General features: G+C 41.7%; 64 protein-coding genes and 1 pseudogene (2 of these 65 only partly in view). 25 read left to right on the forward strand and 40 right to left on the reverse strand.

Annotated features, from left to right (window positions below; translation table 11 throughout):
* The 16 genes from urtC to AC5YCI_RS03405 form a co-directional block, all read left to right on the forward strand.
* On the forward strand, window positions 1-899 hold the 3' portion of the coding sequence (gene urtC / locus AC5YCI_RS03330) for an urea ABC transporter permease subunit UrtC (protein WP_496128996.1). The gene continues 202 nt to the left of window position 1, outside the view; the window shows 899 of its 1,101 coding nt (coding positions 203-1,101); the start codon falls outside the window, past its left edge; its stop codon occupies window positions 897-899.
* The gene (gene urtD, locus AC5YCI_RS03335) at window positions 899-1,714 is read left to right on the forward strand and encodes an urea ABC transporter ATP-binding protein UrtD (RefSeq protein ID WP_496175207.1); all 816 of its coding nucleotides are present in this window, start codon (window positions 899-901) and stop codon (window positions 1,712-1,714) included. Before urtC ends, urtD begins: the two co-directional genes overlap by 1 nt.
* Window positions 1,715-1,724: 10 nt before the next feature.
* Window positions 1,725-2,423, forward strand: a complete 699-nt coding sequence (gene urtE / locus AC5YCI_RS03340) for an urea ABC transporter ATP-binding subunit UrtE (RefSeq protein ID WP_496175208.1) — start codon at window positions 1,725-1,727, stop codon at window positions 2,421-2,423.
* 269 nt (window positions 2,424-2,692) lie between these two features.
* Window positions 2,693-3,187: a GspH/FimT family pseudopilin gene (locus AC5YCI_RS03345; protein WP_496175209.1), complete on the forward strand. Its 495-nt coding sequence runs from the start codon at window positions 2,693-2,695 to the stop codon at window positions 3,185-3,187.
* On the forward strand, window positions 3,184-3,711 hold the full coding sequence (pilV, locus tag AC5YCI_RS03350; protein WP_496175210.1) for a type IV pilus modification protein PilV: 528 nt from the start codon (window positions 3,184-3,186) through the stop codon (window positions 3,709-3,711). The genes AC5YCI_RS03345 and pilV overlap by 4 nt, the downstream gene beginning before the upstream one ends.
* The gene (locus AC5YCI_RS03355) at window positions 3,711-4,706 is read left to right on the forward strand and encodes a PilW family protein (RefSeq protein ID WP_496175211.1); all 996 of its coding nucleotides are present in this window, start codon (window positions 3,711-3,713) and stop codon (window positions 4,704-4,706) included. Before pilV ends, AC5YCI_RS03355 begins: the two co-directional genes overlap by 1 nt.
* Window positions 4,703-5,506, forward strand: coding sequence for a hypothetical protein (locus AC5YCI_RS03360; RefSeq protein ID WP_496128881.1), 804 nt, complete (start codon window positions 4,703-4,705; stop codon window positions 5,504-5,506). The genes AC5YCI_RS03355 and AC5YCI_RS03360 overlap by 4 nt, the downstream gene beginning before the upstream one ends.
* Before the next feature lie 21 nt (window positions 5,507-5,527).
* Window positions 5,528-9,676 carry a pilus assembly protein gene (locus tag AC5YCI_RS03365; RefSeq protein WP_496128882.1) on the forward strand — a complete coding sequence of 1,383 codons (4,149 nt, stop codon included), beginning with the start codon at window positions 5,528-5,530 and terminating at the stop codon, window positions 9,674-9,676.
* Window positions 9,676-10,167 (forward strand): type IV pilin protein, encoded by a 492-nt coding sequence (locus tag AC5YCI_RS03370; protein ID WP_496175212.1) that lies wholly within the window; start codon window positions 9,676-9,678, stop codon window positions 10,165-10,167. Before AC5YCI_RS03365 ends, AC5YCI_RS03370 begins: the two co-directional genes overlap by 1 nt.
* 2 nt (window positions 10,168-10,169) lie before the next feature.
* A complete protein-coding gene (locus AC5YCI_RS03375; RefSeq protein WP_496128884.1) occupies window positions 10,170-10,658 on the forward strand; it encodes a type IV pilin protein in 489 nt (162 codons plus the stop codon).
* A gap of 143 nt (window positions 10,659-10,801) precedes the next feature.
* A complete protein-coding gene (locus AC5YCI_RS03380; RefSeq protein ID WP_496128885.1) occupies window positions 10,802-12,394 on the forward strand; it encodes a peptide chain release factor 3 in 1,593 nt (530 codons plus the stop codon).
* Window positions 12,395-12,465: 71 nt separating this feature from the next.
* Window positions 12,466-13,359 carry a hypothetical protein gene (locus AC5YCI_RS03385; RefSeq protein WP_496175213.1) on the forward strand — a complete coding sequence of 298 codons (894 nt, stop codon included), beginning with the start codon at window positions 12,466-12,468 and terminating at the stop codon, window positions 13,357-13,359.
* Window positions 13,334-14,260, forward strand: coding sequence for an RsiV family protein (locus AC5YCI_RS03390; protein ID WP_496128887.1), 927 nt, complete (start codon window positions 13,334-13,336; stop codon window positions 14,258-14,260). The genes AC5YCI_RS03385 and AC5YCI_RS03390 overlap by 26 nt, the downstream gene beginning before the upstream one ends.
* Window positions 14,257-15,072, forward strand: a complete 816-nt coding sequence (locus AC5YCI_RS03395; RefSeq protein WP_496175214.1) for a TatD family hydrolase — start codon at window positions 14,257-14,259, stop codon at window positions 15,070-15,072. The genes AC5YCI_RS03390 and AC5YCI_RS03395 overlap by 4 nt, the downstream gene beginning before the upstream one ends.
* A 55-nt stretch (window positions 15,073-15,127) precedes the next feature.
* Window positions 15,128-15,898, forward strand: coding sequence for a tRNA threonylcarbamoyladenosine dehydratase (locus AC5YCI_RS03400; RefSeq protein WP_496128889.1), 771 nt, complete (start codon window positions 15,128-15,130; stop codon window positions 15,896-15,898).
* Between the two features lie 402 nt (window positions 15,899-16,300).
* Window positions 16,301-17,053: a GNAT family N-acetyltransferase gene (locus AC5YCI_RS03405; protein WP_496175215.1), complete on the forward strand. Its 753-nt coding sequence runs from the start codon at window positions 16,301-16,303 to the stop codon at window positions 17,051-17,053.
* A gap of 27 nt (window positions 17,054-17,080) precedes the next feature.
* Here the strand turns inward: AC5YCI_RS03405 and dusA are convergent, their stop codons facing one another.
* Entirely contained in the window at window positions 17,081-18,124 is a 1,044-nt protein-coding gene (dusA, locus tag AC5YCI_RS03410) for a tRNA dihydrouridine(20/20a) synthase DusA (RefSeq protein ID WP_496175216.1), read from the reverse strand.
* 101 nt (window positions 18,125-18,225) lie between these two features.
* Here dusA and AC5YCI_RS03415 point away from each other — a divergent pair, with 101 nt between their 5' ends.
* The gene (locus AC5YCI_RS03415) at window positions 18,226-19,371 is read left to right on the forward strand and encodes a tyrosine-type recombinase/integrase (protein WP_496175217.1); all 1,146 of its coding nucleotides are present in this window, start codon (window positions 18,226-18,228) and stop codon (window positions 19,369-19,371) included.
* Window positions 19,372-19,383: 12 nt separating this feature from the next.
* Here the strand turns inward: AC5YCI_RS03415 and AC5YCI_RS03420 are convergent, their stop codons facing one another.
* From AC5YCI_RS03420 to AC5YCI_RS03460, 9 genes and pseudogenes are all read right to left on the reverse strand, one after another.
* A complete protein-coding gene (locus AC5YCI_RS03420) occupies window positions 19,384-19,590 on the reverse strand; it encodes a DUF551 domain-containing protein (protein ID WP_457794396.1) in 207 nt (68 codons plus the stop codon).
* Between the two features lie 20 nt (window positions 19,591-19,610).
* Window positions 19,611-19,889, reverse strand: a complete 279-nt coding sequence (locus AC5YCI_RS03425; RefSeq protein ID WP_195198326.1) for a pyocin activator PrtN family protein — start codon at window positions 19,887-19,889, stop codon at window positions 19,611-19,613.
* Window positions 19,886-20,089 carry a hypothetical protein gene (locus tag AC5YCI_RS03430; protein WP_496175218.1) on the reverse strand — a complete coding sequence of 68 codons (204 nt, stop codon included), beginning with the start codon at window positions 20,087-20,089 and terminating at the stop codon, window positions 19,886-19,888. The genes AC5YCI_RS03425 and AC5YCI_RS03430 overlap by 4 nt, the downstream gene beginning before the upstream one ends.
* On the reverse strand, window positions 20,082-20,348 hold the full coding sequence (locus AC5YCI_RS03435; RefSeq protein ID WP_496175219.1) for a hypothetical protein: 267 nt from the start codon (window positions 20,346-20,348) through the stop codon (window positions 20,082-20,084). Before AC5YCI_RS03435 ends, AC5YCI_RS03430 begins: the two co-directional genes overlap by 8 nt.
* 25 nt (window positions 20,349-20,373) lie before the next feature.
* Window positions 20,374-20,712, reverse strand: a pseudogene (gene ssb, locus AC5YCI_RS03440) (single-stranded DNA-binding protein); the annotation flags it as partial.
* Window positions 20,700-21,188 carry a hypothetical protein gene (locus AC5YCI_RS03445; protein ID WP_287166068.1) on the reverse strand — a complete coding sequence of 163 codons (489 nt, stop codon included), beginning with the start codon at window positions 21,186-21,188 and terminating at the stop codon, window positions 20,700-20,702. The pseudogene ssb and the gene AC5YCI_RS03445, both read right to left, overlap by 13 nt.
* Window positions 21,188-23,947 (reverse strand): toprim domain-containing protein, encoded by a 2,760-nt coding sequence (locus AC5YCI_RS03450; RefSeq protein WP_496175220.1) that lies wholly within the window; start codon window positions 23,945-23,947, stop codon window positions 21,188-21,190. The genes AC5YCI_RS03445 and AC5YCI_RS03450 overlap by 1 nt, the downstream gene beginning before the upstream one ends.
* Window positions 23,947-24,186, reverse strand: coding sequence for a hypothetical protein (locus AC5YCI_RS03455; RefSeq protein WP_496175221.1), 240 nt, complete (start codon window positions 24,184-24,186; stop codon window positions 23,947-23,949). Before AC5YCI_RS03455 ends, AC5YCI_RS03450 begins: the two co-directional genes overlap by 1 nt.
* Before the next feature lie 50 nt (window positions 24,187-24,236).
* Window positions 24,237-24,425, reverse strand: a complete 189-nt coding sequence (locus AC5YCI_RS03460; protein WP_496175222.1) for a plasmid mobilization protein — start codon at window positions 24,423-24,425, stop codon at window positions 24,237-24,239.
* A gap of 101 nt (window positions 24,426-24,526) precedes the next feature.
* Here AC5YCI_RS03460 and AC5YCI_RS03465 point away from each other — a divergent pair, with 101 nt between their 5' ends.
* A complete protein-coding gene (locus AC5YCI_RS03465; RefSeq protein WP_496175223.1) occupies window positions 24,527-24,853 on the forward strand; it encodes a transcriptional regulator in 327 nt (108 codons plus the stop codon).
* A gap of 373 nt (window positions 24,854-25,226) precedes the next feature.
* Here AC5YCI_RS03465 and AC5YCI_RS03470 read toward each other — a convergent pair whose 3' ends face one another.
* From AC5YCI_RS03470 to AC5YCI_RS03605, 28 genes are all read right to left on the reverse strand, one after another.
* On the reverse strand, window positions 25,227-26,036 hold the full coding sequence (locus AC5YCI_RS03470) for a Rha family transcriptional regulator (protein WP_496175224.1): 810 nt from the start codon (window positions 26,034-26,036) through the stop codon (window positions 25,227-25,229).
* 322 nt (window positions 26,037-26,358) lie between these two features.
* Window positions 26,359-26,688 (reverse strand): DUF2511 domain-containing protein, encoded by a 330-nt coding sequence (locus AC5YCI_RS03475; RefSeq protein WP_496175225.1) that lies wholly within the window; start codon window positions 26,686-26,688, stop codon window positions 26,359-26,361.
* Between the two features lie 268 nt (window positions 26,689-26,956).
* Window positions 26,957-27,157 carry a TraR/DksA C4-type zinc finger protein gene (locus AC5YCI_RS03480; RefSeq protein WP_496175226.1) on the reverse strand — a complete coding sequence of 67 codons (201 nt, stop codon included), beginning with the start codon at window positions 27,155-27,157 and terminating at the stop codon, window positions 26,957-26,959.
* Window positions 27,150-27,395, reverse strand: coding sequence for an ogr/Delta-like zinc finger family protein (locus AC5YCI_RS03485; RefSeq protein ID WP_272348092.1), 246 nt, complete (start codon window positions 27,393-27,395; stop codon window positions 27,150-27,152). Before AC5YCI_RS03485 ends, AC5YCI_RS03480 begins: the two co-directional genes overlap by 8 nt.
* A gap of 145 nt (window positions 27,396-27,540) precedes the next feature.
* The gene (locus AC5YCI_RS03490) at window positions 27,541-28,857 is read right to left on the reverse strand and encodes a contractile injection system protein, VgrG/Pvc8 family (protein ID WP_496175227.1); all 1,317 of its coding nucleotides are present in this window, start codon (window positions 28,855-28,857) and stop codon (window positions 27,541-27,543) included.
* Window positions 28,857-29,297: a phage tail protein gene (locus AC5YCI_RS03495; protein ID WP_005146692.1), complete on the reverse strand. Its 441-nt coding sequence runs from the start codon at window positions 29,295-29,297 to the stop codon at window positions 28,857-28,859. Before AC5YCI_RS03495 ends, AC5YCI_RS03490 begins: the two co-directional genes overlap by 1 nt.
* Before the next feature lie 6 nt (window positions 29,298-29,303).
* Complete coding sequence (locus AC5YCI_RS03500; RefSeq protein WP_496175228.1) at window positions 29,304-31,760, reverse strand: phage tail tape measure protein; 2,457 nt, start codon at window positions 31,758-31,760, stop codon at window positions 29,304-29,306.
* A 12-nt stretch (window positions 31,761-31,772) separates the two neighbouring features.
* Window positions 31,773-31,919 carry a GpE family phage tail protein gene (locus AC5YCI_RS03505; protein WP_428855561.1) on the reverse strand — a complete coding sequence of 49 codons (147 nt, stop codon included), beginning with the start codon at window positions 31,917-31,919 and terminating at the stop codon, window positions 31,773-31,775.
* On the reverse strand, window positions 31,916-32,287 hold the full coding sequence (locus tag AC5YCI_RS03510) for a phage tail assembly protein (RefSeq protein WP_496175229.1): 372 nt from the start codon (window positions 32,285-32,287) through the stop codon (window positions 31,916-31,918). Before AC5YCI_RS03510 ends, AC5YCI_RS03505 begins: the two co-directional genes overlap by 4 nt.
* 70 nt (window positions 32,288-32,357) lie before the next feature.
* On the reverse strand, window positions 32,358-32,873 hold the full coding sequence (locus AC5YCI_RS03515; protein WP_496175230.1) for a phage major tail tube protein: 516 nt from the start codon (window positions 32,871-32,873) through the stop codon (window positions 32,358-32,360).
* Window positions 32,874-32,884: 11 nt separating this feature from the next.
* A complete protein-coding gene (locus tag AC5YCI_RS03520; protein ID WP_496175231.1) occupies window positions 32,885-34,054 on the reverse strand; it encodes a phage tail sheath protein in 1,170 nt (389 codons plus the stop codon).
* A 106-nt stretch (window positions 34,055-34,160) separates the two neighbouring features.
* On the reverse strand, window positions 34,161-34,445 hold the full coding sequence (locus tag AC5YCI_RS03525; protein ID WP_496175232.1) for a phage tail protein: 285 nt from the start codon (window positions 34,443-34,445) through the stop codon (window positions 34,161-34,163).
* A gap of 10 nt (window positions 34,446-34,455) precedes the next feature.
* Window positions 34,456-35,787 carry a phage tail-collar fiber domain-containing protein gene (locus tag AC5YCI_RS03530; protein WP_496175233.1) on the reverse strand — a complete coding sequence of 444 codons (1,332 nt, stop codon included), beginning with the start codon at window positions 35,785-35,787 and terminating at the stop codon, window positions 34,456-34,458.
* Window positions 35,788-35,953: 166 nt separating this feature from the next.
* Entirely contained in the window at window positions 35,954-38,848 is a 2,895-nt protein-coding gene (locus AC5YCI_RS03535) for a beta propeller repeat protein (protein ID WP_496175234.1), read from the reverse strand.
* Window positions 38,848-39,447 (reverse strand): phage tail protein I, encoded by a 600-nt coding sequence (locus tag AC5YCI_RS03540; protein ID WP_496175235.1) that lies wholly within the window; start codon window positions 39,445-39,447, stop codon window positions 38,848-38,850. The genes AC5YCI_RS03535 and AC5YCI_RS03540 overlap by 1 nt, the downstream gene beginning before the upstream one ends.
* The gene (locus AC5YCI_RS03545) at window positions 39,444-40,358 is read right to left on the reverse strand and encodes a baseplate assembly protein (protein WP_346811605.1); all 915 of its coding nucleotides are present in this window, start codon (window positions 40,356-40,358) and stop codon (window positions 39,444-39,446) included. Before AC5YCI_RS03545 ends, AC5YCI_RS03540 begins: the two co-directional genes overlap by 4 nt.
* 11 nt (window positions 40,359-40,369) lie before the next feature.
* The gene (locus AC5YCI_RS03550) at window positions 40,370-40,717 is read right to left on the reverse strand and encodes a GPW/gp25 family protein (protein ID WP_248603546.1); all 348 of its coding nucleotides are present in this window, start codon (window positions 40,715-40,717) and stop codon (window positions 40,370-40,372) included.
* Window positions 40,714-41,364: a phage baseplate assembly protein V gene (locus tag AC5YCI_RS03555; protein ID WP_496175236.1), complete on the reverse strand. Its 651-nt coding sequence runs from the start codon at window positions 41,362-41,364 to the stop codon at window positions 40,714-40,716. Before AC5YCI_RS03555 ends, AC5YCI_RS03550 begins: the two co-directional genes overlap by 4 nt.
* A 78-nt stretch (window positions 41,365-41,442) precedes the next feature.
* A complete protein-coding gene (locus AC5YCI_RS03560; protein WP_195728621.1) occupies window positions 41,443-41,892 on the reverse strand; it encodes a phage virion morphogenesis protein in 450 nt (149 codons plus the stop codon).
* A complete protein-coding gene (locus tag AC5YCI_RS03565) occupies window positions 41,889-42,416 on the reverse strand; it encodes a phage tail protein (RefSeq protein ID WP_496175237.1) in 528 nt (175 codons plus the stop codon). The genes AC5YCI_RS03560 and AC5YCI_RS03565 overlap by 4 nt, the downstream gene beginning before the upstream one ends.
* Window positions 42,413-43,270: an N-acetylmuramidase domain-containing protein gene (locus AC5YCI_RS03570; RefSeq protein WP_005267288.1), complete on the reverse strand. Its 858-nt coding sequence runs from the start codon at window positions 43,268-43,270 to the stop codon at window positions 42,413-42,415. Before AC5YCI_RS03570 ends, AC5YCI_RS03565 begins: the two co-directional genes overlap by 4 nt.
* A complete protein-coding gene (locus tag AC5YCI_RS03575; protein WP_005267286.1) occupies window positions 43,267-43,560 on the reverse strand; it encodes a phage holin family protein in 294 nt (97 codons plus the stop codon). Before AC5YCI_RS03575 ends, AC5YCI_RS03570 begins: the two co-directional genes overlap by 4 nt.
* Window positions 43,557-43,949 carry a putative holin gene (locus tag AC5YCI_RS03580; RefSeq protein WP_496175238.1) on the reverse strand — a complete coding sequence of 131 codons (393 nt, stop codon included), beginning with the start codon at window positions 43,947-43,949 and terminating at the stop codon, window positions 43,557-43,559. The genes AC5YCI_RS03575 and AC5YCI_RS03580 overlap by 4 nt, the downstream gene beginning before the upstream one ends.
* A 10-nt stretch (window positions 43,950-43,959) precedes the next feature.
* Window positions 43,960-44,169, reverse strand: a complete 210-nt coding sequence (locus AC5YCI_RS03585; RefSeq protein ID WP_005267282.1) for a tail protein X — start codon at window positions 44,167-44,169, stop codon at window positions 43,960-43,962.
* Complete coding sequence (locus tag AC5YCI_RS03590) at window positions 44,170-44,634, reverse strand: head completion/stabilization protein (protein ID WP_005267274.1); 465 nt, start codon at window positions 44,632-44,634, stop codon at window positions 44,170-44,172.
* 103 nt (window positions 44,635-44,737) lie between these two features.
* Window positions 44,738-45,484: a phage terminase small subunit gene (gpM, locus tag AC5YCI_RS03595; RefSeq protein WP_496175239.1), complete on the reverse strand. Its 747-nt coding sequence runs from the start codon at window positions 45,482-45,484 to the stop codon at window positions 44,738-44,740.
* A gap of 10 nt (window positions 45,485-45,494) precedes the next feature.
* A complete protein-coding gene (locus tag AC5YCI_RS03600; protein WP_005267272.1) occupies window positions 45,495-46,484 on the reverse strand; it encodes a phage major capsid protein, P2 family in 990 nt (329 codons plus the stop codon).
* Window positions 46,485-46,536: 52 nt separating this feature from the next.
* Window positions 46,537-47,355, reverse strand: a complete 819-nt coding sequence (locus AC5YCI_RS03605; RefSeq protein ID WP_496175240.1) for a GPO family capsid scaffolding protein — start codon at window positions 47,353-47,355, stop codon at window positions 46,537-46,539.
* Window positions 47,356-47,514: 159 nt separating this feature from the next.
* Here AC5YCI_RS03605 and AC5YCI_RS03610 point away from each other — a divergent pair, with 159 nt between their 5' ends.
* The 4 genes from AC5YCI_RS03610 (at window position 47,515) to AC5YCI_RS03625 (ending at window position 51,759) form a co-directional block, all read left to right on the forward strand.
* Window positions 47,515-49,302, forward strand: a complete 1,788-nt coding sequence (locus AC5YCI_RS03610) for a terminase large subunit domain-containing protein (protein ID WP_496175241.1) — start codon at window positions 47,515-47,517, stop codon at window positions 49,300-49,302.
* Window positions 49,302-50,297 carry a phage portal protein gene (locus AC5YCI_RS03615; RefSeq protein WP_405264838.1) on the forward strand — a complete coding sequence of 332 codons (996 nt, stop codon included), beginning with the start codon at window positions 49,302-49,304 and terminating at the stop codon, window positions 50,295-50,297. Before AC5YCI_RS03610 ends, AC5YCI_RS03615 begins: the two co-directional genes overlap by 1 nt.
* Entirely contained in the window at window positions 50,297-50,803 is a 507-nt protein-coding gene (locus AC5YCI_RS03620; protein WP_496175242.1) for a hypothetical protein, read from the forward strand. The genes AC5YCI_RS03615 and AC5YCI_RS03620 overlap by 1 nt, the downstream gene beginning before the upstream one ends.
* 728 nt (window positions 50,804-51,531) lie before the next feature.
* Complete coding sequence (locus AC5YCI_RS03625) at window positions 51,532-51,759, forward strand: hypothetical protein (RefSeq protein WP_496175243.1); 228 nt, start codon at window positions 51,532-51,534, stop codon at window positions 51,757-51,759.
* Between the two features lie 215 nt (window positions 51,760-51,974).
* Here the strand turns inward: AC5YCI_RS03625 and AC5YCI_RS03630 are convergent, their stop codons facing one another.
* Window positions 51,975-53,165 carry an MFS transporter gene (locus AC5YCI_RS03630; RefSeq protein WP_496128927.1) on the reverse strand — a complete coding sequence of 397 codons (1,191 nt, stop codon included), beginning with the start codon at window positions 53,163-53,165 and terminating at the stop codon, window positions 51,975-51,977.
* A complete protein-coding gene (locus AC5YCI_RS03635; protein WP_496128928.1) occupies window positions 53,166-54,086 on the reverse strand; it encodes a DMT family transporter in 921 nt (306 codons plus the stop codon). It abuts the gene before it with no gap.
* A gap of 789 nt (window positions 54,087-54,875) precedes the next feature.
* Here AC5YCI_RS03635 and AC5YCI_RS03640 point away from each other — a divergent pair.
* The 3 genes in view from AC5YCI_RS03640 to AC5YCI_RS03650 are tightly spaced (at most 12 nt apart) and all read left to right on the forward strand, a layout consistent with a single transcriptional unit that may run on beyond the window.
* A complete protein-coding gene (locus AC5YCI_RS03640; RefSeq protein ID WP_496175244.1) occupies window positions 54,876-56,003 on the forward strand; it encodes a Re/Si-specific NAD(P)(+) transhydrogenase subunit alpha in 1,128 nt (375 codons plus the stop codon).
* 12 nt (window positions 56,004-56,015) lie between these two features.
* Window positions 56,016-56,339: a proton-translocating transhydrogenase family protein gene (locus AC5YCI_RS03645; RefSeq protein ID WP_496128930.1), complete on the forward strand. Its 324-nt coding sequence runs from the start codon at window positions 56,016-56,018 to the stop codon at window positions 56,337-56,339.
* A gap of 3 nt (window positions 56,340-56,342) precedes the next feature.
* Window positions 56,343-56,717: the start of an NAD(P)(+) transhydrogenase (Re/Si-specific) subunit beta gene (locus AC5YCI_RS03650; RefSeq protein WP_496128931.1), read on the forward strand. It continues 1,071 nt past the right edge of the window; 375 of the gene's 1,446 nt are visible here — the first part of the coding sequence; it begins with the start codon at window positions 56,343-56,345; its stop codon lies off the right edge, out of view.

The raw sequence follows: 56,717 nt of genomic DNA on the forward strand, positions 1-56,717 counted from the left end.
TAGCGCTAGATTTAGTTTGGGGGTATGCCGGCATTTTAAGCTTAGGACATGGTTTATATTTTGCCTTGGGTGGCTATGCTTTTGGCATGTATTTAACCCGTGAATCAGCGGGCAATGATTTACCAGAGTTTATGCGCTTTTTAAGTTGGAATGAGTTACCGTGGTATTGGGTCGGCACAGAATACATTGCTTGGGCCTTGGCTTTGGTGGTGTTGGTACCTGGTTTAGTGGCCTTTATTTTTGGTTATTTTGCCTTTCGTTCCAAAATCAAAGGCGTGTATTTTTCCATTATTACTCAAGCCATGACCTTTGCCGCAGCCTTATTGTTTTTTAGAAATGAAACTGGCTTTGGCGGTAATAACGGTTTTACTGGCTTTAAAAGCATTTTAGGTTTGGATATTACTTCGGCGCCCATGCGTGCCAGCCTATGTTTTTTAACGGCATTGGTGTTATTGCTGTGCTTTATAGGTTTACGCCATTTAATGAATCAGCCTTATGGCCGTGTATTGGGTGCTATTCGTGACAGTGAAAACCGTTTGCAATATTTAGGTTACCGTACACTTTGGTACAAACTTTCTGCTTGGGTCTTATCTGCTGTGATTGCCGGAATTGCCGGAGCTTTATATGTGCCACAAGCAGGAATTATTAACCCGAGCGAAATGAACCCTGTTAACTCAATTGAAATGGCAGTCTGGGTAGCAGCGGGTGGACGCGGCACGTTAATTGGTCCAATTTTGGGGGCAGGTTTAATTAACGGGGTTAAAACCTACTTTACCGTGGCTGCACCAGAATTTTGGCTGCTAATTTTAGGCGCGTTATTTATTGTGGTAACGCTATTTTTACCTAAAGGCGTGATTGGGTTGCTCGATCGCTTTAAAAAGAATAAGGAAGATGTCTAATGCTGGTACAACAACCCCATGGTGGGCATGCTGTCGAGGGTTATGGCCGTCCTAAAACCGACGGTGCTGATTTTACTCATGGTGTCGCACTATATCTAGAAAAGGTCAGCGTTTGGTTTGACTCATTTCGCGCTTTAAATGATTTATCCCTGTATATCAATGAAGGTGAGTTACGCTGCATTATTGGGCCAAATGGTGCCGGTAAAACCACTTTAATGGATGTGATTACTGGAAAAACCCGTCCTACCGAAGGCAGTGTCTATTTTGGGCAAAACTACAATTTGGCCAAAATGAGCACTGAACAAATTGCTGAAGCTGGTATTGGACGCAAATTTCAAAAACCTACGGTATTTGAAAATTTTACCGTACTAGAAAATTTACTGTTGGCAGCACCTAAAGATAAACGCGTCAAAAAGAGCTTTTTTAGCCGTTTAAGCGGTGAGGCACAAGATGCTTTAGATGCCTCACTCAGGCAAATTCGTCTGCAAGAATTAGTCAATAAACCTGCAGGCTTATTGTCACATGGACAAAAGCAATGGTTAGAAATTGGGATGTTACTGATGCAGCAGCCCAAACTCATTTTACTCGATGAACCTGTGGCAGGGATGACCGACGCCGAAACCGAACGTACCGCAGAGTTATGTTTAGAGCTCAAGAAAAATCACACCTTAATTGTGGTGGAACACGATATGAGCTTTATTGACACCATTAGTGAAAAAGTCACGGTATTGGCTCAAGGCGCGATTTTAGCCGAAGGTACATTGGCCCAAGTCCAAGCCAATGAAGACGTCATTGAAAAATATTTAGGCCGCTAAGGAGAGATTTATGTTAGAGATTAACAGCATCAATCAATTTTATGGTGGCAGTCATATTTTACGTGATGTGTCCTTTACTGCACCATTGGGTCAATGCTCAGTGGTACTAGGGCGTAACGGGGTGGGTAAAACCACCTTGCTCAAATGCTTAATGGGAATTTTGCCAATTAAATCTGGGCAAATTTTATTAGAGGGTAAAGACATTAGTAAAATGAGTCCTGAACAGCGGGTTCGTGCTGGCTTAGCCTATGTGCCACAAGGACGTGATATTTTCTCAACCCTCACAGTAGAAGAAAATATTTTAATTGGTATGGCCAAGTTTAAAGGCAGTAAAGCCAAAACTGTACCAGCGCACTTATATGAGATCTTTCCTGTTTTAGAGGAGATGAAATATCGCCGTGGTGGTGACTTATCAGGAGGACAGCAACAACAACTGGCAATTGCCCGTGCTTTGGCTTCAGAGCCCAAAGTTTTGATCTTAGATGAACCCACCGAAGGCATTCAACCATCGATTATCAAAGATATTGGACGGGTGATTGAAAGCCTAAAAAAAAGTGGAAATATGTCGATTATTTTAGTGGAACAATTCTATGATTTTGCCGAAGAGTTAGCAGATCATTATACAGTGATGGCGCGTGGTCAAATTATTGCACAAGGTCAAGGGCAGGAAATGCCAAATAAATGCATTCGTGATTTAGTGGCAATTTAGCTTAATAAAAAGACATCTAAGCCTCTTGAGCTGAGAAAGCGTCCTAACTTGCTGGTAATCTGATCGATTTAGTTGGTTTTTTTATCTGTCGCCTTGTACCATTCATCCGGCAGAAGGCGATTTTTTCTTTTATCTAGATAGCAGTAATACATAAATATGTGATCAGTTATGCATTATTTTGAATAATAGTGTAAATTTCAACTATTTTCAATGTGCTAATCTTTCGCCTTAAACAATTTATTTGATCTATGAATTTAAGGTAAGCAGATTTGAAGCAAGCACTCTGGTCAGTACATAAAATCCGCGGATTTACCCTGATTGAATTGATGGTCACATTAACTGTATTGGCAATTATTACCATGATCGCCACGCCTTCTTTGGCCAATGCGCTAGAAAATCAGAAACTCAAGCAAGCCGCCATTGAGCTAAAAATCGGTTTGCAACAGGCACGTAGTCAAGCGGTGCTCACCAGCAGTGAGCAAGTGGTTTGCCCCATGATCGCTGGTATGACTGAGGCCAATTGTGCAACAGCTTTAGCGGATGCTCAAAACCTGAGCAGTGCGCAACAAAACAAGAAGACCACGTTAGTGGCGATAGATTCTAAAGTTGAACTACAAAGTGATAGTGCAACAGCCTTTGTATTTAGCCCACAAGGCTATACCACTGAGCAAACGATTACCTTGTGTAGCAGTGAACGTTCTTATGCCATCACCGTTTACATGCCAGGTCATGTGGAAATGGTGCAAGGGAATGCTTGTTCATGAGCTTAAAGCAACAACAGGGTGTGGGTCTTATGGAAGTCTTGGTGGCGATGCTGATTTTATCCGTGGCCATTTTAGGCTTTGTGGCTCTGCAAGTACGTGCCACAGTCGCCACAGAAGAAGCTTTAAAGCGCTCTGATGCTTTAATTCTACTGCATGGTTTGGCGGAAAAAATCCGTCTCAATGCTCAAGCCGACTACCGTGTGGTGATACCTAAACAGCTGCCTAGCTGTGCCCAGACGCAAGATTGTAGCCCCAATCAACAAGCGCAGGTGGACTTGTATCAACAACAACAGCTTGCTAAGAGCAAACTCATTCAAATTGGGGTAGCCGATTGCCCCAATACTTCTGTCCAGCAAAGCCGACTCTGCTTAATTGCATCTTGGAATGAAACGCAGCCCATTGTGGCTGCACGCCACATTGAGCAGCGTTGTTTAAATGATAATGGAACCGAATCAGACAGCATAGCCAATGATGCTGGTCGATATGCAGACAATCCAGATTGTCTGGTCTTGGAGGCATACTAATGCGTAACTTTCAGCAAGTTGGCTTTAGCCTCATTGAGCTGATGGTGGCGATTGCCATCGGTTTAATTTTAGTTGCGGTGGCCATACAGCTTTTTATCAGTGGACAAGTCAATTATCAAATTCAACAAGCAGCTTCCACCGTCCAAGACAGTGGAGTCTTTGGTTTAAGTGCGGTGACTAAAAATATTCGTTTGGCTAATCATGGCAATGCCGCTGTGATCAATGATCAAAGCCTACATGGCGGTATTGTGCTATCTAGCCAATATGTTGATGAACAACAACAGCTCAAGGGTAACTTGCATGGTTTGAAAGTGGCGGACACTTGGGTCTCAGGCAGCAATTATGTCTCAGCGACTGCGCTCAATCCGAGTGCTATTGCTGGTCTTAACAGTGATCAATTGGTCATTATGTATCAAGCACCGATGGAGATGCGCACTTGTACTGGGCGTTTGGTACGCGGGCCGAATCGCAGCCTTAGCAGACTGCAAAAAGGCTGGTATGTGATTGAAAAGTATTATGTGAAGAAAAGTGCTGATCAATCAGCCGATTTATATTGTTCCGATAGTTTTTTTGTGGCCAAAGGTGAATTGACCCCACAAAGTTTGCTAGACGGTGATAAAGAGACACTAACTATTGAACACAGCGAAACCTTAATGGGGGATTATGGGCAAAGTGAGGGACACTTAATTGCCAATAATGTTGAATATATGCGCGTGCAATTGTTGATTCGTCATCCAGATCAACGCCGCGGCACCCTAGATGTTGCTGCTTATAATGCCTTAGCGTTAAGTGATACACAGCAAGTCAGACCTGCCATTGTTGGGGTTAATTTAGCATGGTTGGTACGTTCCAATGAAAAAGTGCCGCATGCAAATCGCAGCACTTATCAGGTTTTAGACCGTAGTATTCGTGTGCCTGATGATCAATTTATGCGTCAAATCTATAGCACGACCATTGCTTTAAGAAATGGCGGTTTAGGGGATGTTGGCCCATGAAACAGCAGCAAGGAGCCACTTTAATTGTAGTGCTGATTTTATTGTTATTAATCAGTATGGTCGGGTTGTATGCCATCCGACACAGTATGTTTAATCTTAAACTTGCCACGCATGCTCAAGTCCAGACTTTACTGATGCAAACCTCAGATGTTGCATTAGATCATTTAGAAAAAAACTTTAATGCCAATGAAGCTGGTCATTTGGCCAGTACGCCGATTGGTCAAGTGCTCTTGGCGGGCCATCAGGGTAAAGAATTACAGTTTTGTTTTAAACCGACCCAAGTGGGCGAGCAAGCAAGCACAGGCTTATTCTTTGATTTAGCTGAATTTCGTATAGTAGAGCGCCTAAATATAACTGAAAAAACTGGGGTGAGCTCGGCACTTTCAGGTGATATTAATGCGGTTTGTGATCCCGAGCGTATGTTTTCAATCAGCCGCAAAGCCGTGGTCACACAAGTGGCTGTGGTCAGTCCTGACGATCCGACTGTTGAAATGAATCGCTTTGATTTGGCAGCAAAAAATAGCGATCTAAAAGAAGTGAATGTAGAAACCAAACGCGTACGGGTTATCGTGACCTCGTTCGCACCAGCCTTAGCCTCAGGCGTAGCGATTGATGAGATTAATACCTGCTTACAACACCGAATGATGGATGACAGCTTACTCAATAATCGTGCTGATCCTGCTTTAAATCCTTCACAGGTCAAAGTTGAGACCGTACACGAATGCTTAAATCAGTTGGGCGTGCCACTGAACACACAACAGGCAGAATATGTTGTGCGTTTGTCTGAAACCACACATTAACTCGCGCTTGGGAAAACCATCATGAAATTAAAACCACTTGTTCGATTCATGGCCGTATTGCCCCTTGCGATTATGCCAAGTTATGCCAGTGATTTAAGTATTTATAAAGGCAATCAACAAGGTAAAACCTCAATTTTCCTGATGCTTGATACCTCAGGCAGTATGGGAATTAGCTCTTTAGTCTTATCGCGCAATAATCAATATGGCAGTTCAGGCGATGTAGATCGCGCCCTGTGTGATCGTGTGTTGGTTGAAGAATATTATTCTAACCGCTCAACTGCAAAAATCTGGGAATGGGCGTATAACTTAAAAGACCCAAACACCAATAAAACCGCAATTGCTAAGAGTGTAAAAATCGGTGATAAAACCATCCCTTATTATATACGTGGGTGTAGTAAAGATGGCATGACCCAATATGACCGCTTATCACGTCTAAAAGAAGCAATTTTACCTTTACTGGCAAGTGATAAACTTGATGATGAAGTCATTATGGGACTTGGGCATTTTTCTGCTAAAACAGGGCTGAGTATTGGCAGCGCGAGCAATACCTTAGTTGACGGTCACTCGGGCCGAGTACTTGTGCCAGCTGCCCCTTTGAGCGTCGAACAAAGACAAAAACTGGCGCTCGAAATTGCCAATTTTAAATCTTTAGATACCACCACCAATGAAGATGGTAGTGCAAACCCTAACTTGAAACTTTCAAGTAATAGTTATCCTGCTGACATCAGTAAAAGTTCAAGTGGTACGCCTACTGCTCATGCTTATGCTGAAGCAGGTGCGTATATGATGGGTACTGGCACCGGCTATGACAATAACCATAATAATTTAAATAAAATCTCGTATATCTATGATGGCTACATGGTCAAACAAAGTAACAATGATGATGGTCAGGCTTACTTTATTTGTGTCGAACTGGGCAGTGGACGTACCTCAGCTTTAGGTGCGACAGTCAAACAATGCCCAAGTGGTTGGCCAAGCTATAGCTCATCGAATAAATCTTTTTCTACGGGCAATAAAGTTTACCGTCCTGATGGTCATGGCGGTTGGATGTCAGTCAGCCCAAAAGAGTTACGCACTCAAGTGGGCGATATGCATAAACTGTGGGATATTTATGCCAAATTACCTGTAGGTTGGCGTTTAGACGGCTGGATGAAAGTCGATGAAGAGCCGATGGATATTGAGCCAATTGTAGGGACGGTATGGGCTTATAATGATGGTATACGTGGTTTAGTTTCATATCGTACCAATCCATTTGCTTTGAGTGAAACCTTAATAGGCGTAACTGATAATATGGTCGGTGGTTTCCGCTATTCGGTCGCGAGTTCAAAAAAAACCGACAATAGCCATACTTATTTGGCCGGCGGTTCTAAAAATAGCTGTGATGGCAATGGGATTTACTTCTTAACCGACGGTGCACCCAATTCCACTAAAGATGAGATGGCAAAAGCCATTATGAATCATTCTTTAACTGGCCAATACGCCTTTCCAGTCAAACCCAATGGTACAGGTGTGTTGGTTTCACCTCAGTTAAAATCTAATTTATTTTCAGGTGAAACAGGAGGCTGGGAATATATTGGTGAATACGCCAAAAAATTAAATAGCAAAACGGCCAATCCAGCAGGTATGCGTATTAAAACAGCCGTGGTGGGGTTTGGCTCAACATTTGAAGGATTAAAACAAAAACCAGATGGCAGTTATGATTGTGATTCTACTGATAATTTGGATGTCAAAAATGCCTGTAAGTGGGGCAGTAAAGGTTATGGCTATGGTGAGGGCGGGTTCTATCAAGCCACCAATTCAGATGATATTGCCAACAGTATTATCGACTTTGTACAAACTTTAAAAGTTGATTTTACTCCATCAAGTTTAGGCTCTATTTCTGTGCCGCGTGACCCACTCGATCAAACCCAAATGATGAGCACAGGCTTTTTCCCGATGGTGATGCCACACGAAGATCATAGCTTACGCACTTGGGCTGGGAACCTAAAAAAATACCATATTATTGATGGTACCTTAAAAGATACTCGCCATAATGCTATTTATCATTTGGTGAATAATCAACAAGTGATCAATCCTCATGCGCAAGATTTATGGTCAAATGATGATGCCAGTATTAACCATGCTGTGGTTAATCAAGGGGGAGCTTGGGGCAAAATTCCTGTGCCTTCTCAGCAAGTCAATGCCCATGATCCAAGTTCGGCCACTGCTGAGCGCCGTGTATTTATTTTGGATGAAAATCGGTTAAAACGCGTCCATAAAGACAATTTGGCGACTGGTATGTTGGGGGAGTCAATTCAAGATTTAAATATCGCCCAGCGTTATGCGTTGCTGAATTATTTAGGTTATGCCACCGCCTTACCTGAGGACGCGGTCAGCAGTTTATCCGCCCATGATTTAGCCAAGATTAGCCAAGTTCCGAGCAGCCCTTATCGCTATTTGGGTGGGGTCGTACATTCCACACCACTGGTCGTCACTCAAGAAGCGAAACTCGATCCAAACGCTAATACGGTGATTAATGGACGCAATGAATATGTGGTTTACGGCTCTATGGAAGGGGGTTTACATATTGTCGATGCCAAAACTGGCCAAGAACAATCGGTTTTTGTGCCTCAAGAAATCATCAAGCAGCAATATGACACGTTGGCACAACCACACTCTAAAGGGATTATGGCTGAAGGTAAAATCGGTCTGGCCTATGGCGTGGATGCACCTTGGACAGCAGATAACACCTTTACAGTCAAAGTGAGCAAAGCTACTGATCGTCAAAAAACCGTCCACTATCAAGCGGAGCGTCTTAATATTTATGGCGGTTTGCGTATGGGTGGGGCGGCGTTATATGGTCTAAATATTGCCGACCCCAAGAATCCTGAACTGTTATTTCATTTACATCCGGGTTTAGCAGAATTTCAACGTATGGGGCAAATTTGGGCCAAGCCGACCATTAGCGAAATCCGTGTCCAAGGTAAGCGTCGTAAAGTGTTGATCTTTGGTGGTGGTTATGATGCTGATATCTATGAAAAAGAAGGTAATCAATTTAAAGAACCCACGTCCAATGCCACCTTAGGCAATGCTTTGTATGTGGTAGATGCACAAACGGGTGAATTGATTTGGATGACCAGTGCCGATACCACAGGTGTTGAGGCTGCACATCAAAAAACCTCCCAAGCCCAAGTGCTATATAGCGTGGTTGGCCAGCCTGTGGTTCGGGATTATGACGCCGATGGTCTGGCTGATATGATTTACTTTGCTGATTTGGGCGGACAAATCTTCCGAGTTGATTTAAATAATGTCAATCAGGTCAGTTTAACGGAGAAAAAGAATGTGGCGGTGCGTGTGCAACGTATTGCGAACTTACGTGAAGCCAGTACGCAGCATGAACATGATCGCCTGAATCATCCAAGCTTTGTACCGCGTTTTTATGAGCGTTTAACTACGGCAGTTTTTGATGCTGGTCAATCACGCTTTGTATTCTTAAGCGCGGGTTCAGGCAATCGCAGTTTTCCACTTGAGGGGAGTCCTAAGTCAAATAAGTTATACGGTATTTTTGACTATGATGCAGCCATAAATGGCTTAGAAAAAACCAGCTTTACCCAAGATGTGGGGCTCAGCGTTGAAGCCAGTAGCACCAATCTGGCGCAGCGCGGTGAATTGGGTCGTAGCATGACCACACTACAATGGGGGGGTGGCAGCCTACATCAAGACAACATCCGCAGCAATATGGGACGCGGTGCAGGTCAGTATCGCGGTTGGGTATTTAATTTAAAATCAATAGCCGACACTACCACACAATACTTCGCCAAGTCTTTTGAAGAGTCACAATTGGTTGCAGGCGATCTTTATCTCAATGTTTATGATCCTAAAGCGACCTTAAATAATATCTCTAATAACTGTGGGGGTGGGGTACAAGGTTTGTCGACGACTCATCGGGTGTGTGCGCCATTTGGTGATTGTGCAGCCTATGTAAAGCAAGATTATCAAGGCATTATTGGCCCAACGTTGGCTGCAACTGCAAGCAGTCATCGGACTTCAAGTTTAGTGGGTCCGGTAGCCGCGACTGAAGAAGCCTGCGTGGGGCGATGTGATCAAGATAATACAGCTTTAAATACGCAGCGTTTGAAGACGTATTCACAAGCGCGAGTGATTAAGCCTACACGTTGGTTTGAACGCTAATGGCCAAATTTAGTTCACAAGGGTTTACTTTATTAGAGTTAATGGTGGTGGTGGTGATTGTGGCAATTTTTGCTGTGATAGCCATACCAAGTTATGAACGCTATATGGCACGCAATCAGCAAGCTAAAGCGCAAGCTGAACTGTTAATGTTAGCTGAGCGTTTAGAAAGTTATCGTGGTCGGCAATTGAACTATGCAGGCTTTCGGGCGCGCAATGAAACTGAGGCAGGGGTAGTATATTTACCTAAAAATGCCACTGCTGATCAATATAGTTATAAAATTCAGATTCTTGATCTCAATACGCATCAAGATTTACAGCAATCCGTCATTGGGCAAGCATATAAACTGATTGCCACACCTGATCCGCGTGGTCAGCATTATTTACGTGAATCACCCTCTTATTTTTTGAGTTCACGTAGTCAAAAATGTGCCAGTTTAGACGGACTGACCGCAACAAATACAGATTGTGGCACAACATCACAGGAATGGTAAAAATGTCAGTACGCGGATTTACAATCATTGAGTTAATGTTGGCAGTTGCGGTGGTCGCCATTCTTGCTGCCATTGCAATTCCTAATTACCAGCAATATATAAAGAAGAGCAAACGTGTTGAGGTGCAAGCGCACTTAATGAGCTTATCGCAGCAATTGGCCAGCTATAAACTGGTCAATCACAGCTTTCAAGGCATGAATATAGATCAGCTCGGTGGCGCAGCTTTTCCACAAGCTTATCCGCATTATAGACTAACCTTAACCGATGCCTATGGTGCCCCATTGGATCAGGCCAGTAGTCAACTCACTACATGGCTTTTAGTGGCGACACCAGTAGAGCATTCTAGCCAAAAAGGGAGCGGTAAAATAAGCTTAACGCATACAGGTGCGCAATGTTGGTATGAAAATCAAGATGATGCCGTAGCACATATTATTAAAGAGGAGAGCGGTAAACTCACTTTACCTAATTGTCCGGCTGCATGGCAGCAATAAATGTTATTTAAAAATGGATTAGAGTTTTGCTTATAGAAAAGACAATAGAAGAACGAGCTTGATTCCGCTACAATATCGGCAATTTTTATCTATTTGATCAAATCTGATCGTTGCACTGCACGTCTTGCAGTAGGTGTATTTCCATGAGTTTTAAAGATGAATTAGCGGCACAGGTCGCTCAACGTCGTACTTTCGCGATTATTTCCCACCCCGATGCCGGTAAAACCACCATGACAGAAAAATTGCTGTTATGGGGTCAAGCTATTCAGGTAGCAGGTATGGTAAAAAGCCGTAAATCTGACCGTGCTGCAACATCGGACTGGATGGAAATGGAAAAAGAACGTGGCATCTCGATTACCACCTCTGTGATGCAGTTTCCATTTAAAGACAAAATGATTAACCTGCTCGACACCCCGGGGCATGAAGACTTCTCGGAAGATACTTATCGTACCTTAACCGCGGTCGATTCTGCCTTAATGGTAATTGATGGTGCAAAAGGTGTCGAAGACCGTACCATTAAACTCATGGATGTGTGTCGTATGCGTGACACACCTATCATTTCATTTGTGAACAAAATGGACCGCGAAATTCGTGAGCCATTAGAATTACTTGATGAAATTGAAAATGTATTAAAAATTAAATGTGTACCTATTACTTGGCCATTGGGTACAGGTCGTGACTTCGCAGGGGTGTATAACCTGATCGAAGAAAAATTCTATGTGTATAAAGCGGGCTTTGGTTCAGTGATTACTGATATTGAAGTGCGTGATGGCTATGATCATGCAGACTTACGTGAAAAAGTTGGTGAGCTTGCTTGGGCCGCATTTGAAGAGTCACTTGAACTGGTACAAATGGCCAATGAGCCATTAGATCGTGAAGAATTCTTAGCGGGTCGTCAAACCCCAGTATTATTTGGTACAGCACTAGGTAACTTTGGTGTAGACCATGTCCTAGACGCATTTAGCCAATATGCACCAGAACCGAAAGCGCATCCAACACAAGACCGTGTGGTAGATGCCAAAGAAGAAGGCTTCACCGGCTTTGTCTTTAAAATTCAAGCCAATATGGACCCTAAACACCGTGACCGGATTGCCTTTATGCGTATTTGCTCAGGTAAATATGAAAAAGGTTTAAAAATGAAGCATGTACGTTTAGGTAAAGATGTGCGTATTAGTGATGCTTTAACTTTCTTAGCTGGCGACCGTCAGCATTTAGAAGAAGCATGGCCGGGCGACATTATTGGTTTACATAACCACGGCACCATTCAAATTGGTGATACCTTTACTTCAGGTGAAAACTTACAGTTCACTGGTATTCCACACTTTGCACCAGAAATGTTCCGCCGTGTACGCTTAAAAGATCCATTGAAATCGAAGCAACTTCAAAAAGGTCTGAAAGAGTTGTCTGAAGAGGGTGCAACGCAGGTATTTATGCCTCAGCACAATAACGATTTAATCGTCGGTGCAGTGGGTGTCCTTCAGTTTGAAGTGGTGGCTTACCGCTTAAAAGAAGAATACAAAGTGGATTGTGTCTACGAGCCAGTGAGCATCAACACGGTACGTTGGGTGACGTGTGATGATGAGAAGAAATTCAATGAGTTTAAGAAAAAAGCTCACGACCAATTATCAGTAGATGGTGGTGGTCATTTAACTTATCTTGCGCCAAGTCGTGTCAACTTACAGCTGATGCAAGAGCGTTATCCTGACATCGTGTTCCGTAATACCCGTGAGCACTAAGTTACGGAAATATAAAACACTCTAAGCAAGAGTGTTTTATGATAGGCCTAATCTTGAATTAGGCCTTTTTTATGTCTGCTGTTGCTAAGCAAGTGCTGTATTTGGCATTGCTCGTTACTTTAACCGCATGCAATGATGCGAAAGCTCCGGTTGAATCAGTAACTCAGCCTGAAAAAAAAGCAATCCTTGTGCCTCAAACAGCAGGCGTGGCTGAGACTGCCAAAGTGCTCCCTTACTTAGATGCCAAAGCCAGTCCCCCCCAATTTGTCAGCCCTCAATGTGCAAGCAAAAATTGTCTAAATCTCAAGATCAATACTTTGATTACTCAAGATCCGTGGTTAAATAATTGGCTTAGTAGATGTCAAGCCGATGTTCTGATGCAACAGATTGAGCAAGAGCAAAAAAATCCGAGCTTACAACACGCCGTGAATCGTTATGCAGCTGCCTCTCAAGCATGGCAACAACAATCCAAACAACATCAAGCTTTTCAACTCGATCTAGAGACTGCATTGGTCTATCAAAAAAATGGCATTGTCTTGGTACAGATGCAGGTTAATAGCCATCAGGCTCAAACCAAAGTCAAAGACCGCTTATATTTCTTTGTGGCGGATCGTCATAATCAGCAGCATTTAGCCATAACAGATGTGATTGACAGCGATTATGCTAAAACCCTGCAAGATATTTTGAATCAACATTATAAAAAATGGTTAGCCACTCAAAGTGATGAAGTAAAGACCACAGCACCTCAGCAATTGGCTTGGCAACAAGGACAATGGTTTTATGACCAAGAAGGCATGGGCTTACATTTTCGTGCGGGTCAAATTAGCCCAATAGCTGAGCAACTTGATATTTACTTCACTGCTGCGCAAACTAAGCGTGTAATGAAAGCCACACTTTATCAAACTTTATTTAGCCCTCAATCGACGCGGGAGGAACCTCATGAAAGCAAAAATCGCGCTGCTTAGTGTTTCAATAGCAGCTCTGCTGACTGCTTGTAATCCTAAGCCCGAAGCACAACCCCAACCTCAAGCCAGCTCTGAAGCGCAAGCAAACGTCGAGCAGCAGTTCAGCTTAGAAGGGGAAAACCAAGCGCTGGATTTAAGCTTACCTGAGTGTGATGGCAATAATTGCCCTGAGATTGATGTTGAGCGTTTAAACAGTAATCAGCCCTATATAGATGCTTGGGTGGATGCGCAAATTTTAAAACTAATGCAGCAAATTTTATCGATTGCACCCAATCCTGAGCTTGAGCAAAACATTGCCTCAACTGCCCAAGCCAATCAAACGGCAGCCTCAGAAGCAACGCTCGCGATTACGCCAAAGCTTACCTTAGAACAGCAACTTAAACCTTATGTGGGGTCATTTTTATATTTAGATCAAGAGCTCAAAGATCTAAGTGCTAACCATCAAATTAGCGTGATGGTGAAACCACGTATTTTAAATCATCAAGGGCCGCTAGCAACCATTGTGTTAAACAGCAGCAGCTATTTGGGTGGTGCGCATGGTTCATCGTCACAGCAGTATGCCAACTTTGATTTAGCCACCCAGCAGCAAATCTCGCTCAAAGATATTGTCTTACCTAAACAGCAATCCGCTTTAGAAAAAGCCGCTTATGCCGTATTTCAACAATGGGTGACTGATTCTAAATTGGCGGAAAATATTCGCGATTATGAGCAAGCATGGAAATTTCACCTGTCTGATAATTTCTATTTAAGTCAGCAAGGTTTGATTTTGCAATATGCTGAATATGAAATTGGACCCTATGTGGTGGGTTTGCCTAAATTGGTGATTGGCTATGAAGCATTACAAGGTATTTTAAAACCTGAATATTTACCCGTACCTGAAGCGGTGACCAAACAGCCATGAGCATCGCTTTATTTGACACTCATACCCATTTTGATGTGCCCGACTTCGATCCAGATCGGCTTGAACTGGCACAGTTAGCCAAACAGATGGGGGTTGAACATTTAGTCTTAATTGGTTTTGTGGCAGAGCGTTTCTCTGCCTTAATCCATTGCCAAGCACAATTACAGCACGAGAAAAATGTACCCCAACTGCATTTAGCCCCGGGTTTGCATCCGTTTTATATTGAGCAACATCAACCCGAACATGTACAGCAACTGGAAGATATTTTACGTACTCAAACGTGTGTGGCCATTGGTGAAATTGGTTTAGATACTTTTTTAAAACAGCATAAACAACCCAATATTTTTGCCAAGCAGCAGCATTATTTTGCCGCACAGCTTGAACTGGCACAGCAACATCATAAGCCAGTGTTATTACACATTCGTAAGTCACATGCCGACAGCCTTAAAATACTCAAACAGCATCAGTTTCAACATGGTGGGATTGCACATGCCTTTAGTGGTGGGGTAGAAGAAGCCAAAGCTTTTATTCAATTGGGCTTTAAAATTGGCGTGACTGGACAAATTAGCAATCCCAATGCCAAAAAACTGCGTACCGTGGTGCAGGCCATTGGTGCAGAACATTTGGTTTTAGAAACTGATTGTCCAGATATGACTCCCTTGTGTTGCCAAGTCGAAGGTCAAACACGCACCCGCAATACCCCAGCTAACTTAATTTATGTAATCGAAGCTTTAGCACAGTGTTTAGATATACCACAGCCAGATTTGGCCAAGACATTATGGCGCAATAGCTTTGCCGCCTTAGCACTCTAGCTCCTCACTGCTAAACACAGTAAAATAGCGCCTCTTGTAACCATGTTGATCAATCATGACTGAAATATTAGATGACGAATATGAGCGCCGTTTTGCTGGCGTGGCTAAAATCTATGGTGATGCTGAATTTCAGCACTATGCCAATAGTCATGTCATGGTCATTGGCATTGGTGGTGTAGGCTCTTGGGCTGTGGAAGCTTTGGCGCGCACAGGTATTGGTGAATTGACTTTGGTCGATATGGATGTGGTTGCCGCATCTAATATTAATCGTCAATTACCAGCCATGAGTTCCACTTTAGGGCATGAAAAAATTGAAGTGATGGCTGAGCGCTGCCGTTCCATTAATCCACGCATTAAAATTAACTTGGTTGACGATTATCTAAGCCCTGAAAATATCAAAGAACTTTTACAAGAGCCCGCTGATTTAATTTTAGATTGCATTGATGATGTTAAAGCCAAATTGGCTCTAATGTTACATTGCCGCTTTAATAAAATTCCTTTGATTGTTTCAGGTGGGGCTGGCGGCAAGCTCGATCCTTTAAAGATTCGTGTGGCAGATTTATCTAAAACTGAACAAGATCCAATGCTGGCTAAGCTGCGTGCCCAGTTACGTAGTAAAGGCATCTGTAAGAAACCGAAAGAAAAATTTGGCATTACCTGCATTTATTCTATTGATAATCCATTTTCGAGTGCAGATGTGTGTCCTAGTGCCGGTTTACGCTGTGGCGGCTATGGCTCAGCTGTGGTCGTGACTTCCAGTTTTGCCATGGTGGCAGTCGCGGAAGTACTGAAAAAATTGGATCAGTTAAAACAGCGCCAAGGATAGTTTTTGCCAATGCGGTGTTGAATTTTCACCCAAAAAATCCCAAGTAAATGACTTGGGATTTTTTTATTCGAGTATGTATCTCTTTAGTTACTGTTAAGCACGTGAAATGTACTTTAATTTAAGTTGGCTAATTTAAGCATAAGTGTTAATTAGGTCAGATTATAAAAACAAGAATGTAATATAATTAATATTTGTTTTCATAAGTTTGTAATAACAAACAACGCTATTTAAAACCTTAATTTAATTAGGTGTTTTGCAATAATTTGTGTGAAATTTGTTATAAATGGTCAATCCTTATCCAGTCTGAATTGTCTAACATAAGCTTGGACAAATTGATATTGCCCTATCAATGTCCGACCTTGTTGTTAATTTCTCTCCAAATCACGCCCTAGTGGATTAAAAATGAAAGACAATTTAGTGGAAAGCCGGCTGTTCCGCATAAAAACTAATTTTGACCAGCTTGTCATTGGTCAAGTGACTCAAATCAATGATCTGTTGCAAAGCAGTCAATTGCTTTATACCAATTACCATAAGTGTGGCTACTTAAAACAAGGCACACCCTTTTTATATTTGCCGCAATATTGTCACAGTTCTAACTTCTTATTTACCGCTAAAGAAAACGATAGCATTGTCGGTACCATTGGTATTATCCAAGACCAATATTTACCTGCTTATGGGGCTTATCAAGCCGATATTGATGCCCTCAATATCAAAACGGGTAAACGGATTGAATTGGCCTCATTGGCGATTCGTGAAGATTATCAACATCAAAATCTTTTTTACGATTTATATTCAAGCGCCGTGCTATTTGCTATTTTTAAAGTGCGTGCTCAACATATTTTTATTCAGGTTGACAGTAAGAAAGCCTCATTTTACGAACGTCTATTCTTTAAAAAAGTCGGTGATAATCGGGTTTTAGATGAATATAACGGGGTTACCTCATCCTTGTTGTATATGGATGTAGAACGCGCTTGGAAATTGGTACGTCGTCGTTGCCAAGGGCAAAGTAATACTGCTGTGGTGATGAACATGCTGAAAATGTTTGGCGTATATGACCGTTATAAGGTATTAAGCCCTGTGCAGTTGCGTGATATGTCAAAGCGTTGGAGTGCTAATGACCTCGATTTTTATCAAAAAGCCTGTGGTCATGTATAAAAAAAGCCCCTCATGAGGGGCTTTTTTTTATTGCTGCGCTTGATGCTCACGCAGATAATCTTCGGTGCGTTTAATGGCATCTTGCATATTGATAATCGCATTTTCGACATCTTTTAAGGTTTTGGCATTGCCACCACTTAAAGCTTGACGCCATTTACGTGCGCCGGGTAAGTTTTGGAACAAACCTAAAATGTGACGAGTAATAATAGAAAGCGGTGCGCCTTCTGCTAAACGCTGCACAATATAGGGCATCATCTCATACATAATTTCAAAACGATCTGGCGCTTCTAAATTCCAAAGCTGCCCCAATTCTGCCAATAGATATGGGTTGTGATACGCTTCACGCCCAATCATGACGCCATCGACATGTTGTAAATGTTGTTGCGTTTCAGCAAAAGTTTTAATGCCGCCATTAATTTCAATGATTAAATCTGGACGATCTTGTTTTAAACGATAGACATCTTCGTAGCGTAGCGGCGGCACTTCACGGTTTTCTTTTGGTGATAAACCCTGTAGCAATGCAATACGCGCATGTACGATAAAGTTGTTACAACCGGTTTTGGCTACAGTATCGACAAAATGCAGCATCTCTTCATACGAGTGCATATCGTCAATGCCAATACGATGTTTAACGCTGACAGGAATATCGACGGCATGACGCATTTCAGCAATACATTCAGCAACTAGGTCAGGTTCAGCCATTAGGCAGGCGCCAATTTTATTGTTCTGTACGCGGTCACTTGGACAACCCACGTTAAGATTGACTTCGTTATAACCCCAATCTTGCGCCATTTTGCTACATAGCGCTAAATCTTTAGCATTAGAGCCACCCAGCTGTAACACAATGGGTTGTTCTTCTTGGTTAAAGTTTAAATGACGCTTGGCATCACCGTGAATAATGGCGCCAGTGGTGACCATTTCGGTATATAAAATCACGTTGGGATTAAATAAACGTGCGAAATAACGGTAATCTTTGGTGGTCCAATCCATCATCGGTGCCACGGAAATACGAGGTTTTATTGAGTTATCAATAAGTTGTGGATTTTTCAGGGCTTTATCTACATTTTGCATATTGCATTTACTCGCATTTTTACTCATATTCCCCCATATTTCAGTATTTCGGTGCACCGTATTTGCACCGTGAAATGGGTTTTGGGTCAGGGTGCAAATTTATGGGTACAGTTACAGAAAGAGTTCTGTCCACTGGTGTGAAAAAATACAGGGCGCAGGTGCGCATGAAGCGACAAGGGCTGCCGAATTTTACAGAGTCTAAGACATTTAGTAAAAGGTCATTGGCTGAAGCATGGATCAAAAAGCGTGAATATGAACTTGAATTGAATCCGGAACTGATGATTTCTGCAAATATTTCAAAGGGCATGACCTTAGCTGCTGCTTTGGAGAAATATTTAAAAGAAGTTGAAGGTTTTGGAAGATCCAAACGCATGGGCATCCGATTTTTAACCAATTGGCCAATCGGAAAAATCAAAATAAGTGATTTGACCAGGAAAGATTTTACTGATCATACCTATTTAAGGCGAACAGGTTACCCAGAGATTGGTGCAGATCCGATTGAATCAAGTACTGCCTTACAAGATTTGCAATATTTGAAGGTAGTTTTGACGCATGCGGATCTCGTTTGGGGTGAAAAAGTGAATCTTTTTGAGCTAGAACAGGCGATGAAAGGTCTTCGCAATGCACGTGTGATTACAAAATCCAAGAAACGTGACCGTTTGCCGACATCAAATGAGCTGCAATTACTGACTAATTATTTCTATAAACGTTGGAAAACCACTAAAACGTCCATGCCTTTGCATCTGATTATGTGGTTGGCCATCTACACCTGCAGGCGTGAAGATGAATTGACACGGCTTTTTTTGAATCAATATGATCAGCACCACAATGAATGGAAAGTTTTTGATTTAAAAAATCCGAATGGAAGTGCCGGCAATCATAAAAGTTTTAAGGTGACTGAACAGGCTGAACGTGTCATCAAAGAATTAATGAAGCCTGATGTGCGTGATCAAATGCTTCGTTTAGATTCTGCAGATCCGTCGGTGTTGTTGCCATTGAATGCAAAATCATTTGCATCACGTTGGCGTGAAGCAATCAAGATGACAGGGATTGAAGATTTACGTTTTCATGATTTGCGTCATGAAGGTATTACCCGATTGGCTGAAGATGGTTTGACTATTCCCCAGCTGCAGCAGATCAGTTTGCATGAGTCGTGGGAAAGTTTGAGACGCTATGTGAATTTGAAAAGCCGTCGTGATCGATTGGATTTTGTGGAAGCCATGAAAGTGGCCAAAAAATTGGTATAAAAAAAGCCCCATTTATTGGGGCTTTATTAGTGGCAACCAGTGCGTGATTTCATGTTCAAAGTGGCTACCGATCCAAAGACCTTCCCCACAATATGTTGCAATTTTAAAGTTTGGATCACAATGCGGTTTTTCATGAGAAAATGGGCGGTAAATTAGAACTTTCTGTCCAACCTTTGGCCTTTCTATTTTTATATCAATCATTTGATAAGCATGTTGCATATTCACCTCAATGCACGTTTTTAGGCGTGCATATTTGTCCAATCTTGTTTTGAAATCTGACTTTGCTTGTTAAGCCACAAAGCAACGTCAGCAATACTCACCATGTAAGGGGCTTTGTTTGAATCTTCTGCCTTGAACGTTGGGAAGGGCAGGTCTTGAACGGCTGCACGCTTCTTTGCTGTTTCAATTTTAAGATGCGGTAAAAAGTCCTTTACGATCACCTCCAGTGGAACCACTGGAGACTGATACTTCATGGCCAATAAGAAACTTGAATCAAACTGATTCAATGCAGCGTTCATGGTACAACCTCAAAATTAATTTCTTTACCATCAATCATGGTTTTAATTTGAATCATGCCACCTGTTCGGCAATTCATTAATTTTGCGAAAAGTGCAGGTGCAAGAATTAAATCTTTTTGAGTAACATTTCCCGGGCGAACCGCAATTCTTTCAATCGAATTTAGTAATTCACGGATTTCAGGGGATGTGATTTCAGTCATCTTCATCATCCCATTTATAATCTTCACCAAGCTGATCACTGTTATCTGAATCGTACAAAATGACAGAAATAATTTCGTATTCTTCCATTTCAGGCATATTGGCCATTTTTTCAAATGCTTCATGGATACTGTTAAAATTACCGTACAAAGTTTGAATTTGTGTAGCGGTACCACCACCGAGTAATTCAAGTGACTCTTGAATGCTTGGGTCTAATGTCACATCTTTACGAATGCGGACTTGGTATTTTTTATTCTGCATTTTATTCTCCTTAATACCCATTTGCCTGTGGTGCTGAATCCAGCATCTGTAAAATGTCTGCACGAATTTCTGTGCTGTAGCGTTCCTGACCGTTTTGGTCGTTCCATTTACGTGTACGAAGTGAGCCTTCGATATAAACTTTTGAGCCTTTCTTTAAGTACTTTTGGGCAATTTCACCTAAACGATTGTTGGCCACAATGCGGTGCCATTCGGTTTGTTCAATCCAATCACCAGTTTGTTTGTTCTGCCATTTTTCAGAAGTGGCGATTGAAAACTGACAAACTGAACCACCATTTGGAAAGGTTCTGCTTTCAGGATTGGCACCTAGCGTGCCGACCAAAATTACTTTATTTACGCCACGCATGATTCTTCTCCTGTAACTTTTGCAAAATGACTGAAATGTGCTGTGAAACATTTCTGATTGTTGGTGAATGGGATCTTTGGATCTTCGATATGGCAGACATACAGTTGGTCTGTACCGACGATCTGCTTCACTTCAAAACGCTGGTGACTGCTGACAATAAATTTGTAGCGTGCAAATTCATTAGGGATCCACACTGTTTCACCGATTTTAAAATCATGAACTGTATTGATTTCAGGATCTGTGAACGGCAGGGCATCATCAAAGTCGAGTTCAGCAGTTTCAAGGCCACCTGGCTGTGCTTTGCCAGTATCAACAATATTTTTCATTTCGTTGATCAAGATGCATGCTTCGGTAGGCATGTGCTGAATGCATGGGTGCTGATTCAAAACAGTATGCAAGCGAAGTACACGTGCTGAAATGTCCTGATGTTCAGCAATCATTTTGAAATAGCTTTGATCTTGAGTTTGAGCGTTCATTATTTCTTTGCCCCTAAATTTGGATTGGTGAAGATCCAACACTTCACATTTCTTGAAGGTTTACCTGGTGCTTCACGACTTTTATTCACTGCTGCCACGTCATCAGCAGGGAAACGGTCTGAGTACACCTGTTTATTACTTTCAATGAATTTGTACTTGCGTGAGGTGCGAAGTAATTTCTTCATTTCATTGATTTCAGGCAGCTGCTGATAATTGCGTGCAGCCACTTTGTAAATTTCGTTTAAGTTGATTGCGACGGTTTGAGCATCTGCAGGGTGATGGTTCAAGCCCCATTCTGGTGAACGGTTGCCTTGAAGATATTCGTAAACATCCCAGAATTTTTCCACGTCAGGATGATCACCATTCAACTGTTCAACACGTTCACGTGCCATTTGTTCAAGCATTTCTTGTGCTTCAAGCATGTCTTCCAAGTCGATTGGCAAAACGTGTTTGGTCATTGCTTCGATCAGTGCAGCCACTTGTGCATGACATAAAGCAATACGTGTATGGGTAATACCAATTTCATGATAGTGATCTTCAATTTCCTGTAGCTTTGATGCGTATGTCTGCAAGATCTTGTCTTCATGACGCAGGCAATGGGTCATGAATGTGCATGCATCTTCAAGTTCCATGCGATCCAGTTCATCGACAATGCGTTTTGTTTCCAGTGACTGTCCTTTTCGGTCAAAGTACAAGTGCAAAGTACGAGTCAAAATTGCTTCTGAAGCCTGAATTGCTGTGTTCTGTGAAATCAGGATGGCACCACGGAACGGTGGTTCATAGGTTTCATTCCCTGCAGTCTTTAAACCTTTAGAACGAATTGCACGACCGTTGAAGGCATCTTTGAGTTCATCCCAACTGAATTTGGACTTTTGAACAGCATTACCATTCACGTCATTACGGTCGCCTTCGATCAGGACCACTGGAAGGTTTGCGATCTGTGCAAAGTTACGGTACACCGCCACGTTGGTTGATTTGTTTGCATCAAAGCCTTCATAGTCTTTACGGCCTGAAAGTTTCCACATCATTTCAATTAAACGTGATTTACCTGCGCCTGCTTCACCGACAATTTCCATGAAAGGGTATGAGCTGTGCATGGCACGGATTTGTTCAGCAAAATATGAACCCATCCACCAAGCCAAAGCAACAATACCTTTAGCACCACGGACTTTATGGAAGTCCTCCCACCATGCCGGATCAAACTGTTTTTTAGGGTTCAATGTGATCGCTGGTGAACTTGCCAGTGTTTTAATTTCCTGACGTTTTACTTTGAAAAAGTCATGCTCATTGATCGGGATGATTTGACCTTGATGAACGGCATATTTTTCAAAAATATAGGTTTGGTATTCACGGCTATAACCAATGTAATCAATGGTTTTGACTTCACGTAAACGTTCAGTTTCACGTTTGATAAATGTTTCCAATTGCATATCTGTGCCTGTCCACATTGCACCGGACATCACCGACATAACACGTGGTTTGAACTTAGAACGTGACGACATATGATCAGCAGTAAATGTGGTTTTCGCTTCTGACCATGGGCTTTGCAACTTGAAGTAGTACCAAGATTCATCGGTGATTTCATTGCGTTGGAAGTACAACGGTTCGATCTGAGCATTACAGATTTCTTTAGCAGCTGAACAGTTCTTCAATGCACTAGCACGGATCTCTTTATCTGTGAGAATCTGACCACCATTTTCTGCTGCTTCGTTGTTACGGTCTTCCAGGTGCTGAACTGCTTTGTTGAATTTGTCATAGTCGAGTTCCCACCAGTACAAACGGAATTTGTGGTTGTAATAGAACGTGTGACGACGACCTTCATAAAAGTTGTAAATTAAAAGACCTGCTTCTTCTGCAGTTTCAGCAATCAGCAATTCACCATAGTGTTTGTACTTTGGGAATTGATCAGGGTTGAGTTTGTCCCACTGAAATAAATCATTCCAATCAAGTTTTTTACCACCATTTGCCGGTGGCTGTGCAGCAGTCGATGACCAACCTTCAGCACGTGAACGTTCATGCCATTTAACTGTGTAACCTTTACCTGCCGAATCATTATCGAATGCCCAGCGTAAACGTGGTTTGTCAATTTTAAGTTCATGACAACGATCAGCGATGGCTTTAAGCATTTGAGAAGGGTAGTTGACACATGACAGGCAAGACATGGCTTTCACACCTGACTGACTCAGTGCAATGGCATCAAAGATTCCTTCGGTGATCCAGATCGCTTGGCCTTTTTCCCCTAAACTGCAAAGTTCATCCAATTCATGCACTGACCATGCTTGGCCAGCATTTTTAAAACCATAGTTAAAACGTGCTTTTTTATTGCCGAAACGTTCTGGTCGGTCAATTAGACGTTCCCAATAATTTTTTTCATCCAGCATAAAGCGAACAGTTGCTGATGATTCTTTGCTGTCTTTATCTGTATAGAACTGCTGGGTATATTTACCAATTAAATTTTTAAGATCGAAACCACGACCTTCAGATAAAAATGCATCTGCTGCAGCATTTGGATTTGCATCAGTTTGCGGATGGTATTCAGACCAGTCTTTGAATAAGTCTTCACAGATATCTTTGACGTGTTCTTCATAACCACATTTGACCAAACGACCACATTTCACGATACGTGGATTGTGGGCATGGGTATAAAGTTCTTTTTTACCGCATTGTGGGCAGACACCTTCACGGAACCATTCGCCACGTGTCTTGAAACTGAACATATTTTCAAGACGGTCAATGATGCGGTTTTTAATATCAGACATTAGTGAAGTCCCTTTACGTTGCTTTCAACAATCCATTCCCAATCCTTTGCGTCTTGGAATGTAATGATTTGGTGTTCAAATAAGGCTTCGATATAGCCTTTTAATTTTTCAGCAAAGCGTTGACGTTCTTCACCAGACAAACTTTTTAAATGGTCTATACGATTTCGCAATGCTTCTGTACCATTGCGGTTCTCAATTTGATTCTTTCGCTTTATGCAAAGTTCTTGGAGTGTTGTCATTCTGTGTACTCTTGGCTTGAATTAAGTAAACTAATAAGCTTTTCAGGGGCTTATTGTTTATTTTTTATTTCAAAGAATGGGTTGTTTTGGCCTTCAACTTTCGATAAAACGTCAGTAAGTGTTTTTCGGATAAAGTCCGAAATGGTGTTTCCCTCTTGGGCAGCATGCACACGCAAGAACTGCTTTTCGCGTTCTGTCATATGGCAACCAACCATTTTGTTGCGTTTTTCAGTATGCATTTGGTGTGTCCTGTCAAAGTGTCGATAGAGCAACAGTGTTACACTGTGTAAGAGCATAATATTACGATAAATCGAAAGTTTCAATAGTTTGGTGGGTAAAAATGTCGATTAATGATAAGTTTTTGGAGCGTGGGGCAAGATTGAAATCTGAGCGCAAACGTTTGAAATTAACTCAGCCTGAAATGGCTGAACTTTTAGATGTTGCTGTAGGCTCAATTGTGCGCTACGAAAAGCAAGGCGATCCGTTGAATCAGAACCAATTAACTGTTTTGCAAGATGCTGGATTTGATACGTTCTATGTGACGTTTGGTGTGAGATACACTGAACTGAGCGATGATGAGCATCAAGTGATTACTGCTTATCGCTGTTTGAAAGATGACGCAACCAAAATGGGATTCGTCAAAATGGCCAAAGCATATGCCACATAAAAAAATGCCCTCACATGAGGGCATTTTTTTTATCTTGATATTTCCTGGTATGTGGAAATAATTTGGTCCATGTCATCTGAAAATGACTCGAACATTGCTGACAGTTCCTCACGTTTAATTTCTTCCCCATTCATCACTTGAATCTTAGTCATAAAGTTTAGGCGATGCTTTAAATTCAATAGGTTCAAAAGAACTTTTTCATGCGTGTCATTATGATCTAATTCGGTACACATATTCCCTCCAGATGTCCTGGTACATCCTGAACTGTTCATACGGTCTATATAAGCTTAAATAAAATACGCCTACAAGATTTTTGCTGACGACTGATTAATCAATATACAAAAGACAGAAAATAACTTTTGGTAAATACAAGTTAATGAAAAGTTACGCCTTTTAAGCCTGAATTTGGCTTAAATCGCCACACTTTTGTAGGTTTATTAAATATTGAAGAACGGTGAATAGTCTGTATCTTTATGAATAAAGGGTTCACCGATAGTTTAAGTATTTTAAACATGTATTGCTTGGGTGGTAACTTATGCTTTAGTTGAGAAGCTACGCGATATAGATGTTTTAAATTTAGCGCAATTTCATCTTCTGTTTGGCTATGGTTGACTTGAACTTTACCTGAAATGATTTTTACCGCAAGCCAAAACTGTTGCAGTGTTTGGCTGATATCTTCTGACACGGTATGGTTTATTTTTAATTCATAGTTTTGTGCCAAAAAGTTGGCAATGGTCATACGGTTTAGATTGGTAATACGTGCCATCTCTGGGATGGTCAACCGTTCAGCCATATCTAAAAGGTTGGGCTGAAATGTGACTTGTTGCTGTTGGATTAGTAGATCTGCCATTTGATTAAAGACATTAATATAGTTTTCTTTAATGCGTGCAGCTTCTTTGCCAGTGAAACCCATGACCAAAAACATAAAACCGTCTTTGGTCATTTCATAGTACTTTGATGCACGCTGAACAGCACCAGCCTGAATGATTTCTTCGTGAGCCCAAAAATGGGCTGACGTGAATTCAGGTGAACAATCAAGCTCATTTATTTTTCTGAGTACATGTGTATGACGTTTACCGAATACTTCGGCAACTTTATATGAAGTGGTCATCACTTGGTTGTTGATGACATTGACCCAGTCTAAATTTAGGGTAGGGGATGCTGTTAAAGCGAATGTATTCATGGCTTTTCCTTTTGTGTTCAAGTTTTAAACCTGACACCATCACTTCTCACGGTAATGGTGACAGACTGAACAGGGGTGAGAATACCGCCACAAAAGGAAACGGCCAATCCGAAGACTGCCCTATCCAGCCTGCCATAAAAGGCATAGCCGAATTTTACGCAAAAAAACAGCCGCTTGCGCGACTTATTTGCGCCTTTTGTGTTAGTTTCAGGTTCTCACGCCTGACTGCAGATTTTGCTACAGTGGTTAAACTGTAACAGTGTTACGCTTTTAAGGTCAAGAGAGAAATATAAAAAAAGCTCCAAAAATTGGAGCTTTTATTTTATTCAGGTTTTTGGCAGAGTTTCATGCCTTCATCGATGAGTACGTTCGGACTCATCTTAAATTTATATCCCATATTCTCTGTATCTTTTGTAATTTCAAGAATAGTTACATAGTCGAGTGAAGCCGTTCCATTGACACCATACTTCTGACCATCTGGGGTTGTAAATACAATCCGTGTTGGTGGTTCACAGTGTAAGGTTCCCTTATCCACAGTCAGTGGCCATTTATCCCCAAATTGATCTGCTGTAACTTCTACCGTTTTATATTCTGGTGTACTGCTGCATGCAGATAGAAATGCTGCACATAATGCACTTATAAATTTTTTCATCGGATGCCCTCTATATAAATTAAAAGCCCCATATGGGGCCTTTAAAGGATGTCTGAAAATGTATCAAGCCTGTACACCCAGCATGCGCTGTCATCCTGTTGTTATTATAACCGTTTTTTTAAAACCATCCTACTGTGTGTAGAAATAATAAAGCACTGCTGATCACACCAAATAAGGAGCCGGCTAAAAAGGGATAGATCCACATTATTTTTCATCCTTTACGTTTGAGGTGCATTCAGGGCAGGGGCATTCGATTGGATCTGATGTATCAGCGATAACGATTGGCATGACGTTCTTCCTTGGTCTTGCATTCAATGCATAAAGTGACTGCACCTAGCTTTTGTCGTTCTAGTGGAATGTCATTACCGCATTGTTCACATTCATCAAGTGATGGTGTGCTGTAATCACGTGGTACCACGTGAACTTGATCCAATTGATTCTGTTGAGCAATATCAAATTTTTTAGACACGTGAGACCTGTGGATTCTTGTTTTTATGTGGGGAAGGGGGCAGGTTTATTTCTGGGTTAGGCATGCCAGATGGTGATAGTTCAAACTCAATCTGAAAAAAACCTTGTGCAGTAAAACCGCATTCAACATTTGAACACTGAGCGTGGAAACGTCGTAAAAGTGGATTTAATTCGACACTGTTTCGGATAGGGAAACTTGAACCGCAATGTGGGCATTTAGTACGTGAAGGTCTAGACATATTGCACCTTTGGATCAAAATTTATTCACACAAATATACAATAAAATTACTATATATAGTAAGTTTGTGTTGTAAAACCTACTAAATATCGTTATTTTAATTAAACCCATTTCATCTCGACTTCACCCCAAAGTCGGGATTTTTTTTATTTCGATTTTTTGTATTTATCAATCTTTGCCTGTTCACGTTTCAAGGCATTAGTCGCAGTCTTTTTAGACTTATAAATATGCGTAAGCTTTAAAGGTTTAGTCTGATCGCCTGAGGTCAGTTTGATTGATTTGCCACCTTCACTGTAATATGCAATCACACCTGTAAATTCAGCATAATTTTTACCAGTGCGTTTTTTCTTTTTGGCTTGCTTTTCTTCTTCGGTTTTTTCTTCCTTGCCTTCAAACAAGGTCGACACGTCATCTGCATCGGGCAGCTGCACTTCCAATTCAACTGATGTGGTTAGACCACTGTCATTTAAAGTATGCGTGACATTGGTACCTAACCAAATGATGTCATCAATTTCAGGCTTGAGTCCGTTAAATTCAAATTCCTGTTCAGGGATCAGCGTGGGATCTCCTTTGGCCAAAGCATAAGTCAGCTTTTGTGCAGTCCGTTTGCATCGGTTGTATTCGGCATTGGCTGCCAATTCTGCAGTGGTCTTGTCCCGATGCACATAGCGAATTTCTTTTAAGTTGTCTTCACTGTCACCTACAAAAACATGCAGTTTTTTAGCCTTGCCTTCTGCATAGTAATAGGCTTTGACACCAGTGATGTTGTCGGTACCGGTCCCATTAGTATAGTTGTGCTGATCGCCTTCATCTCTTGTAATAATCTTTCGTGGCAAGGCTAAACCTGAAACGGTTTGACTTGCACCACGTGGCAGTAAAATCAGATGACCATTCTTCACAGTCGCAATGGCATCTTGTTCATCGGCAATTCGAGTAATGAGATTTGCATCAGATTCATTCTGAGCAATGTATTTAATAACTTTGGACGCAAATTTTTCATGAACTATGACTTTTAGTTCATATTCATCACCGATCTTGTCAAAGATTTGCTGAATGCTTTGATTATTCCAGCTGCGTTCACGTTTCTGTTTTAAACCTTCAGATACGTCATTGGCCATGGCAGAAATTGAAAGCACGTCTGGTGCACCACGATGTGAAGTCGATTCAACCTTATATACGCCTTTATCAAATAAACCGGTATTGGACCAACCTAACCACACCTGAATTTTTGCACCTTTAGGTGGGATCGACAGCATGCCATCGGCATCACTGAGTTCAATATCTACAGTGTCAACAACTAAGCCACGATTATCTTTCACGGTCAGCGACATTAAACGTGTGGCCATTTGTGGTGAAATATCGACACCATCCACTTCAACACGAAAAATGGGCGTTGGGTATTCAGTTAATTTATCGTACGCATTGATTGCGTTATTTGCAAAATTTAAAGCCTGTTTAAGCATTACAAGATCCTATTCAGTGCACCAATGCCCATGCCAACCAGTGTGCCCAAAATGCTGGGTTGCCAATCACGAACAATGGTCAGTTTGATGGTGAATTCTGTTTTACGTGCTGCACCATCTTTGAAGAAAAAAGTTTTACCTTCTTCTAGGTCATTGATGATGACCAAGCCATAAATTTTGCCTGTGCCTTCAATGAGGGTATAGGCTTTGCCGGTATCCCCCATTTGGCGAACGATATCTAAAGTATTTCGACTGCCGGTGATCTCGTGATAAATCACCCCTTGCAGGGTGATGGTGTCTTCACCTTTGCCAACAAATTGATAAGCCGGTGCAGCACCAACACGGCTATTGGATGGATGTCGCCAGTTGGTGACACGTTTTAATTCTTGATATGAGGCTGTGCGTAGTGAAAATACGAACATGCCTAAAGCCATCATCATGTGTGATTACTCCGTGTCTGTTAAAAACTTACGTTTTGCATTTTGTTCTTCTTGCGCGACACGTTGTAATTCCTGACGCAAGGCTTCAGCAGTACCTTTCACAAATGAACCATCTTTGGCTTGAATGGTGATGTTGATGGTGTCATTGCTGACAAATGATTTGGCAGATCCACCACCCATTGAGATTGGTTTGACTGGTTTAGTTTTGACTGCTGTATCCACCACACCTTGTGTGGCTGTGGTTGTGGCTGCCACTGGTAAGTTGTTGGCATTGGCAATACCGTTGGCCATACCTTGCATGGTATAGCCACCAATGCCCATGAATACACGCGAAGGTGAATGGATGCCTAGAATGCCCCTAGCTTTATCAATGACACCACTGACCGCACCTGTGATGGCATCTTTGACGGCATTGACTTTGGATAAAATACCGTTTTTCAATCCTTCTAAAATCATGGCACCAAAGCCAGTGAACTTGGCAGGAAGATCAATGCCGAACCAACGTAATACGCCAGCAAATGCTGAATAAAATAGTCCGATTGGACTCCAATTGATAATCAGTGCTGAAATGCCACGGATACCGCCATTGAACGCTGTTTTGATGGTATTCCAAATACCAACAAAGAATCCTGAAATAGGGGCCCAATTCTTATAGATCAGCAGGGCAGCACCTGCAATGCCTAAAACGATCCATGTAATTGGGTTAGTAAGCAAAGCCATGCTCATGCCTTTGGCTGCAAGTGCTACAACACCAAACGCGCGACCGACTAACATCATTGGACCGAAAACAGCAATTAGGCCAATCGAAAGGGCAGACAGACCAGCGACGATGGCTATTGCGCCCACAGCGACTTTAATTAATGTTGAGGATAAGGCAGGATTGTTTTTTGTCCATGAAAGCACAGCATTAGTGACATTTTTGAACTTATCCACTAATGAATTGACACCAGGTAATAACTCATTACCAATGGTGATGCCTAATGCTGCCATTGCATTCTTAGCCAACTGAATATTGTTGGCTGTTGTTGCTGCTCGAGCAGCATATTCAGCTTCCATCGATCCGGCATAAATTTTTGCATCTGACACTGCATTCAAGTTCTTTTTAAGGTCTTCTAAACCTTGTGAATACTGCATCACAATCGGCAATGCTTCAGATCCGAACAGCTCATTGGTGATGGCTACCTGTTCATGTTTTTCAAGCTTTTTAATGCCTTCGATGACCTTGGCCACAGTTGCTTCAGCATCTTTTTGCATGTCCTTAGAAACTTGAACACTGTCAAGACCAAGCTTTTTAAATGCTGCAGACTGACCTTTGGTGGCTGATTCACCTTTGGTCAAGGCAAGAATCATATTTTTGATACCGGTTGCAGCCACATCTGGTTCGACTGCAACTAGGGATGCAGCCATAGCAGCAATACTGCTGGATGCAAAACCACCAACTTCACCTAAGGCACCAATACGCTGAACAACTTCCAAAATTTTGTCAGCTTTGTTTGGTGATGTATTGCCTAGGTAATTGATGCGGTCAGCCAGTGCGACCACTTGTGGCTGTGTCAGTTTAAATGCTGCACGCATTTCAGCCATGCTTTGACCTGCCTGATCTGCAGTGATGTCAAATGCAACACCCATTTTTACAGCTGATTCTGCAAAGCTCAGTAATTCATTTTTAGCAATACCTGACTGAGCACCTGCAGCGACAATGGCTGCAATATCTTTTGCAGCCATTGGTAAACGTGTAGTCATTTCAATGATCTGATCTGACATCAATTTATATGCCGGTGTCACTTTTCCGGCTTCGTCTTTTAGACCATCTACAACTTTGGCCACATCTGCCATCGCTGATTCAAAGTCGATTGAAATCTTGACCGGTACTGCCAAAGCAGCTGCTCCAGCACCTGCAATCATGAGTCCTTTTTTTGCAAGTTCATTGGCTTTGCCCATGCGCTGCTGCATCTTTTCATAATTCTTTTGAGCAGCTTCATGTTTACCTAGGGCTTCTTTTTGTTTGTTCAGCTCCATGGTGGTCAAATGAATCTTATTTTTAAGATCCGATTCTTCCTCATTGAGCCGGTCCATTTGAATGCCAGCTTTATTGAACTCCTGTGCCATGCCTGTCAGTTCTTTACTTTGACTTTTTTGCACTGCCATCAGACGTTTATGAGCAGCTTCAGCACGTGCTAAAGCGGTCACTGTTTCCTGTGCTTCAGGATTAATTTTTAAGGCTTCTTTTAATTCAGCAATGGTCTGTTTATTTTTGGCCAATGACTGTGCCGTTTTTTCTGACTGTGCAGTGAGCTGACGAAAGCCTGAAACTTTACGTTGCTGTGACTCTAAATCTTTTAATTCCGAATTGGTTTTCTTTAAGGCATCTGCCATAGATTTTGAGCCACCAATGATTGTTTTGATGGGTCCAGATACTTTATCAATAGCGTTGAATAGGACTTCTAATTTTAGTTTTGACATTGGTGGACTCGTTTACACGTTAGTTTGGTGACGCTTTAGCGCAAGGTGATGCCATTTACTTAATTCGATAATGTCCATGTCATCGTATGCGCTGGGTGGCCAATGAAAGATGCATGCAATATTGGCAATTGCTTCATCTACTTCATCGACCAGTTTTATTGCTGTTCCTCTTTGATCGCTTTCTGCAGATCCTTCGGGTACAAAAAAGTGACCAAGTGACCTCCAAGCTGTGCAAAGTCGACAGGATCCAGTTCAAGTACTTGCTGTGCTGTTAAAGCAGGTGTAGTCACACGTGGCAGTACTTTGATTAATGCATTGACATCATGCTGATAGATCGCCTGTAGACTGACACCGCTGAGTGCTTTCACATTGGGTTTGCGGATTTTGATTTCTGTGATCGTGGTACCGCCAAACTGAATGAACTGTTCTAGCTGAACGGTTTCTTCATTTGGGTTTTGAATCGCTTTTTGATTCATGGCTTGATCTTCAGTCAAGGTTTGAACGTTGTCTTGAGCTTGTGTATTCATGTTGCATTCCTAAAAGTGACAAATTAAAAAAACCTTGCACAAAACGTTGTTCATGCAAGGGTAGGAAAACTTAAATGCCGAGTGCGTTACGTTGCTTGGCCAAGCGATCAACACCGTCAATCACTTCTTTGAAGCCTAGAATGTCAATTTCGATTTCAACTTTGCCGTTGACTGTCAGTTTGTAGTACACACAGTTGGTCACGACTTTATGTTCAGTGTCTTCACCTGGTTCAGAATCACCGCCATCAATTTCTTCATGACGACCACGAACCACGACTTCGACTGCATCAACTTCACCAGTGTCATCACGTTGATAAGCACCAGTAAAACGCATGTACACGCCATCGATCTTTTCCATACCGTATTGGCGTAATGTGAGCAGGTCTAAACCACCGAATGTGGATTCAAGCACCAAGCCATCATCAGACATACCCATGTCTGTCTTGACCGTGCCATTCATACCGCCACCACGGTAGTCTTCAGTCTTGCGACTTAATTTAGGTAAAACCACAGTTTTGATTTCACCTAAATAACTTGCACCTTCATTAAAAAGGTTCATGTTCTTGAGTTTGCTAGGTAATCCCATGCGTTAATTCCTTATGCTGTAATCGAAGCAGCGAAATCAGCCAAATAGCTGTCTGTAATACGCTGACGGAAACGAAGATCTTCAAGCGGTGGCACTGGTGTGTAGTCATAGTCGATATTGAGCTGACCATCTTTCAGTGTTTCTTTGCTGTTTGATTCAGGGTCATACCAAGAATCGCCACCCATGAGATAACCAAGACGTGTCCATTCACGCTGTTTTGACTTGATCCCTTCGATCATGTCTGTGACCAAGGACGGATGCATTGGTTTATCGATTGCCCACATATGCGCTTCAGCAATCGTATCTGCCATGATTTGTGCAGTACGTGTGTAGTTCTCGAATGGGAATAAAGGATCGTCAGAACAAGTACGTGATCCCCAGAAACGGAAGCCATCTTGTTGAATCAGCGTGGTGATTTGATTGCTGTTGAGATATCCAGCATCCGTTGCAGGGTCTTGTAAATCCCAAGTCACATCTGCATCAATACCAGTGACACCTTGAACGGCAACGTTGGATAAGGTTTTGTGCCAGCCAATTTCATTGTCGATCTTGGCACGTAAGCCCATTGCACATGCCACCGCTGGAACGGTTTCGGTCTGTGCTGTATCTACATTGAACGCCACAAAGTTTGGCCAAATGATCATGAGTTCACGTGAAGCAAATGCATCACGATACGCCACGACTTCTTCTTTAGTCTGACATCCCCATGCATAGGCATAAGCAAAGGCACGAAGTTTTGGTGCAATGGCAGCAAGTTCAGTGGCTACAGGTTGAGTATCCAGACCAGGTGCGCCAATGATACGTGGCTGAACACCTAGCTTGGTTTTTGCTGTGAGTAATGCTTTTAAGCCAGTGTATTTGCCTTGCGCAGTCACTGTACCCACGACATTTGCAGTTTGTGCAGCTTCTTCTGCAGCAGCTGCCACACGAACCACCACACAAAGTGAATTGGTTTGATTGGCCATCGCTTGAAGTGCAGTTTTTAATGTGCCTGATGTGCCAGCTTTGGCCACAGCAGCTTGAATGTTGCTGAGTAGTACTGGTGTATCCAGTGGGAATACAAGTGGATCTGCATCTTCTGCAGTCGCAACTAAGCCCTGAACAGCAGTTGCAATAGTTCGGATTGGTCGGGTGCCTTCATTAATTTCTAAGACACGCAGACCGTGGTGATAATCTGCCATAAAAAAAGCCTGTTATTGGAGGTTTTAATTCAATAGACAGGCTTGCATTAGTTTAAAGCAGTGTTAAGTTTCGGAAATTGTGAAACTAGGTTTATACAATTACAAACTATTTGGCGTTAATTAAAGACATGACATCGGGATTTTGTGCTAAAAACTCAGCCAATTTTTCTTCAGGCGATACTACTTGCTGAACTTCAGGCTTTTTGATCAGTTCCCACTTAAAGCCATTCCAACGTGGCCATTGATCTTCTTGCCAAATTTCAGGTGGTGCAGTTTCGACACAACCTGCAGGGATTACAAATACACCAGGTTCAAGCGGTGATTCGTCTGCAACTGTTGCACCGACCAATAGCCCTGAATAATTGGTTTGATACACGGTAATCTGATTCATGTTTCATTCCTCAATAGCGGATACAAGCTAATAGTGCATAGTTACGTGGTCGAGTTTCTACACCACCCGATTTTTGTGTCACGTTGTCAGGCTGTATCCCTCCTTGAATACCTCGATCACCATAGTAAAAATGACCACGGACGCTGCCACCATCTCGTGTATTAATTACATCGTGATCGTGTGATCTAAATTCATCTGTCTGCCAACTTCCAAGGGCGCGACCAGAGTCAACCCCACGACCGTCATCCCATCCACGTAAGAACTCGCCACGTAGATCAGGCAATCTAAATGTGTTTACACCATCGCCTACACCGAAAGTTGTGCCGATAACTGAAAATAGATCTGCGTACGCTGTACGAGAAATTGTTGCACCGTTACATTTTAACAATCGATATCCAGTTGGAATATTTGTTGCAGCCAACATGATGACAGTGCCAGGAGGACAGTCATTATATTTTGCTTCATCTGCACTCATGACACCCAAGTTTTGACGTGCCAACCGCTTATTTAAAACATCTGAAAGATTATTTTTTTGTGCCAATGGGTATGGTGCAGCACCTAGTGGTTCATTTTGAACAATCAGGATTTTTGCACCGGGATAAGCTTTGCCTAAAGTAATGCGTGTTGCTGTTGTTGCAAGCCAACCATCAGCACCGGATTTATTTGTAATACGGTCGCCATTGATATAGACAGCAGCACCAGTGGTGGTGGTTTCACTCAGATCTACAATGAGTTGATCAGCAACCAATGACTGTTCTTCTTCAATAGTGTTGACAAATACTTCTGCAGATCCGGCATCTGCCCATTCAGTATCACCATCGGCATTGGTTTTTTTCTTGAGTACTTGGCCAATGGTACCGCCTGGAAACATATTAGCAGGGGTCAGTGTATTCAGAATCCATTGATGCGTTGCGATGATCACATTGGGGTCAAAGTTTAGTTCAAGTACTTCAGGGTTTGAAATCACAAATGGAATTCGATAAACCGAATCTTGTGTGACTCCTTCTGCAAGTGTTGGCTTGTGAACTTCAGGCGTATTACCAACCAATACCATATTGCCATTACGGTCAAATAAAGCAATTTCACGAACAACAAAGCCTTCAACAGTCACTGGAATAATCATTTCAGCAGTGTATTTGTTTTCGTTTTCAGGATCTTGATAAATGCGGTTGATGGTTGCACGGTATCGTTCACGCACCAATTGAGTCATAGACTCAATTGGTTCAATTGAATTTCCACCGCCATCACCCACGGCAAAGTGAGTGAGTTCGATAGTTCGCTGTTGGCTGACGGCTTGGGAGACGAGAGCAAGGCCGGTAGCTGTGTAGATTGTTTTGTACATATTTGAAGTCCACAATACTTATAATTTGTTTTTCCGTGCCTCATTAAAGAACGGGGTTTACTTTTAAAGAACTATTTTGTTAAAGGAATAATGCACTTCTACGCCCTGACAATGTTTCAGTGAACACTGTCAGGGGGTGGTATAACACTACCTGTAGCAGGTACTACTAAACCGCGTCCAAAGACACTTTTATAGTTCTTTTCCACTTTTTAGAGTTATCCCCACCTACACCATCACCCGTCCCTGATACAATAATAGTGTTTTCAGGGGTTATACCAACCACAGACTTAGCTCCTGTACTCGGGCTGTATTTAACGTCAGAAACCCAAATTTCGTGGAAAATCCAACCGTCCCACGACAAAACACAACCAATCTTGCCTTCTATAGTCTCTGCTGCGTAGACCCATATATACGGGGCGTTTGGCAACCACTGTGCCTTGTACCCTGTGGTAAGTATCTGACTCAATCCTGTTGGGTTACTATCGGGAACGATATATGCTCCTTCTACGGTGTAGTAACCCTTAACGGGTGTACGACCCTGCGCCCTGTCTATACGCTGCACACCATTGGGTGCGCTGTCAGACGCAAACAAGATACAAGTTGGTAAGGCTGTTATACCGACTGATTGCGTAAAATTAACGCCTGCGCCTGACGTCGCCAATGCACTAACCCACGTTACCCCTAAGTCATCTGAGTAATAAAGTCCGTTAGTACCTCCACTTGCACCGTCGCCGTGACTAATCCAAATTCTATTCCAATATGGGTCAAAACATATGCCATGCAGGTGTACTCCGTTTGTAGTAACAAAATCATCTAAATTAAAAATGGTTTTCCACGTCTTTCCGTAGTCTTTAGATAGGTATGCATACTTTCCGTATTCCTCATCACTATTACCATCTCTGCCTTTTTGTAATCCATACTCGGCCATTAGCACAATATTATTATGATGACTAATTCCCCACTCAACTACTACGGTCCCCTTACGCTGAATGGTATGTACTACCTCCCATTCAGGCGTAAGATTCGAAACCTCATTCCAACCTTTAGATTTATACAGTATAGCTTTATCGGGATTTGGTGAGTCTAATTGACCTACACCACAAAGAAGTTCGCCGTCGTCTGTCTCGTCAATCCATTTTACCCAATAGCCTGAAGGTAGGCTTAACACCCCTGTAGCTAGCCAAGTTCTACCGTAGTCTTTAGATACCCCTATCTTGTTAGTGCCTCGGCTAAATACTAAATTACCCCCTTTAGATAGTAAGTAAGGGACTTCCGACGAATACGTTATATATTCTAGCGTGTTGGATAATACATCAACTTCGCCTAATTCACCTGCTGCCTCGTTATGTCCTATCTTTGTAAATCTAGCGTCATTTTGTGGCGACTCAGCTTGTGTTACGTTATCGGTTACTTGATACACACCTGAGCCGTGACGTACTACATCACCAACAGCATAACTACGTCCATTTAAAAAGTTACCTGCAAATTTTAAAGGAGTAGCAACTGTAGAACCTGTAACACTCAAAGTACCTGATGGCGTTATAGTCAAACCACTACCAACTTTTATACCACCCAGCGCATTAGCCGTGGCGACGGGTAGTTGACTACTAGCGTCACCACCTAAAGCCTCGTAGACCACTGTACCTTTTGTATAAACCTTCTTACCTTTATTTGGCTTAATGGATACATAAGTTTGTGGGTCATTCTGTCCTGTACCCTTGAGTATAATATCTTTACCGCCAGTGGTTTTATTGATAATCGTACAGCTAAATAACGCCTCAGTTATTACCAACTCTCTGCTTTGAGTTAAAGTACCTTCTATGACAACAGTATTGCTATCAAGTCCTGTGAGTTGTGTTGTAGCATCACTAATATTTACAGTGCTAACACTGTGGATTGCCCTTTTTACATATAGGGTGTTTGCTACTGTTTCATCTGATGATGAGGTGATTGGTGTTTTAAATGATTTAGGCGTACCTGTAAAACTAGGTGAGTCACTATCCGCCTTGCTGTCATAAGGTACTGTAAAACCAAGTGAGTTTACAACTAGGTAGAAACTGCCCCTGCTCAATTCAATCGTAGTGCTTGTACCGGCTAACTTAGCTCGGACGACCGTAGACGGCAGAACGCCCAGGCGCACCAAGTACGTCTTGTTTGTATCATCAGGGAACACAAGATTAACAGGTTCAGGCGGATTGCCAAAAATATTTAAGATACCAGAGCGCAGTTGAAAATCGTTTAGTACAACATCACCAACCGCACTACCTATGCTTACATTCGCTAACCTATTAAACTTTTCATCCACAAAATCTTTGACGTACTTAGTTGTAGATAGCGTACCATCATTTGATGTTGTTGAAGGCGTGGGCGCGGTAGGTGTACCAGTGAAATTAGGTGATTTTAGCTCTGCTTTATCATGGCCAACATCGAAAAGGGCTGTACCTGTATTGAATACAACTTTACGTGATGTAGCAGGAAATTCGAGTGCTGGCGTTGTTTGACCTTCTGTTTTAATTGTGAGTTTAAAACCAGCCATGGTTACAGAATTTTGCAAAACATAATTAGCCGTATGCTTTGGGAAAATTACTTCAGTATCTTTTGTTAGCGTCCCCCAAAATGTCAGAATTTGAAACTTCGATAGAGCATCCGTAATGACCGGGTTAGTGGCTACATTGACACTCGTATAACGCGCTTTATTTTCATCTGTATATTTTTTTGACTGCGTCAATGGATCATAAGCACTCTTTGTCAGCGTTGTGCCGTTCCAGCGGTTTGTTCCTTGTCCCCATGTTTGTGTTCCCGTCGGCATTTCATTGATAATGACAGTACAATTTAAAGGCAAAGTTGATTTAATTGCATTGAATTCTGCATAAGTATTAAATTCATAATGCCCTTGCACAATTTCAGACTTACTCGCTTTTTGCTGATCCAACCATTCAGTACGTGCGAGCAATGCTGTGGCTTGCTCATTCATATTTCCGTTAAGGCCACCACGTGCAAGTTCATGCGCTTCAAGTAGGCGCACTGATGACCACTTTGGTTGTGCTTCTAAATTTGCCATTACATATCTACTCCATTCAATTTTTTAGTACCGTCTAGTGCCCAAGTTCCATCTAAATGCAATCCTCCAGCTGACTTCAAAAATTCAGATTCATGGCCAGATTGAGTCATGGCATTGACTTGCAGATTTGATGGGCTTTCTAGTAAGACAGTGGTATCGACTAAGTGCGAACGTAGGTTTTTATAAGCACGAACCACTTTGAATAATTCTTTGTAATCTGTGACAGAAACGCTGTCTTGACTGGTTTGGATGTAGAGCTTGAATGTATATGGCTTGCCGACCGGCACCATGTTGAACCATTCTTGGACGATTACTGGAAAGCCTAACGAGTTCAAAGCGACTTCAAGTGATTCGACTGTGCCTTTAATAGAATGGTTATAAAGTGAAGTTTTAATCACTTGACGTTTCTGTGCATCCGACCAGTTTTTATTCCACACATCAACTGAACGTTCCCATGCTAACCAAGGCAGAACTTCAACTGGGGCATTCATTGGGTCATTGAAACTGCGAATATTGATTTCAACATTTGAAACACGTGCAAATGCAGTTTCAAAATTCATTTCAAACTTGGTGGAGTTTGGGGGCAAGAGCTTATTCATACAGTTGCCCTCACAATATTGATGCCAGTGCAAAAAGCCACTTGACCAATGGATGTATCGATATTACCTGCAGGTGAAATCAGGTTGACTCGACTTACACCAGGCTGATGCAATGCTTGATAAATACCTGACAGTGAAATGCCGTCATTAAATGAGTGACTTTTTTTTGTATATTCTTGGGCTGCCTTATAGCAGCTGTCTAAGACAATATTTTCATCTGGACCTTCATCAATAAAGATCTCAGCATCAATGCTGTAATTTAAAATCGATGCTGAATAAATGATTGGCTTGTCTGTCAAAGGTCGTACTGACTTCGCATTTAGTGCAGCACTTACAACATTGAGTAAATCTTCTGGTGCAGTACCATCACTTTCATTTGAAAGAACATAAATATTGCAAATGCCAGTTGGATTGCCGGTTTCATCTAATGGGGCATATGGGTAAATGTCTTTGACACGTGGGTCAGCATTTAAACCGTGAAAAATATAAGATCCTTCACTGCCTGCGGTCGTTTGACCTTCAGGTGCCAACTGCACACGTTTACGCAAAGACTCATTTGATTCTTTGATTTCAGGTGTGGTGTCTGTGGCAGGGCTGATGATTCGACGTTGAAGATTTCGTTCAGCTGCTTTGTGATCAAGATCATTGTCTTTTGCAAATGCAAGCAGTACTGCTAAAGCTTGTTCATTAGATTCTTTACGGATCAACATTTCACGATAAGCAAAAGCTTCAGCCAGCTTCATAGCTGGATCTGACTCAAGATAACGTGGAAAATTTGGCTGAACTTCTTCCATGCGCTGATAAAAGTCTTCAAGACCTTCTTTTAAAATGGTCTCAAAATCAATCTGACGCACCACATCAGGTGGATTCAGCTGTGATAAATCAATTGCGGTTAAATTTGAATTTGCCATTTGTTGATCACTTATAAAGTTGCACCAAGATCCAATGGGATTTTTAAAGATTGGTTTTGATTGTTTGAAGTCATGGTCAGATCTAAATCAAGAACATGACGACCACCTTCAGATTCATAGAGAGAAATTGAATTTGGCATGACACGTGGTTCCCACTGCAAAATGGCATTTGCTGTGGCAGCTTTAAGCTGTAATGCCGTAATTTCATTAAAGGGTGCATCAATCAGCTGTGGAATAAGCGAACCATATTCACGACGCATGACACGTGAGCCAATTGGCGTGGTCAAAATATCGTGGATAGATTGACGGATCTGATCTAATTCATCGGCAACCATTGCGCCTTGCTCACGTGACATCATGGAATTGGTTCTCCAGAAGTTCCCGAACCAGGTTGAACACCTGAGGTCAAATGATTTTTCAGGCTGATATCTCCAGCAGTGACATCATCTTCAGTGCTGAAATGACCGGTTGAATGACTGGATCCTTGCACCAACTGACTTCCACCTACGGTGTGATTGCCACTAATGACTGTGCTGCCATTTGTTGTTTGATTACCGTTTAGGGTTAAATCACCATTAATAGTTGTATTTCCATTCACAATGACACCACCATCAGCAGTCAAAACAGCAGTACCGCCACTTGGTAAAATTGCAGACAGATGATGTGCTGATACGTCATAAGCGATGACACAGCCATCAGCAAACATGCGGATTTTTTGATTGAGATCATCAGACGGTGCAGGGTGGTCGTCGTTATAAAAGCCGTACAAGACAAAACTTGTTTGACCAATTTCACCGCAAGGTGATACAACCACGCATTCTTCACCATCCGATGGCATATCCCACGTGGCATCTGCACCTGAACGTACATTCATACAGCGAATTTCAGGCGTGTCGATATCGCCAAGATTAACAATGACTCGTGGAATTGGTTTAGACGGATTGATGGTCTTGATAGTTCCAAAACGAATTAGATTTTCAAGACGACGATTAAGGTCAGCACTCATGCCAACACTTTGCTTTATAGATTTCTACATTTCAGCTGAGTAAAGTTGTATAAACCTATTTTCACAAGATGAAAGAATTTAAAGTTTGATATGTTTTAGGAATGAATCTTCAACCAATTTAATGTCTTGTTCAGTAAAACCAAGTAATTCACGTTTTGGATAGACCACATCTGGTGCACCTTTTTCTGCACGATCTTTTAAACCTTCCTGGTGCACACGTGCAATTCTAGCGACACGACCGACAAAGCCAATTGCAATAGAATCTGCATTGCTGAGTACTTTTAAATTGCTCGTATTCTTTATTTTTGTGAACATTTTTCTTTTGATTTTGCCTTTTTGCTCACGTAGGCGTTTACGTCGTGGGGTATAACTAGATCCGTCAGTATTTTTCTGTTCAGAAATTCGCTTTCCTTGGCTTTTTCTTAAATCACGACCAATTTGTTTGGCAAGTCTTGCACGTTCACCCATCGACAGCCGTTCTAATAACGGCTGAAGATAATTGGCCAATTCAAGTACATTGCTGCTCATGGATTTTTACCTGGTGGCATAAACGCCATTGAATAACCTTCTTTTTTAGCTGTGGTCCATGATGCCAATTGATGACCAGATGAATCAGTCAGTATGACGTTTGTAGGTTCTTCAAATGGTGTGTATTGCGGTTCAGCCGGATAACTTAATTCAAGTTTTCCTTCGTCATTCTTTTTCACAATGACACGTTCAGTCAGTGGAATTTGAAAGTTGATATCGTATTTACTGTTATCAATTAATTCAGCTTCAAAGGTGATCGACTGTTTGCCTTTTTCATGGTTGGCCATGAGCTCAGATTGATGTTCTGCAATCCATGTGAACAGCACAACACCAATCACATCAATATCACCGGCATAATCTGTGATAATGACATCAAGCGTATATGACTGCTCAAAACTAAAACCGCCTGCCATCGTGCTTCGCAAGCTGCCTTGGTTTGCAAAAATTAGTAAGCGGTCCTGATCAGGGCTTAGATCAGGAATCGCTTTTAATAGATATTCTCTTAAATGATGTGGCTTTTTCATGCAGCTTTAGCACTCTTATAGTTTGGATCGAGGCGATTCATCACACGTAAAAATTTGCTGTCATAGCCTAATTTTTTATAATTTCGACCGTTATACAGTGTAAAAACCACATGCCAATTTTCTTGACGTAATGCATCGATCAACTTCCAATGCTTATCATCCACTTCACCAGACTTGTTTTCACAGTAACGAAGGAATGCTTCAAACTGCAGGCTTTCACTTTGTTCATGTTGAGCCACAAAATCTTGCACAGATTTATAGCCAAGGTCTTTCCAATTCTCACCCATCAGCTGAAAACGGCCCCAACTAGCAGATTGCAACGCACACGATTCATCAAGCTGTTTTGCTTGACTTAAACGTGTGTACTCAGCAGATCCACCGTGATAACCACCTGTTTTTGTATTCACAATATTCGGATGTTTGGCCATCAATGCATTGGCTTTGGTTTTGCCGAATTTCTGATTCAAATAGAAATACATGCGATGACGTTCAAATAAGATTTTCGGTTTACCATTTGGTAAGTAACCTTCACCCAGTGTTTCAACTTCAGCAATCGCTTTGATCACGATGACAGGTACACATAAACGTTTTGCACCTGCGACCAGATCACTTTCTTTTAAAAGTTTACTGGTGTCTTCGCCACGTAATGCTTTTAATGTGTAGTCACCGACCAAGCCATCGACTTTCAGGTTTTTTAATTTCTGAAATTGAATGACGGCATATTCGGTATTTTCACCAAAGTCACCATCAGCTGAAAGTGGCTTTTTATTTTTTCCTGTCATGCCGGCTTTGATGAGTAGCTTTTGCAATTCAATGACGGCTAAACCTTTCGATCCAATTTTTAAAATACTCATGGGGTGCTCCGTAACATTGAAACGACATTGCCTTTACTGCGAAAAATAAAGATCAATAAGAATACAGCAAGAATTGAATCCCATATCGTGACTGGATCTTTGATGAAAATGATGTGAATGCTTTGTGCCAGGAATGCACCAATTAAAACAGTTGCGAATAATCGTAACGAACATGACTGCAGATGAAGGCGGTCAAAACATAAAATACGAAATGCACATGCCACATAACAAAGCACGGCAATGATTGAAAAAATAGTTTGCGCCAATGGCGACAACATAAGTTGCATCATTTTTTATTCTCCTTTCCAAAGGTATTGGACAGGGCAGAAAAGAACTTTGAGGTGGTATTGAATATTTCTGTCAGGGTGGATTTATTGACCCACGTCATGACTTTGACCAATACCGGTAAAGCAAACATACTGGTGAAACAAGCGATCACCGTGTGACTGTTTATACCTGTACGATTGGAAATTTCAGGTGCTAAGGCATAGCCCAGGGCAACGGATAACATGAGAGAAAAAATACGTTTTCCATAGCTCAGTGACTCTTGGGTAAATGCTAAAAATGCTGCACCAATTACGGCACCAAACAGTGCATCACCATTCACGAATGGAAGGAGTGATATCAATCCTGCAGAAGCGGTAATTGCGACAGTGGTTGATGTGGTTGGTTCAGCCATATTTTTGTTCTCAGTCCCAAAGCTGAATGCTTTGCGTTTTATTTTGTTGGGTTTGAATTTCTGGTAACTGAACCTTGGTACCCATCGGAAGAAATGGACCAAATGCAGACAGATGTGGATTGGCTTCAAGTACTGCTTCGACCACACCAGATGAGCGTCCATAATTGCGCCAACAAATAGCGTCAACCGTGTCATCTTGAAGGGCATAAACAGTTTTCATTTAGACCAGCTCCACATTCAAACGACGAATTTTTTTTAAATCACGAATGGCAAAGCGCAGATCACGACGATAGTCATCAATGGTCGGTGTCAGTTCATCAGCTTTTTGGCCACCATTATTTGTGGTGTCATAAGCGCGATATTGTTCATTCAGTTCAGCACCAACAGCTGCAGCAACGGCACGGAAATATAAAACTTCAGTAATCGGTTTTGTGGTGGTACCTGAAGTAATGGTTTTTGTGCTGAGTTGGGCAAGTGTGGCTGCTTTTGATGTGAGAGATTCAAGTTGATCATTCACTTCAATGATGGCTGATTCGATGGCAGGTATTAAACGCTCATTGGTGACACTACTATCAAAGCGCAATTTTTCACGAATGGCTTTTGAAGAAATTTCAGGAAAGAAATCTTCACTGGTGATGACAACATCTTCATTGTTGCGGTTGCCGTTTGCAATTAGTCCGGTCATTGTCATTCTCAAATAGTTGAGGGGTGGAGAATTGAGTTTGTAATTACACATAAAAATGTCATTACATCGTCAATTCTGCCCCTCGGTTGGTGCGGGGCACTCGTTACGTCGAATGAAACATCAAGTTGCCTTGATCATCGACGACCTGTGAACCATCTGCATTCAGCATAGGTTCAGGTGAATTTTGTAATTGTTCTTTGTAGAGCTTTTCAGCTTTTTTAAGATCCGTTTTACCGCCACAGTTTTCATTTTTTCCAATAGCCATTTTGATAAATGCTACTGCTTCGGATCCACGGTCTAACTGCAAGAAAGTACGACCAATTGCCAAATATAATTTGGCACGGATCTGGTCGTGCATGTCATGGTGGGCAGTCAGTTGATTCGCTTTTTCAAGAACATCAAGTTTAAATACTTGGCCATCCTGATAGGTTTTGTGAGCAGCATTGCCAATTTCTTCAGCAACAATACTTGCAGTACTGCGACTAAATGAATCAGGCATTTTTAAGTTCTGTTCTAAAGCATATTCAGCAAGGCTTAATCCTTGACTGAACAAGCCACAGTCAAAGCACCACAGCATGATGGTGGTGATCACTTCATCTTGTTCAACTTTTGCGCCTGACTGAACGACACCCAACACATAAGGCATGTGCTTTGGAATCAATTCTTTTTTTGCTTCAGCGCGTTTGTCTTGAGACTGGATTGAACGTAAAACATGAATGTCATTTTTTAGTTCGGTCAGTTGTAATTGGTAGACGCTTGCGTCTGGACGTACACCACCAAATTCATCAGCCTTGGCAGCTTCTTTTGCTGCCAAAGCCTGAAGGCGATGTCGTCGAGCTGGACTCAACATAAATCACCTATTATTGAATTGTGATGCCTTCAACCAATGCAACTTTTTCGTATGCTTCAATCACATACGCTTCATTGGAAGATTGATAATCTTCAATGCGGTTTTTGCTTGGTTTTTCTTGGATGTAACGACGTTTTGCATCTTTTTGATAGTAGATTGACAGGTTGTCAAAAGACGTGATCAAAAGTGCATTATCAGGGAAGTGTGGTACACGTGCTGCAGGTAAACCACCGATTTGTTTTTGGCTTAATAAAACCTGACCAGCCAATACATTGGTATTGTCAGACGCATCATTCACGATTGGGAAGTTTTTGTCAGCCAACAGTGAACGACCACAGATCACGACGAGATCCGTATCATCTTGGTGAACTTCATCAATTAATTCATTGACTGCATCGACCACCAAAGCATCTAGGTTTTTATATGTACCAGCTGCACCCACGGTGACTGTTGACATCACACGATCAGGTGCATTAGTACGAATCTTTTGCAACCAACCAATATTCACGTCTTGCAGTTTTGTATTCACAGTACGATCAGTTGTTGCTGCTGCAGATGTACCGTTGAAACCGATCATGATACGGTCCAAAGCAATTGCTTTAGCAACGGCATTAGTCCAACGTTGATGGAAGTCTGCGAAAACTGACCAAGCATCAAGTTTTGCATATGGAATCGCCACATCAAAATCAGTCTGCTTGCATTCGTATTTGTCTGAACCTAAACCAGTCGGATCAGTTGGAGTACGTTCACCATTGCCTGATGTATCAGTACGACCTGCAATTGTTTTATTGACAGATAAACCAATTGCTTCACCTGTTTGAGTATCGACAGGCATGACATTAATTTTTTGAAGAAATTCGCTTGAAGCCTGAATTTTTTCTTCCATTTTTTGAGCAGGTGCAGGTGCTACTGTGAATTGCACCTGTGCAGATTCAACACCGTTTAGTTCAGCAACTTTTGCCAAACTATGATTGAATTTTTTACGTGTATCGTTACGCATTTTTTTCTCGCTTATAAGCAATATTTATAGACTGCTGACAGTGATTAAACTATTAGCACTCGATTTGTTCAGAGAAGTTGCCAGTGTTTTCAGGTGCAGGTGGTGTACCTGGATTTTCTTCGCCTTCTAATTTGGCTTTAAGATCAGTGAAGTCTTGTTCCAATTTAGAATGCTTGGTTTTAAGTTCCGAAAACTCATTTTCTACCTTTTGCAACTTGGTCTGAGTGTCGTTGAAGGTTTTTGCAACCTCGTCAAGACACTGAGTAATTTCCGTGAATTTGCCGTTATCTTTATTGTCTTTTTCTTCTAGTTTTGGCTTCAGCAAATCCATGAACTTTTTGAAGATACCTGGTGATTCAGATTCTTCGAATTCGATTGATGCTTCTTCAGCTGCAGTAAACAAATTCGCTGCATCTTGTTTACGACCTGCAAATGGGTTTGCTTCAGGCTTTTGTGCTGCAAACTCCATGATTTGCGTACCTAATGAAGCAGGGGTGTCAGTGAATGCAAGACCCACCAAATATGCTTTACCGGTATCAGCAAAATTTGGATTTACCTCAATTGAAGTAAATAATTTCTGACCTGCATTGTGCAGTTCGATTAATTGATCGAAAGCATCAACTTGGGCAAATAAAGCAAGTTTTTTTGTACCGTTGATTTCTACTTCTTCAGCTTTTAAGGCAGTGACCTTTGCATACGTGCCAAATTCAGAACTTGGTGAAAAGCCACGGTAATGTTCAAGATTGCCTAAGGCTGTATATGTATTTGGATCGTAGCTGTCAGCCATTTGTTGAATCCATGTCGCTTCAATCACTCGACCATCAGTCGTGGATCCAGCAACAGCAACACGGAAAAATTTGGATTTCTTCATTTCTGAATCCTGTGTCTATTGTCGATAGATAAAATCTATTTAAAGTAGTTAGCAGAATCGGAAGAACAGCCATAACATTCAATCAAACTGGGTTGTATAAACACTATTTCACAATATCAGTGCAATGAATAAAAACTGATGTGTTGGCTTAATGAGCCAATGGATAATGCACTTAATACCCCGAAAAACGTGACCTTTGATAAGCGCCTTCTAGCAAAATTTTTGTATTGGATGGGGTGGCGAATCAGCTCGATTGCAGATCACATCGACGAACCTGATAAAAATGTTCACGCTTGGAAAACACGTGATGAATGGGATAAGGATGCACCTGCCGGTCGTGTGGGTGAAGCTTTGACTGCTCAATTAATCAAACTGATTATTCTTGAGAAAAAAACCCCTGGTGATTTCAAAGAAATTGATTTACTCATGCGCCAACTTGAGCGCATGGCAAGAATCGAAAAATATTCTGACGGTGGCAATGAAACTGATCTGAATCCAAAACTCAAAAATAGAACTGCTGGACCACGTAAGCCAAAACAGCCAAATGCACTGACTGAAGAACAAGTCGAAAAACTTCTTGAAGACTTTGATGACGGTTTATTTGAATATCAAAAAGTTTGGTACCGTGCTCGTGAACAGCGAAATCGTGCCTTATTAAAATCTCGTCAGATTGGTGCGACTTTCTATTTTGCACGTGAAGCATTGATCAAAGCTGTCACAACTGGTCGAAATCAAATTTTCTTGTCTGCATCAAAAGCCCAGGCACATGGCTTTAAAACTTACATCAAAAACTTTGTCATGCAATCCATTGAAGTGGATCTGCAAGGCGATCCGATTTCAATCACGCTTCCATGCGGTAATACTGTTCAGCTGATTTTCTTGGGTACCAATGCTAAAACAGCACAGTCATACCATGGCGATTTATATTTTGACGAATTCTTTTGGGTGCATGGCTTTGCGACACTGAAAAAAGTGGCATCGGCAATGGCTGCCCAAAAGCAGTACAAAAAAACGTATTTCTCCACGCCATCCAGTAAAACGCATGAAGCCTATGCATTCTGGACAGGGGATGCCTTCAATAAAGGTCGCAGCAAAGAAAATCGAATTGAGATCGACACCAGTCACGCAAATTTAAGAGACGGTGCTTTATGTGGCGACAAAATGTGGCGACATATTGTCAATATTCAGGATGCCGAACGCCAAGGCTGTGATCTATTCGATATTGATGAACTCATTGCTGAAAACAGTCCTGAAGAATTCGCAAATTTATATATGTGTGAATTCGTTGATGATGGTCACAGTGTATTTCCACTATCCATCATTCAGCCATGTATGGTCGATTCATGGGAAGTATGGTCCAAAGACTTTAAACCGTTGGCACTTCGTCCATTTGGTAATAAACCGGTATGGATCGGATATGACCCAGCCGAAAGTGGCGATAGTGCAGGGCTTGTGGTCATTGCACCACCTGAACCTGATTATCCAAAATTCCGTTTGCTTGAACATCATCAGTTCAAAGGCATGGACTTTGCCAGCCAAGCGCAATACATCAAGAAATTAACGACGAAATATAACGTCAAATATATTGGTTTAGATAAATCGGGTATGGGTACTGGTGTTGCTCAACTCGTTCTTGAATTCTTCCCAAATTTAACGACCTTCAATTATAGCGTCGATGTCAAAACACAATTAGTCATGAAAGCAATGGATGTGATCAACAAAGGACGTTTTGAATTTGATGCCGGATCCACTGACGTGGCCATGTCAATTATGGCTATTCGTAAAACACTGACGGCTTCTCAAAGACAAATGACATTTGAAGCATCACGTGCAGAAAACATCGGTCATGCTGATTTGGCTTTTGCCATTTTCCATGCGTTCGCTAATGAACCTTTGACCCTTGATGACCAAACAAAATCTAAAAAATCCTCTATGGAGATTTACTAATGTCCGACAGTAAAGTGCAGGCATTTACGTTCGGTGATGCAGAACCGGTGATGAATGGCCGTGACTTATCACAGTTTTATGAAACATGGCTATGTGGCAATTATTACGAACCACACATCAGTATGAATGCTTTGGCAAAATCCTTTAAGGCAATGCCTTATTTGTCGACTGCAGTGTTTTATAAAAAGAATCAACTGGTGTCTTCATTCACGCCAAATAAATTGATTAGTTCATCTGAATTTGAACGAATAGCTTTTGACTACTTGGTATTTGGAAACGGCTATTTGCAACGGATCGACAATCGTTTGAATGATCCACATCACTATGATGGACTCATGGCCAAGTACACCAGACGCATGAAAAACTCGAATGAATTTCTGCAGCTGCTGAATGGTTTTGAAGAACACATTTTTAAACCTGGTACCGTTTGTCACATCAAAGGAATTGATGTCGATCAAGAAATATATGGCACCCCTGAATATATCGCTGCACTTCAGTCGGTTTGGCTAAACGAATCAGCAACTTTATTCCGTCGCAAGTACTACAACAACGGATCTCATGCCGGCTTCATCTTATACATGACCGATTCAGGAATTGATGATGATGACGTGGAAGGTCTGAAACAAGCCATGAAAGATTCACGTGGTCCAGGTAACTTCCGCAATTTATTTCTTCATGCACCTGGTGGAAAAAAGGATGGCTTACAACTGATTCCGATTAGTGAATTGGCTGCCAAAGATGAATTCTTAAATATTAAAAATGTCACACGTGATGACGTTCTTGCATCCCAACGTACACCGCCACAACTTCTCGGAATCATTCCATCAAATGCAGGTGGCTTCGGATCCATCAGTGAAGCACGTGAAGCCTATTGGTATTCCGAAATTGTCCCACTTCAAAATTTATTCGCTAACACAGTGAACGAATGGGCAGGTGATCAGATCATCCGCTTCAAAGAGTTTCATCAACTTCAATTCAAACAGGAAAAACAATAATGAATATTGCTTTGGCAATTAAAAATTGGAAATTCATCGTGATGGCTGCCTTGGCCATCGCTTTGGCGTTTTCAGTCACCAACTGCACAAGTAAGTCACATCAAATTGATTTACTCGAATCACAAAAAACTTTAGCTGAAACACAACGTGATTTGCTTGCATCGCAACGTGCCAATGAAGTGCATGAAGTAGAGCAGGCATGGTCGCAACAACTTTTGGAGTCAGAACGAAATGCAAATAAAAACTTACAAGTTGCGTTGGCTGCTGCCAGTGACAGTGCTTTGGCTGTTGACCGGTTGTCAAAGCAGATCAGTGATACAAACAAACGTTTGTCCTCAGGTACCCATGAAGCCATCGTTGAATATGGAAAGACCTGCAACTTCGTACTCAAAACAATGGCAGACCGTGGTGGAGCAATCGCAGCAGCAGCTGATGGACACGCAATTGATGCAGAACGATTAGACCAGGCATGGCCACAGCAGGTGAAGCCTGATAAACAAAGCTAATCACAGTATTTACACGAAAATAAAAGTCCTCCATGTGTGAGGGCTTTTTTTTGGCCAAAGCTTCCAAAACCACAGAATCCGGTTCAAGCCGGGCGGTTGGCCCCCCTCCCCACCTGCCCAGTAAATGTGTCGAATATTCAACAGATTTGTGATCCTGACCGATGGACCTCTAAGCCACAGCAGTAGTGGCGCATGACACAGCCGAATGCTCAAAATTCAGTTCTACATAATTCAACAGGGATTCTATGAATGCCTACAACTTTCGATTTATCAAAAGTTCCTTCAACTCAATCAATAGTGCTTAAAAAAGGTTAGAAACAGTGAAATGAAAGGTTTTTAATATTTAAGTATCTGATATTTAATAATTAAATTTCTAACCATATAAAGGTTAGAAGCGGTTAGAAAAAAGTTATAAAAATCAAAATATTTATATAAAACAATAATATAAAAGGTTAGAACTTCTAACCAAAATTAGAGGTTAGAACTAACCATAATCTAACCATTTTCTAACCTTTTTAAAATTGTAATTAATCTTTATAAATCATATATTTGAATACTATTTTATAATTTCCTAACTTTTCTAACCTCTTTTTTTTCTCACCTGAAATTTTCAAAATCATCAAAATCACATTAAAAAAGCCTTTCTCAAACTTTGGCCATTGCTGTCATATATATGTGTGAGATCTCTACATCTGATATATTTTCTGTACTGTTATTGGAGATCTGTCATGCATACCGAAGAATTATTTCAACTGTTTTTTAAACTATTAGATCCTGACATGCATCCACCAAAACTTTATCAACGTGGAGATTTGGAAATGTTTTGGCGTGAGCGTTTTTCAGAAGCATTAGGTTTTCAAGAACCAAATGGTGCAATGATGAGTTATGTAGAGTTGCCAAAAATATTTTTGAAGACTTATAGAGCTGTTCAGGAAAAAATGGAGTCCTCTAAATAATAGGACCGATAGTTATTTTGCACCGTATTTGCACCGTGCTTTTTATTATTGAATTAAACCACTGATAATAAGAATAAATTTTTAAATGTTGTCTAGTCCATCATGGGCGCGACCGAAATACGAGGCTGTAAAGATTGCAGATGAGACATAACGACCTAAGACTTCAAACAACGAGAGCGCGGCATTATACGGCTTTTGGGTAAAAATCGACAGCCCTAAGCGTCTTGCTTATGTTTTATATACAGTTGATCCAAAAGTGCAAAGACGCCAGCCATCAGTACTAAGCTTAAACCAGCCAAACAGCTCATGCTCCAACCGCCCTGTTGCCAAGACAAGACTCCAAGCGCAGAACCACACGCACCACCAATAAAATAGGTGGTCATATAAATCGAATTAATCCGAGATTTGGCATCAGGGCGTAAACGAAACACAATGCCTTGATTGGCAGTGTGCACCATCGCTAAGCCTAAATTAATCACGGCATAACCTAAAATATAACTCAGCAGTGACACCGCACCGCCATATAATAATGCCCAGCTAATTGCTAAAGTCACTAAGCCTAAAAGTGTGAGTAATTGGGTACGACCACGATCAGCAAAACGTCCTAAATAACTACTCGAAAGTGCACCAAATACACCAACCAAGGTAATTAAGCCCACCCAAATATCAGTTAAAAAGAATGGTTTTTGCGTGAGTAATACAGCAATCGTTGAAAATAAAATGCTCATCGCAGCAAAACAGCAACCCCCAATCAAGGAGCGTAAAGCCAAACGTGGTTCTTGTTGTAACAGCTGACCCATGGAACGGAAAATGTCAAAGTAGCTTAATTTTAAACGAAGCAAATAAGGCAGGCGTGATTTCAGTAAAAAGGCTAAAACCAACATGAGTGAGCCACTGAGCACGTAAATCATCTTCCAATGCCAAAGCTCAGATAAAACACCTGCAATACTGGTTGAGAGTAAAATCCCCACCAATAGGCCACTCATTAAAAAACCAATCACTTGTCCGGTTTTTTCAGGCTTTACTGCCATGGTAGCCAAAGGAATTAAAACTTGGGCTGCCACCGAAAATAAACTGGCCACAATGGTGCCAAACCACAGCATATAAATATTGTTCGAAAATGCCGAGATAAATAAACCGACTGAAGCCATTAACATCAACAGTGGAATAAATTTAGTTTTATTAACAATATCGCCAATTGGCACAATCAACAGTAAACCTAGCGCATAAGCCACTTGCGCAAAGGTTACGGTTAAAGCCACTTGTGATTCAGGTACCTGAAAATAGTTTTGAATGGAACTAATTAAGGGCTGACAATAATAGTTGGTGCCGGCACATAAGCCACAGGCGATGGCCATAAGCCAAAGCAGCGCTTTGTCTTGACTAATATCTAAATTTTGCTGCATTTAGGCTGTCTTTTTCGCAAGTGTAATCATAAGAACCCCCACAATATTTAAGGCGCAGCCCAACCATTGAATGGCATTCATATATTCGCCTAGAAAAATCGTGGCTAAAATAATCGTTAAAATTGGGCCAATGGAGGCAATCATGGCAGATTGAGCAGGCCCCAAACGCTGAATACTTTGTGCCATTAATATGGTGGGCAATACCGTCACAAAAATTCCTAGTGCAATGCCATAGTACAGCACTTGAGTGGGCAGTTGGGCCATTAATTGTAGCGGCTGCGGTGTGGCCACAGCAAAATGCACTAAGGTGCCCACACAGGCAATGCTCAGTACCAAAGCATTAAAATGCCATGAACCAAACTGCCGAATTAAGCGTGGTGTCATCAGTAAGTAAGCAGCAAAACACACTGCACTGGCAAAGACCAAACTCGCACCCAACCAAAAATCACTGTTATGGGGGGTATTGGCTTGCTCTTGCAGCATTACCAGCACAGTGCCGCCATAGCTTAAGGCCAGCGCCAGCACAATTTTGAGCGTCAATTTCTGTTTAAATAACACACTGGCGGCCAATACAGTTAAAGTTGGATATAAAAATAAAATAATCCGTTCTAATGAGGCGCTAATAAACATGAGCCCCATAAAATCGAGCCAACTTGAAAAGTAATAACCTAATAAACCTGCTGCCCATAAAATCAGCCAATCTTGCCGTGTAATCCTTTGTTTTTGATGACGACTCAGCCATGCAATGACTAAAAAAAATGGTAGTGCACTGGCCATTCTAAGTGCCACTAAGACTGTGCCATCCACCAACGGTGAGAGTGCATAGGCTTGTTTAATAAAGATGGCTTTACTGCTAAATAAAAAAGCAGCACAAATGGCAAACAATGCACCAAGTTGGCTCGAGGTCGGGGCAAGAATCATTCTATATTTCAGCCATATGTAATAAGGGGCAGTTGAATGTGGAGGCAGTATTTTAACTTTTGCGTTTGAATTTAATAGCGATACCTAAAATTTTAGGGTCACTTTATCATAACTTGATAAAGCCACCAATGTTGTTCCTATAAAGAAAAGTTAAGTGATTGATAGTGTTTTGATATGAATTTTGCATTGTTTTGGTGCAAAAATAGACAAATGAGACCAATTCATTGTCGACCTATATCACTATAAAAAATATCAACTCATTTTTTTTCAAACCATTTGTAACATTACTTGAGACTTTTGCCTTACAGACAAGGTATTTGTCCTGTGTATTTTGCCCAGTACAACATGTTAATGATGTATGAGTGCTGTGCTTAAATGGCATCAAGATAAATTTGACTTTGATCTGAATTGATCAAAACATGCTAAAAATAACATGGTGTAAAAAATAGGCTAAATATGGTTGTTTCAGCAGCTATTTGTTAACCCTAGCTGTAATGCTGATTTTATGATCAAGTGTTACACGTGAGTAAAATGAGATGAGCTATTTTAGAATATTTAATGATCAATCACACAAAAGCAGCCATGACTTAATAAAAAATCGCAACAATTAAATAATGATGTGATTTTTTTTATGAATCATCAGTTCATAGTTTTAATATTTATTAAATAAATACTAGGTAGAAATAGAAAAAATTTCCATTAGAATCAAAAAAATCAACAAAAAATAACCAAAGGGAAAACACCATATTTGTGGTGTTTGCTTGACAAAAACTAGCTTGAGGGACGCTCATGCAGATCGGAATCCCAACCGAGACAGTAGCCGGTGAACATCGTGTTGCTGCCACACCAGAAACTGTAAAAAAACTCATCAGTGCAGGTCATCACGTGGTGATTGAACGTGGTGCTGGTGTTCGTGCTGCTTATATTGACAGTAGCTATGAACAAGTCGGTGCTAAAATCACTGAAGATGCCTATTCTGGCAGTGAAATTATTTTAAAAGTACGAGCCCCGAAAGCTGAAGAAATTCAAAAACTTCCGCAGGGCAGTCACGTGGTGGCGATGTTTGATCCCTACCGTAATCCCGAGCTAGAACAATTTGCCAAGCAAAATGTCACAGCATTTGCTCTTGAATTGTTACCACGTACTTTGTCGCGTGCGCAAAACATGGACGTGTTGTCATCACAAGCCAACCTTGCTGGTTATAAGGCAGTGTTACTGGCATCCAATGAATATCAACGCATGTTCCCAATGCTGATGACAGCGGCAGGCACAGTCAAACCTGCGCGTGTGGTGGTGATGGGCGTGGGTGTGGCAGGTTTGCAAGCGATTGCCACAGCCAAGCGTTTAGGCGCTGTGGTTGAAGCCACGGATTTACGTCCGACAGCCAAAGACCAAGTCGAGTCTTTAGGTGGCAAGTGGTTGGATGTGCCCATGTCTGAAGAAGAACAACAGCGTGCTGCAGAAGCGGCCAGAAACGGTTATGGCTGGATGCCAGGCGAACAATACATTAAAGACCAAGCCGCAATTGTCGATAAAGCGGTTGCCAATGCGGATATTGTGATTACCACGGCATTGCTACCAGGTCGCGATGCACCGCGTTTAATCAAAGCAGAAACAGTTGCCAAGATGAAACCAGGTTCAGTCATTTTAGATATGGCTGTGGAAACTGGCGGTAATGTAGAAGGCTCTCAATGTGGTGAAACCGTTATCACTGCCAATGGCGTGAAAATTTTAGGCGTACCCAATATTCCGGCTACGGTTGCCACAGAAGCATCGGCCCTTTATGCCCGTAATGTGTATAACTTTGTTGAAACCTTATTTGATGCAGAAAAGAAACTATTTTTAAATCAAGAAGATGAAGTTCAAAGAGCGTTAATGATCGCCCATGGTGGTCAAATCCTACTCAAACGTGGTTAAGGAGCAAACATCATGGTTGAAACAATTACAATTTTTGTCCTTGCCATTTTTGTAGGTTACTACGTGGTGTGGGGCGTAACGCCTGCTTTACATACGCCGCTGATGGCGGTGACCAATGCTTTATCTTCCATCATTATTGTGGGCGCGATGATCCAAACTGTAGGTCTACCTATGATTGGTGTAGAGGGCAGTGTGGATTTTCAAAGCATTAACGTAGTGAGTGTACTCGGTGCAATTGCTGTGTTTTTAGCCAGTATTAATATTTTTGGTGGCTTTGCCGTAACGGCACGTATGCTAGAAATGTTTAAACCAAAACAAAAGAAAAAAGAGGGCTAAGCGATGGAATTTATTCGAGACTATGCGGATTGGTTCTACCTGATTGGCGCGGTTCTTTTTATCTTAACGCTACGTGGTTTATCGGGGCCGAAGACTGCGATTACTGGTAACCGCTATGGTATGCTCGCCATGGCGATTGCGGTACTGACCACCTTCTTTGTGGCCGAAAATCCAGTGGTTTGGATGATTGTAGGCGCTATGGTGGCGGGTGCTATCGTTGGTATTGCGCGTGCGCGTACAGTGCCAATGACGCAAATGCCTGAAACGGTTGCCTTAATGCACTCACTGGTAGGTTTGGCTGCAGTCCTCATTGCCATTGCCGCGATTATTCACAACAATAAGCTGATTGCGGTTGGCCCTGATGTATTGGCAGCCAAT

Source organism: Acinetobacter sp. CY17 (assembly GCF_059515825.1).

Coding starts and splice junctions, on each gene's coding strand:
- AC5YCI_RS03450 (WP_496175220.1), bottom strand. CDS start 23,947: ATGTCTGATATTAAAAACCGCATCATTGACCGTCTTGAAAATATGTTC.
- AC5YCI_RS03490 (WP_496175227.1), bottom strand. CDS start 28,857: ATGCTTAAACAGGCTTTAAATTTTGCAAATAACGCAATCAATGCGTAC.
- AC5YCI_RS03390 (WP_496128887.1), top strand. CDS start 13,334: ATGAAAGCAAAAATCGCGCTGCTTAGTGTTTCAATAGCAGCTCTGCTG.
- AC5YCI_RS03445 (WP_287166068.1), bottom strand. CDS start 21,188: ATGAACGCTCAAACTCAAGATCAAAGCTATTTCAAAATGATTGCTGAA.
- AC5YCI_RS03375 (WP_496128884.1), top strand. CDS start 10,170: ATGTCAGTACGCGGATTTACAATCATTGAGTTAATGTTGGCAGTTGCG.
- AC5YCI_RS03435 (WP_496175219.1), bottom strand. CDS start 20,348: ATGCAGAATAAAAAATACCAAGTCCGCATTCGTAAAGATGTGACATTA.
- AC5YCI_RS03560 (WP_195728621.1), bottom strand. CDS start 41,892: ATGAGCAGCAATGTACTTGAATTGGCCAATTATCTTCAGCCGTTATTA.
- AC5YCI_RS03525 (WP_496175232.1), bottom strand. CDS start 34,445: ATGAATCAGATTACCGTGTATCAAACCAATTATTCAGGGCTATTGGTC.
- AC5YCI_RS03430 (WP_496175218.1), bottom strand. CDS start 20,089: ATGACTGAAATCACATCCCCTGAAATCCGTGAATTACTAAATTCGATT.
- AC5YCI_RS03355 (WP_496175211.1), top strand. CDS start 3,711: ATGCGTAACTTTCAGCAAGTTGGCTTTAGCCTCATTGAGCTGATGGTG.
- AC5YCI_RS03640 (WP_496175244.1), top strand. CDS start 54,876: ATGCAGATCGGAATCCCAACCGAGACAGTAGCCGGTGAACATCGTGTT.
- AC5YCI_RS03395 (WP_496175214.1), top strand. CDS start 14,257: ATGAGCATCGCTTTATTTGACACTCATACCCATTTTGATGTGCCCGAC.
- AC5YCI_RS03420 (WP_457794396.1), bottom strand. CDS start 19,590: ATGCAACATGCTTATCAAATGATTGATATAAAAATAGAAAGGCCAAAG.
- AC5YCI_RS03570 (WP_005267288.1), bottom strand. CDS start 43,270: ATGAGTATTTTAAAAATTGGATCGAAAGGTTTAGCCGTCATTGAATTG.
- AC5YCI_RS03360 (WP_496128881.1), top strand. CDS start 4,703: ATGAAACAGCAGCAAGGAGCCACTTTAATTGTAGTGCTGATTTTATTG.
- AC5YCI_RS03630 (WP_496128927.1), bottom strand. CDS start 53,165: ATGCAGCAAAATTTAGATATTAGTCAAGACAAAGCGCTGCTTTGGCTT.
- AC5YCI_RS03425 (WP_195198326.1), bottom strand. CDS start 19,889: ATGAACGCTGCATTGAATCAGTTTGATTCAAGTTTCTTATTGGCCATG.
- AC5YCI_RS03530 (WP_496175233.1), bottom strand. CDS start 35,787: ATGTACAAAACAATCTACACAGCTACCGGCCTTGCTCTCGTCTCCCAA.
- AC5YCI_RS03385 (WP_496175213.1), top strand. CDS start 12,466: ATGTCTGCTGTTGCTAAGCAAGTGCTGTATTTGGCATTGCTCGTTACT.
- AC5YCI_RS03575 (WP_005267286.1), bottom strand. CDS start 43,560: ATGATGCAACTTATGTTGTCGCCATTGGCGCAAACTATTTTTTCAATC.
- dusA (WP_496175216.1), bottom strand. CDS start 18,124: ATGCAAAATGTAGATAAAGCCCTGAAAAATCCACAACTTATTGATAAC.
- AC5YCI_RS03620 (WP_496175242.1), top strand. CDS start 50,297: ATGAATATTGCTTTGGCAATTAAAAATTGGAAATTCATCGTGATGGCT.
- AC5YCI_RS03540 (WP_496175235.1), bottom strand. CDS start 39,447: ATGAATAAGCTCTTGCCCCCAAACTCCACCAAGTTTGAAATGAATTTT.
- AC5YCI_RS03555 (WP_496175236.1), bottom strand. CDS start 41,364: ATGAGTGCTGACCTTAATCGTCGTCTTGAAAATCTAATTCGTTTTGGA.
- AC5YCI_RS03535 (WP_496175234.1), bottom strand. CDS start 38,848: ATGGCAAATTTAGAAGCACAACCAAAGTGGTCATCAGTGCGCCTACTT.
- gpM (WP_496175239.1), bottom strand. CDS start 45,484: ATGTTGAGTCCAGCTCGACGACATCGCCTTCAGGCTTTGGCAGCAAAA.
- AC5YCI_RS03495 (WP_005146692.1), bottom strand. CDS start 29,297: ATGATGATGGCTTTAGGCATGTTCGTATTTTCACTACGCACAGCCTCA.
- AC5YCI_RS03590 (WP_005267274.1), bottom strand. CDS start 44,634: ATGACCGGACTAATTGCAAACGGCAACCGCAACAATGAAGATGTTGTC.
- AC5YCI_RS03580 (WP_496175238.1), bottom strand. CDS start 43,949: ATGGCTGAACCAACCACATCAACCACTGTCGCAATTACCGCTTCTGCA.
- pilV (WP_496175210.1), top strand. CDS start 3,184: ATGAGCTTAAAGCAACAACAGGGTGTGGGTCTTATGGAAGTCTTGGTG.
- AC5YCI_RS03550 (WP_248603546.1), bottom strand. CDS start 40,717: ATGATGTCACGTGAGCAAGGCGCAATGGTTGCCGATGAATTAGATCAG.
- AC5YCI_RS03380 (WP_496128885.1), top strand. CDS start 10,802: ATGAGTTTTAAAGATGAATTAGCGGCACAGGTCGCTCAACGTCGTACT.
- AC5YCI_RS03365 (WP_496128882.1), top strand. CDS start 5,528: ATGAAATTAAAACCACTTGTTCGATTCATGGCCGTATTGCCCCTTGCG.
- AC5YCI_RS03470 (WP_496175224.1), bottom strand. CDS start 26,036: ATGAATACATTCGCTTTAACAGCATCCCCTACCCTAAATTTAGACTGG.
- AC5YCI_RS03500 (WP_496175228.1), bottom strand. CDS start 31,760: ATGTCAAAACTAAAATTAGAAGTCCTATTCAACGCTATTGATAAAGTA.
- AC5YCI_RS03605 (WP_496175240.1), bottom strand. CDS start 47,355: ATGAAGAAATCCAAATTTTTCCGTGTTGCTGTTGCTGGATCCACGACT.
- AC5YCI_RS03465 (WP_496175223.1), top strand. CDS start 24,527: ATGTCGATTAATGATAAGTTTTTGGAGCGTGGGGCAAGATTGAAATCT.
- AC5YCI_RS03565 (WP_496175237.1), bottom strand. CDS start 42,416: ATGAAAAAGCCACATCATTTAAGAGAATATCTATTAAAAGCGATTCCT.
- AC5YCI_RS03600 (WP_005267272.1), bottom strand. CDS start 46,484: ATGCGTAACGATACACGTAAAAAATTCAATCATAGTTTGGCAAAAGTT.
- AC5YCI_RS03485 (WP_272348092.1), bottom strand. CDS start 27,395: ATGTCTAGACCTTCACGTACTAAATGCCCACATTGCGGTTCAAGTTTC.
- AC5YCI_RS03610 (WP_496175241.1), top strand. CDS start 47,515: ATGGATAATGCACTTAATACCCCGAAAAACGTGACCTTTGATAAGCGC.
- AC5YCI_RS03400 (WP_496128889.1), top strand. CDS start 15,128: ATGACTGAAATATTAGATGACGAATATGAGCGCCGTTTTGCTGGCGTG.
- AC5YCI_RS03625 (WP_496175243.1), top strand. CDS start 51,532: ATGCATACCGAAGAATTATTTCAACTGTTTTTTAAACTATTAGATCCT.
- urtD (WP_496175207.1), top strand. CDS start 899: ATGCTGGTACAACAACCCCATGGTGGGCATGCTGTCGAGGGTTATGGC.
- AC5YCI_RS03515 (WP_496175230.1), bottom strand. CDS start 32,873: ATGGGATTACCTAGCAAACTCAAGAACATGAACCTTTTTAATGAAGGT.
- AC5YCI_RS03520 (WP_496175231.1), bottom strand. CDS start 34,054: ATGGCAGATTATCACCACGGTCTGCGTGTCTTAGAAATTAATGAAGGC.
- AC5YCI_RS03415 (WP_496175217.1), top strand. CDS start 18,226: ATGGGTACAGTTACAGAAAGAGTTCTGTCCACTGGTGTGAAAAAATAC.
- urtE (WP_496175208.1), top strand. CDS start 1,725: ATGTTAGAGATTAACAGCATCAATCAATTTTATGGTGGCAGTCATATT.
- AC5YCI_RS03615 (WP_405264838.1), top strand. CDS start 49,302: ATGTCCGACAGTAAAGTGCAGGCATTTACGTTCGGTGATGCAGAACCG.
- AC5YCI_RS03585 (WP_005267282.1), bottom strand. CDS start 44,169: ATGAAAACTGTTTATGCCCTTCAAGATGACACGGTTGACGCTATTTGT.
- AC5YCI_RS03635 (WP_496128928.1), bottom strand. CDS start 54,086: ATGATTCTTGCCCCGACCTCGAGCCAACTTGGTGCATTGTTTGCCATT.
- AC5YCI_RS03460 (WP_496175222.1), bottom strand. CDS start 24,425: ATGCATACTGAAAAACGCAACAAAATGGTTGGTTGCCATATGACAGAA.
- AC5YCI_RS03645 (WP_496128930.1), top strand. CDS start 56,016: ATGGTTGAAACAATTACAATTTTTGTCCTTGCCATTTTTGTAGGTTAC.
- AC5YCI_RS03475 (WP_496175225.1), bottom strand. CDS start 26,688: ATGAAAAAATTTATAAGTGCATTATGTGCAGCATTTCTATCTGCATGC.
- AC5YCI_RS03405 (WP_496175215.1), top strand. CDS start 16,301: ATGAAAGACAATTTAGTGGAAAGCCGGCTGTTCCGCATAAAAACTAAT.
- AC5YCI_RS03545 (WP_346811605.1), bottom strand. CDS start 40,358: ATGGCAAATTCAAATTTAACCGCAATTGATTTATCACAGCTGAATCCA.
- AC5YCI_RS03370 (WP_496175212.1), top strand. CDS start 9,676: ATGGCCAAATTTAGTTCACAAGGGTTTACTTTATTAGAGTTAATGGTG.
- AC5YCI_RS03510 (WP_496175229.1), bottom strand. CDS start 32,287: ATGAATACACAAGCTCAAGACAACGTTCAAACCTTGACTGAAGATCAA.
- AC5YCI_RS03455 (WP_496175221.1), bottom strand. CDS start 24,186: ATGACAACACTCCAAGAACTTTGCATAAAGCGAAAGAATCAAATTGAG.